The sequence below is a fragment of the Colwellia sp. BRX8-9 genome, assembly GCF_014077245.1.
Lineage (GTDB): Bacteria > Pseudomonadota > Gammaproteobacteria > Enterobacterales > Alteromonadaceae > Colwellia_A.
Genome location: NZ_JACGVN010000023.1, coordinates 1 through 57,671, shown reverse-complemented (window position 1 = coordinate 57,671; position 57,671 = coordinate 1). Strand labels below are relative to the sequence as shown.

Annotated in this window: 45 protein-coding genes and 2 pseudogenes (1 of these 47 running past the window's edge); 32 read left to right on the top strand and 15 right to left on the bottom strand. The window is 37.1% G+C overall.

Annotation, left to right across the window (positions count from 1 at the left end):
• Positions 1-1,165: the 3' portion of a xanthine dehydrogenase family protein molybdopterin-binding subunit gene (locus H4J70_RS16720; protein ID WP_182242410.1), read on the top strand. 1,037 nt of this gene lie to the left of the window's left edge; only the last 1,165 of its 2,202 coding nucleotides appear in the window; its start codon lies beyond the left edge, outside the window; its stop codon occupies positions 1,163-1,165.
• A gap of 145 nt (positions 1,166-1,310) precedes the next feature.
• Here the strand turns inward: H4J70_RS16720 and H4J70_RS16715 are convergent, their stop codons facing one another.
• The 4 genes from H4J70_RS16715 to H4J70_RS16700 all read right to left on the bottom strand — a co-directional run bounded on the left by H4J70_RS16715 (position 1,311) and on the right by H4J70_RS16700 (position 5,976).
• Positions 1,311-2,309, bottom strand: coding sequence for a cytochrome d ubiquinol oxidase subunit II (locus tag H4J70_RS16715; protein ID WP_182242409.1), 999 nt, complete (start codon positions 2,307-2,309; stop codon positions 1,311-1,313).
• Positions 2,310-2,312: 3 nt separating this feature from the next.
• On the bottom strand, positions 2,313-3,680 hold the full coding sequence (locus H4J70_RS16710) for a cytochrome ubiquinol oxidase subunit I (RefSeq protein WP_182216216.1): 1,368 nt from the start codon (positions 3,678-3,680) through the stop codon (positions 2,313-2,315).
• Positions 3,681-3,792: 112 nt separating this feature from the next.
• Positions 3,793-4,338 (bottom strand): GbsR/MarR family transcriptional regulator, encoded by a 546-nt coding sequence (locus H4J70_RS16705; protein WP_182175603.1) that lies wholly within the window; start codon positions 4,336-4,338, stop codon positions 3,793-3,795.
• Positions 4,339-4,608: 270 nt separating this feature from the next.
• Positions 4,609-5,976 (bottom strand): M17 family metallopeptidase, encoded by a 1,368-nt coding sequence (locus H4J70_RS16700; RefSeq protein WP_182216218.1) that lies wholly within the window; start codon positions 5,974-5,976, stop codon positions 4,609-4,611.
• A gap of 149 nt (positions 5,977-6,125) precedes the next feature.
• On the opposite strand from H4J70_RS16700, the pseudogene H4J70_RS16695 reads away from it, so the two are divergent.
• The 5 genes and pseudogenes from H4J70_RS16695 to H4J70_RS16675 all read left to right on the top strand — a co-directional run.
• A pseudogene (locus H4J70_RS16695) lies at positions 6,126-6,404 on the top strand (alpha/beta hydrolase family protein); the annotation flags it as partial.
• Between the two features lie 401 nt (positions 6,405-6,805).
• Positions 6,806-7,837 carry a hypothetical protein gene (locus H4J70_RS16690; RefSeq protein ID WP_182216220.1) on the top strand — a complete coding sequence of 344 codons (1,032 nt, stop codon included), beginning with the start codon at positions 6,806-6,808 and terminating at the stop codon, positions 7,835-7,837.
• The gene (locus tag H4J70_RS16685) at positions 7,834-8,829 is read left to right on the top strand and encodes a hypothetical protein (RefSeq protein ID WP_182251508.1); all 996 of its coding nucleotides are present in this window, start codon (positions 7,834-7,836) and stop codon (positions 8,827-8,829) included. The genes H4J70_RS16690 and H4J70_RS16685 overlap by 4 nt, the downstream gene beginning before the upstream one ends.
• A gap of 417 nt (positions 8,830-9,246) precedes the next feature.
• Positions 9,247-10,572: an NAD(P)/FAD-dependent oxidoreductase gene (locus H4J70_RS16680; protein ID WP_182251507.1), complete on the top strand. Its 1,326-nt coding sequence runs from the start codon at positions 9,247-9,249 to the stop codon at positions 10,570-10,572.
• Positions 10,573-10,721: 149 nt separating this feature from the next.
• Positions 10,722-12,368, top strand: a complete 1,647-nt coding sequence (locus H4J70_RS16675) for an FMN-binding glutamate synthase family protein (protein WP_182251506.1) — start codon at positions 10,722-10,724, stop codon at positions 12,366-12,368.
• Positions 12,369-12,714: 346 nt separating this feature from the next.
• Here the strand turns inward: H4J70_RS16675 and H4J70_RS16670 are convergent, their stop codons facing one another.
• On the bottom strand, positions 12,715-13,800 hold the full coding sequence (locus tag H4J70_RS16670) for an L-dopachrome tautomerase-related protein (RefSeq protein ID WP_182251505.1): 1,086 nt from the start codon (positions 13,798-13,800) through the stop codon (positions 12,715-12,717).
• Between the two features lie 76 nt (positions 13,801-13,876).
• The gene (locus H4J70_RS16665; RefSeq protein WP_182251504.1) at positions 13,877-14,902 is read right to left on the bottom strand and encodes a zinc-binding alcohol dehydrogenase family protein; all 1,026 of its coding nucleotides are present in this window, start codon (positions 14,900-14,902) and stop codon (positions 13,877-13,879) included.
• 138 nt (positions 14,903-15,040) lie between these two features.
• Between H4J70_RS16665 and H4J70_RS16660 the strand changes: the two genes are divergently transcribed.
• The 10 genes from H4J70_RS16660 (at position 15,041) to puuE (ending at position 24,523) form a co-directional block, all read left to right on the top strand.
• Positions 15,041-15,976: a LysR family transcriptional regulator gene (locus H4J70_RS16660; RefSeq protein WP_182216230.1), complete on the top strand. Its 936-nt coding sequence runs from the start codon at positions 15,041-15,043 to the stop codon at positions 15,974-15,976.
• Between the two features lie 322 nt (positions 15,977-16,298).
• Entirely contained in the window at positions 16,299-16,829 is a 531-nt protein-coding gene (locus H4J70_RS16655) for a hypothetical protein (RefSeq protein WP_182251503.1), read from the top strand.
• A 297-nt stretch (positions 16,830-17,126) separates the two neighbouring features.
• Positions 17,127-17,501, top strand: a complete 375-nt coding sequence (locus tag H4J70_RS16650; RefSeq protein ID WP_182251502.1) for a hypothetical protein — start codon at positions 17,127-17,129, stop codon at positions 17,499-17,501.
• Positions 17,502-17,595: 94 nt separating this feature from the next.
• Positions 17,596-19,584 (top strand): TonB-dependent siderophore receptor, encoded by a 1,989-nt coding sequence (locus H4J70_RS16645; RefSeq protein WP_182251501.1) that lies wholly within the window; start codon positions 17,596-17,598, stop codon positions 19,582-19,584.
• Positions 19,585-20,117: 533 nt separating this feature from the next.
• A complete protein-coding gene (locus H4J70_RS16640) occupies positions 20,118-20,819 on the top strand; it encodes a GntR family transcriptional regulator (protein WP_182242397.1) in 702 nt (233 codons plus the stop codon).
• A gap of 30 nt (positions 20,820-20,849) precedes the next feature.
• Complete coding sequence (locus tag H4J70_RS16635; protein WP_182216237.1) at positions 20,850-21,512, top strand: TetR/AcrR family transcriptional regulator; 663 nt, start codon at positions 20,850-20,852, stop codon at positions 21,510-21,512.
• A gap of 303 nt (positions 21,513-21,815) precedes the next feature.
• Positions 21,816-23,018 (top strand): urate hydroxylase PuuD, encoded by a 1,203-nt coding sequence (locus H4J70_RS16630; RefSeq protein ID WP_259368073.1) that lies wholly within the window; start codon positions 21,816-21,818, stop codon positions 23,016-23,018.
• 73 nt (positions 23,019-23,091) lie between these two features.
• The gene (locus tag H4J70_RS16625) at positions 23,092-23,376 is read left to right on the top strand and encodes a hypothetical protein (RefSeq protein ID WP_182251499.1); all 285 of its coding nucleotides are present in this window, start codon (positions 23,092-23,094) and stop codon (positions 23,374-23,376) included.
• A 24-nt stretch (positions 23,377-23,400) separates the two neighbouring features.
• Positions 23,401-23,574, top strand: coding sequence for an ureidoglycolate lyase (locus H4J70_RS16620; protein ID WP_182251498.1), 174 nt, complete (start codon positions 23,401-23,403; stop codon positions 23,572-23,574).
• Positions 23,575-23,602: 28 nt separating this feature from the next.
• Positions 23,603-24,523: an allantoinase PuuE gene (gene puuE / locus H4J70_RS16615; protein WP_404842411.1), complete on the top strand. Its 921-nt coding sequence runs from the start codon at positions 23,603-23,605 to the stop codon at positions 24,521-24,523.
• 371 nt (positions 24,524-24,894) lie between these two features.
• On the opposite strand, the gene H4J70_RS20785 is transcribed toward puuE, so the two are convergent.
• The gene (locus H4J70_RS20785; protein WP_259366819.1) at positions 24,895-25,017 is read right to left on the bottom strand and encodes a hypothetical protein; all 123 of its coding nucleotides are present in this window, start codon (positions 25,015-25,017) and stop codon (positions 24,895-24,897) included.
• Positions 25,018-25,418: 401 nt separating this feature from the next.
• Between H4J70_RS20785 and H4J70_RS16610 the strand changes: the two genes are divergently transcribed.
• The 7 genes from H4J70_RS16610 to H4J70_RS16580 all read left to right on the top strand — a co-directional run bounded on the left by H4J70_RS16610 (position 25,419) and on the right by H4J70_RS16580 (position 34,737).
• Positions 25,419-27,617 (top strand): malate synthase G, encoded by a 2,199-nt coding sequence (locus tag H4J70_RS16610; protein WP_182216245.1) that lies wholly within the window; start codon positions 25,419-25,421, stop codon positions 27,615-27,617.
• Positions 27,577-28,443, top strand: coding sequence for a bifunctional allantoicase/(S)-ureidoglycine aminohydrolase (locus H4J70_RS16605; RefSeq protein ID WP_259364865.1), 867 nt, complete (start codon positions 27,577-27,579; stop codon positions 28,441-28,443). Before H4J70_RS16610 ends, H4J70_RS16605 begins: the two co-directional genes overlap by 41 nt.
• 230 nt (positions 28,444-28,673) lie before the next feature.
• Entirely contained in the window at positions 28,674-28,967 is a 294-nt protein-coding gene (locus H4J70_RS16600) for a hypothetical protein (RefSeq protein ID WP_182216248.1), read from the top strand.
• Positions 28,968-29,291: 324 nt separating this feature from the next.
• Positions 29,292-29,648: a response regulator gene (locus H4J70_RS16595; protein WP_182216250.1), complete on the top strand. Its 357-nt coding sequence runs from the start codon at positions 29,292-29,294 to the stop codon at positions 29,646-29,648.
• Positions 29,649-29,656: 8 nt separating this feature from the next.
• Positions 29,657-30,280, top strand: a complete 624-nt coding sequence (locus H4J70_RS16590) for a chemotaxis protein CheX (protein ID WP_182216252.1) — start codon at positions 29,657-29,659, stop codon at positions 30,278-30,280.
• Between the two features lie 7 nt (positions 30,281-30,287).
• Positions 30,288-32,333: a response regulator gene (locus H4J70_RS16585; protein WP_182251497.1), complete on the top strand. Its 2,046-nt coding sequence runs from the start codon at positions 30,288-30,290 to the stop codon at positions 32,331-32,333.
• A 574-nt stretch (positions 32,334-32,907) separates the two neighbouring features.
• Positions 32,908-34,737: a monovalent cation:proton antiporter-2 (CPA2) family protein gene (locus tag H4J70_RS16580; RefSeq protein WP_182251496.1), complete on the top strand. Its 1,830-nt coding sequence runs from the start codon at positions 32,908-32,910 to the stop codon at positions 34,735-34,737.
• Between the two features lie 103 nt (positions 34,738-34,840).
• On the opposite strand, the gene H4J70_RS16575 is transcribed toward H4J70_RS16580, so the two are convergent.
• The 5 genes from H4J70_RS16575 to H4J70_RS16555 all read right to left on the bottom strand — a co-directional run bounded on the left by H4J70_RS16575 (position 34,841) and on the right by H4J70_RS16555 (position 40,913).
• Positions 34,841-35,395 (bottom strand): carboxymuconolactone decarboxylase family protein, encoded by a 555-nt coding sequence (locus tag H4J70_RS16575; RefSeq protein WP_182244877.1) that lies wholly within the window; start codon positions 35,393-35,395, stop codon positions 34,841-34,843.
• 392 nt (positions 35,396-35,787) lie between these two features.
• Positions 35,788-36,390, bottom strand: coding sequence for a TetR/AcrR family transcriptional regulator (locus tag H4J70_RS16570; protein WP_182222598.1), 603 nt, complete (start codon positions 36,388-36,390; stop codon positions 35,788-35,790).
• A gap of 182 nt (positions 36,391-36,572) precedes the next feature.
• The gene (locus tag H4J70_RS16565; protein WP_182222599.1) at positions 36,573-37,808 is read right to left on the bottom strand and encodes a M56 family metallopeptidase; all 1,236 of its coding nucleotides are present in this window, start codon (positions 37,806-37,808) and stop codon (positions 36,573-36,575) included.
• Positions 37,801-38,175, bottom strand: a complete 375-nt coding sequence (locus H4J70_RS16560) for a BlaI/MecI/CopY family transcriptional regulator (protein ID WP_182175629.1) — start codon at positions 38,173-38,175, stop codon at positions 37,801-37,803. The genes H4J70_RS16565 and H4J70_RS16560 overlap by 8 nt, the downstream gene beginning before the upstream one ends.
• Before the next feature lie 668 nt (positions 38,176-38,843).
• A complete protein-coding gene (locus H4J70_RS16555; protein ID WP_220465330.1) occupies positions 38,844-40,913 on the bottom strand; it encodes an MFS transporter in 2,070 nt (689 codons plus the stop codon).
• 487 nt (positions 40,914-41,400) lie between these two features.
• On the opposite strand from H4J70_RS16555, the gene ribA reads away from it, so the two are divergent.
• Together ribA and H4J70_RS16545 are read left to right on the top strand one after the other, a co-directional pair.
• Entirely contained in the window at positions 41,401-41,997 is a 597-nt protein-coding gene (gene ribA, locus H4J70_RS16550; protein WP_182216265.1) for a GTP cyclohydrolase II RibA, read from the top strand.
• 375 nt (positions 41,998-42,372) lie between these two features.
• On the top strand, positions 42,373-42,750 hold the full coding sequence (locus tag H4J70_RS16545; RefSeq protein WP_070373769.1) for an RNA-binding S4 domain-containing protein: 378 nt from the start codon (positions 42,373-42,375) through the stop codon (positions 42,748-42,750).
• Between the two features lie 448 nt (positions 42,751-43,198).
• Here the strand turns inward: H4J70_RS16545 and H4J70_RS16540 are convergent, their stop codons facing one another.
• Both H4J70_RS16540 and gtfA read right to left on the bottom strand, forming a co-directional pair.
• Positions 43,199-44,230 (bottom strand): LacI family DNA-binding transcriptional regulator, encoded by a 1,032-nt coding sequence (locus tag H4J70_RS16540; protein WP_070373768.1) that lies wholly within the window; start codon positions 44,228-44,230, stop codon positions 43,199-43,201.
• 96 nt (positions 44,231-44,326) lie between these two features.
• Positions 44,327-45,802: a sucrose phosphorylase gene (gene gtfA / locus H4J70_RS16535; RefSeq protein ID WP_182222601.1), complete on the bottom strand. Its 1,476-nt coding sequence runs from the start codon at positions 45,800-45,802 to the stop codon at positions 44,327-44,329.
• Positions 45,803-45,982: 180 nt separating this feature from the next.
• On the opposite strand from gtfA, the gene H4J70_RS16530 reads away from it, so the two are divergent.
• The 7 genes from H4J70_RS16530 to H4J70_RS16500 all read left to right on the top strand — a co-directional run bounded on the left by H4J70_RS16530 (position 45,983) and on the right by H4J70_RS16500 (position 57,168).
• Complete coding sequence (locus H4J70_RS16530) at positions 45,983-47,212, top strand: sugar MFS transporter (protein ID WP_182222602.1); 1,230 nt, start codon at positions 45,983-45,985, stop codon at positions 47,210-47,212.
• 167 nt (positions 47,213-47,379) lie between these two features.
• Positions 47,380-49,803: a TonB-dependent receptor domain-containing protein gene (locus H4J70_RS16525; RefSeq protein ID WP_182222603.1), complete on the top strand. Its 2,424-nt coding sequence runs from the start codon at positions 47,380-47,382 to the stop codon at positions 49,801-49,803.
• 67 nt (positions 49,804-49,870) lie between these two features.
• Positions 49,871-50,827: a carbohydrate kinase gene (locus tag H4J70_RS16520; RefSeq protein ID WP_182222604.1), complete on the top strand. Its 957-nt coding sequence runs from the start codon at positions 49,871-49,873 to the stop codon at positions 50,825-50,827.
• Positions 50,828-50,869: 42 nt separating this feature from the next.
• Positions 50,870-52,522 (top strand): glucose-6-phosphate isomerase, encoded by a 1,653-nt coding sequence (gene pgi / locus H4J70_RS16515; RefSeq protein WP_182251495.1) that lies wholly within the window; start codon positions 50,870-50,872, stop codon positions 52,520-52,522.
• Positions 52,523-53,828: 1,306 nt separating this feature from the next.
• On the top strand, positions 53,829-55,109 hold the full coding sequence (locus tag H4J70_RS16510) for a GGDEF domain-containing protein (protein WP_182222607.1): 1,281 nt from the start codon (positions 53,829-53,831) through the stop codon (positions 55,107-55,109).
• Entirely contained in the window at positions 55,069-55,905 is an 837-nt protein-coding gene (locus H4J70_RS16505; protein ID WP_182222608.1) for an ABC transporter substrate-binding protein, read from the top strand. The genes H4J70_RS16510 and H4J70_RS16505 overlap by 41 nt, the downstream gene beginning before the upstream one ends.
• 792 nt (positions 55,906-56,697) lie before the next feature.
• Entirely contained in the window at positions 56,698-57,168 is a 471-nt protein-coding gene (locus H4J70_RS16500; protein WP_182251494.1) for a type II secretion system protein, read from the top strand.
• Between the two features lie 245 nt (positions 57,169-57,413).
• Here the strand turns inward: H4J70_RS16500 and H4J70_RS16495 are convergent.
• A pseudogene (locus tag H4J70_RS16495) lies at positions 57,414-57,671 on the bottom strand (transposase); the annotation flags it as partial.

Below are 57,671 nucleotides of genomic sequence, written 5' to 3'. Positions count from 1 at the left end.
TATTGGCGATGTAGCGTCTGTGTTAGGCGGTAGCGGTGAAACAGTTGAAGCTGAATTTTGGGTGCCTTATTTAGCACATGCTACTATGGAACCGATGAATGCGAGCGCTTGGCTAGAAGGCGATAAGCTTCATGTTGCTGCGGGTGTGCAAAATCCACTTTACGCTCGTGTTCATGCGGCAAAAGTCGCTAATATGGACGTAGAAGATGTTGTTTTTCATGCTCATTCAATGGGAGGAGGCTTTGGTCGTCGTGTCGGTTTTAGCATGAGTGAAGACAATCCAATAATGTGGATTGATGAAGTCGTCACTTTAGTAAAAAAATACAAGTTTCCTATCAAACTCACTTGGTCACGTGAGGCAGACACGAGACAAGATGTTTATCGACCGGCAGTTCTGGCAAAATTTTCAGCACAGCTTGACGAAAACGCTAAACCACGTTACTGGCTATCGGCAAGCTATGGCAGCGAAGGTGGTGCGCCAGCCTCTATGCCACCTTATAATGTTGATAATATTAAGGTGCAGTTTGCTAATCATCCTTCTCCTGTGCCTATTGGTTTTTGGCGTAGTGTCGAAAATAGCCAACATGCATTTTTCAACGAGAGTTTCATTGATATATTGGCTGAAAAAGCACAGGTTGACCCCATTAAATATCGATTAGCATTGCTCGATAATAACGACGGTCATGCAAAATGTTTAAAGGAAGTGGCGCAGCTGTGTAATTGGCAATACGGTGTTAGCTCTGACGGTAAAGCGATGGGCGTTGCGGTACAAAAAAGTTTTGGCACTATGGTTGCTACCGTTGCTGAAGTTTCACTGCAAAATAACCAAGCGCGTGTTCATCGTGTTTGGATAGTGACTGACAGTGGCGTGGTGGTCAACCCAGACTCAGCAATCGCTCAAGTTGAAGGTGGCGTGCTCTTTGGACTAACGGCGGCACTTTATGGGCGTTGTGATATTGAAAGTGGTGGTGTTAAACAAAGCAATTTTCATGATTACCCTATTATTAAAATGGCTGAAGCGCCGATTGTTCAGGTGAAATTGCTTGAAAGTACTAATGAACCCGGTGGTTTTGGTGAGGTTGGCGTACCGACTATTGCCCCAGCAGTTGCAAATGCATTGTCGGTCTTAGGTAAAAGACCAATGCGTTTACCGATTAATGCTTAATATGATAGCCAAAGTATAATGACATGAATTAAAAACCAGCCTTGTGGCTGGTTTTTAATTAAGAACGACGCTTAGCAAAAATACTTAACAGAAGAACATTAATAATAAGTGTCTGTGCTTAGTTTATTTAAGGATAAACTCACGCTTAATAATATCTGAGCTCTTGCACCTTGCCCCAAAATACCCGATAAGAAAAGGCGGTATAACTAAATATAACCGGTACCACAATGAAGGTTCCCCATAAGAGAAAACTCAAAGATTCAGGTGCTGCGGCTGTTTCCCAAATAGTCAGCTTGTTAGGCACTATGTACGGAAAAAAACTAAAGGCTAAACCAAAAAAACATAGAGTGAAGATAATCACTGCCGCGACAAAAGGTCGCCAACAGCCTTTGTCATTTATTTTAGGTAGTTGCTTTAGTTGTATTAAGCTAAAAATAAATAACGCAAAGCAAATAGCGGGTAACGTTAATATCAATAAAGTGTTTGGCCAAGCAAACCATTTTTCATAGACACCTGGGTTAATTAATGGATTAACAAAGGAGACAGCTATAATACCAAGGAAACAAATTAGTCCTGATTTTTTTGCCCAAGCTACCGCTTGTATTTGTAGTTCACCTTCAGTTTTCATAATTAACCAACAAGCACCTATATAGCTATAAGCGGCCGCAACACCAAAGGCACTCAGTAAACTAAAACAATAAGCGGCTACAGTGCTTTCAAAGCCCATAACATACATACCTAACATGTAACCTTGGCTTAAAGCAGCGAGTAACGAGCCTATTTTAAAGACTTTATTCCACGTAGGCTTATGACCAAAGGCCGCCTTAGCACGAAAATCAAAAGCTACACCACGAAGCACTAAACTAATTAATAATACCGCGGTGGGTAAATAGAGCTCTTTAAATATATAACTGTGCGCCGCAGGAAAGGCTATCAACAATAAACCAATCGCTAAGACTAGCCAAGTTTCGTTAGCGTCCCAAAAAGGGCCTATTGAAGCTATCATCGTATCTGCATTATCTGTTTGATCGAGCGGTAGCATAATGCCAACACCTAAATCATAGCCATCTAAAATGGCATAAAGTAAGATTGAAAGACCCATTAATGAGACAAAAATTAGCGCTAAGGTATTTTCTTCAAACATAACTTATCCCTCGATTGATTTACTAGGTGTGTGAATAACAGGTTTTACTTGTTCATCGATACTGAATTCTTCAAGTTCAATCGCTCGTCCTGCCATCGTAAATAGGGTGTGTAGGTAGGCCACCATAATGACAACATATAAAGTCAAATAAAGTGTAAGTGTAATTCCTACATTTGCTGGTGCTATATCTGTCGCTGCATCTTTTACCGTTAAAATCCCTGTCACTAGCCAAGGTTGTCGGCCAATCTCAGTGACATACCAGCCCGCTAATGTGGCGACCCAACCCGAGAAGCTCATCGCAACCAGTACTTTTAATAGCCAAGGGGGCAATTGTTTTTTACGCCACAATTGAAAACGACTAAACCAAGCGACAATAAACATGAAGAGACCTAAAGCCACCATGATTCTAAAAGCAAAGAACACCGGCGCAACAGGGGGATGGTTACCTTCAAATTCGTTTAGCCCCTTTATTTCGCCATCAAAATCGTGTGTCAAAATAAAGCTGGCCATTTTAGGAACGGCTATTTCAAAATGATTGGTTTTTTGCTCTTCATCAGGAAGTGCAAATAACAACAGCGGTGCTCCTTTTTCGGTATGCCAAATACCTTCCATGGCAGCAATTTTTTGTGGTTGATGTTCTAAGGTATTTAACCCATGCATATCACCTAACAATATCTGTACTGGTGCCAGCACCGCAGCGACTGTTAACGCTATTTTTAGCGTTAATTGTGGCGCTTTTTTGTTATCACCCTTGAGTAGGCGATAGGCACTTATACCCGCAACTAAAAATGCTGCCGTTAAACCAGAGGCAACCAGCATATGAGACAATTTGTAAGGGAATGATGGGTTGAAAATAATAGCAAACCAGTCAACGGGGAATGCGACACCATCGCGCATCTCATGACCTTGAGGCGTTTGCATCCAAGAGTTAAGTGCTAGGATCCAAAATGACGATAAACTGGTACCAAAAGCGACAATTAACGTTGATAATGTATGTACTCGAGCCGAAACTCGATTCATACCAAATAACATAATGCCTAAAAAACCAGCCTCTAGAAAGAAAGCAGTGAGTACTTCATAACCCAATAATGGTCCCGCTATATTACCGACTGTTTCCATAAATTTTGGCCAGTTAGTGCCAAATTGAAACGACATAGTAATACCGGTAACCACACCTATTGCGAAGGTAAGGGCAAAAATTTTGACCCAAAAACGGTAGGCCCGCATCCAGATAGGATCATTGGTTTGGTCAAAGCGTAATTTGAAATAAAACAAAAACCAGCTCAGTGCGATGGTTATTGTTGGAAACAGGATATGAAAGCTAATATTAGCGGCAAACTGGATGCGTGAAAGCATTAAGGTTTCTAACATGATTTACTCCATAAACCCTAGAAAACACGAGTATCATCAACGGGTTTAACGTTTAAAGTGACAATTTTTTATAACATTAATGTGCTAGCTTTAAAAAAGTCAAAGTGACAATTTAGTTTTTATTTAAAAGTTTATCTTTTATATCAATAACTTTACTGACACCGGCACCAAGTTTCATTAATGTATTAAGTTTTTCTGGGCTCATGCTTTGTAGTTCTGCCGCCCAATGGGTAATCGTTTCAAGTAGGTCATGCATCTCATGCATTTTTTGCTGTGCATATTGTTCTTGAGGGTTAGCGGGTTCATCTAAAAGATTATCGCGTAATAGTGACAGGGTAGGGTCAACCTCACGTTTGCGACGTTCTTCAAAGACACGTATTGCCATTTCCCAAATAGACCCAGCCGGTGAGTAATATTCTTTGCGATCTTTGGGTTTATGTTGTACTTGAACTAAGCGCCAAGACTGTAATTCTTTAATACCCATACTGACATTACCGCGAGAAATGTTGAGGGCTTCTGATATTTGTAGCGCAGTGAGTGAATCATTGTGAATAATTAATAAACCATACATTTGACCTACGGTGCGGTTAAAGCCCCAGCGACTGCCCATTTCACCACAGTGCATAACGAACGATTCGATTTTAGCTGTCATAATCATAATTAAGTCTTCTGAACTTTCAGTAATTTCTGAAAGTTTAAACCTTTGTTGATTTAGATCAAGTGTTATTTTGAATATTATGGCTTTTTTTTGATTATTGAGTGAGGTACTCAGCTCGTGATAAAGCAAGGTGTTGTTAAGTGAGGTACCGACAGAAAAATGGGGAAAGTATCAATAAAAACTAGCTTTGGTAGCGACAGACATTTATGAATAAATGCGGCGCAAAAGCACCGCAGTTATTAACTTTTATGGCGATGTGGTTTTAATTGCTTATTTATACTTAGCTTGTAAGTAATCAAATACGGCGCGAATACCAAAAGCTTCACCGCCAAGGGGGCGCCCTGGTAAAGCTCTGATATTAAATGCCATCACGTCAAAGTGAACCCAATCAGTCTCTTTTTTAACAAACTCTTGTAGATATAATGCCGCGGTAATTGCACCACCAAAGGGTATTGCGGCGCAATTGGTCATATCAGCAATAGAGCTTTTCAGTAAATCACCGTATGGGCTATAAAGGGGCATACGCCAGACCGGATCGCTAATTTTGCTGCCCGCTTGGGTAATACCTGCAGCAACTTCATCGCTTGTTGAGAAAAATCCTGGTAATTCTGTGCCTAAAGCAACACGCATTGCGCCAGTTAGGGTTGCAAAATCAATAATTAAATCAGGCTGTTCGGTGTCAGCTTCTGTTAGAGCATCACACAATACTAAGCGACCTTCTGCATCAGTGTTGTGAATTTCAACGGTAATACCTGCGCGTGTAGTAATAACATCACCAGGTCTTATGGCATTGCTCGACACGGCATTTTCTACCGCAGGAATGAGTACTCGTAGATTAATTGGTAGGTTATGCGACATAATTAGTTGAGCTAATCCGAGGACATGTGCAGATCCGCCCATATCTTTTTTCATATTACGCATACCAGCAGCGGGTTTTAAGTCGAGACCTCCACTGTCAAAGCAAACGCCTTTACCCACTAACGTTACTTTTGGGTGATGGCTATTACCCCAAGTTAAGTCAATTAAACGAGGTGCATGCGCACTCGCGCGACCAACGGCATGTATGGTTGGGTAATTTTGTTCGACCAGCTCATCACCAATAATTTGCTGAACTTGGCCGTGATACCTATTAGCCAAGTTTTGCGCACAGTCACCAAGATCTATTGGCATCATATCAGCTGCTGGCGTATTGACTAAGTCACGTACTAAAGTCGTTGCCTCGGCATATTTAATGGCACTGTCGACTATGGTCTGATTATTAACGGCTAAGCAGGGAAGCGGGTCATTATTTTTGTTTTTTGTTACATAACGATCGAATTTATAGGCGCCCATTAGCCATGAAAAACAGATGGCTTGTTGCTGTTCATCTTTCGCATGTAACAAATACTGACCAGGAGGAAGTTGCTTAATTAATTCGCCACAGGCAAAGAAGTGATTGGCATCTTCAACAACAAATACTGCTAGCGACAACTCCCCTTGAGTATTAGGTAATAACGCTAAACCTTCAGCTTTATAATTAGTATTGGCTAACCATGCTTGGTTTTGCTGAGTTTGCTCGCTTAACCAGTCGTTATAGTTATTTTTGTTGATGATAAAAAGTGATGTACCTTTATCGTCGGCACGTAGTAACTGATTCATGAATTTCCTTAGGACGAATTGATTGGTTTTTATGTCTTGCTAGATTGTAACCTAAGCAAGATTAAGTTGAAGTGCTATCGGATGTTTCTGGCCTAATTATAAAGTAATTATTGCGAGCATAGATGTTTGTAAGTGAAATACCCACCGAACCCTTCTGCTTTCAAGGAGAAGAGCGTAGTTTTTGGGAAGGTCAACCAGCCTATGCATCGATGCCACCGTTCTTTCATGCAGAAAAAATTAATGAGCCAATGTTGATGCTCCACGGTAAAGAAGATCCAAATTCAGGTACTTTTCCAATGCAATCAGAACGAATGTTTGCTGCGCTAAAAGGACTTGGCGGTAATGCTCGCTTGGTGATGCTACCACATGAGCAACACGGTTATCGAGCCAGAGAGTCGTTGCTCCATATGCTGTGGGAACAATATTAATGGTTAGATATACATGTGAAAAACCCCACTAATAGCGCTACCCCTGAATAAAATTTATCAGGCGCTTTACCTATCAAATAATCGTTTAAGTAAAAGCCATGTCAACTGCTTATCAGTGAGCATGGCGAATTACTCACCGCAAAATAATGATATTTTAAATTTCAGCAAATCAATAATAAGTTAGCGAATAAGGTTATGTTCATTATGAAAATCTATATAACATAAACTAATGGCGCTCTATTGTTGTTTAATTTATAGGCTGCACCTATAGTTGGTTATTGAACTTAAATGGATTCAATTTGACTTAGCTAGGATAGCGCCTTTCCTTTTTTACTCGGCTGAATCTTCACGTTCGTAAAGTCTATTTAATTTAACATTGACGTCGATATTTGGAGAAAAAAATGAGCGATAAACCCGTCTTGATTTTAATGCATGGCATTGGAATGCACACCTCTGACTCTTTTAAAGAAGACGTTGTTGAGTCAATTAACAATGCATTGGAAAGGTATCCAAGTTATAAAAAACTAAAAATTGAAAATGAATTGATCATTCATAGTATTAGTTATGACCATCTATTTGAGAAGATCCGTAAGGAAATTTCAAGCAGCAGTAAAACAGTTGAACACTTCATTAAAACTCAGCTGGCGGGTGTTGATACGCCTGACTTAATGAATAAATTGATAGGTATTGATGCCAATCTGGGGAGTGATACCTTTGAAAATACTCATGCCTTAGATGTTATCCTATATTTGTCTATATTTGGTGAAAGCGTTAGGGGCTTTGTTATCAAAGAGTTAGTGAGTATATTTGGCCAACACAGTGCAGGTACGACTTATCATTTTTTAACGCATTCTCTTGGCACGTCAGTAATGCATGACTCATTAAATAAACTCTTTCCTGATGAAAAACCGCTCGGTCAACCGCAAATATCTACCTATTGGAGTTTCGCTAATGTTAGCGATTTAGTCACGTGGGCTTCTGGTTTAACTTCACCTTATCAATCTATTGTTAAACCTGGTGTTGGCGGAATAATGAATGAATTTTATAATATCTATCATGAGTGCGACCCTATTGCTTTTGATTTATTTAGACGCTTCGATCCTAAAAATAATGGTAGTTGGATAAGTGAATCAGCGTTTGATAATGCATATCGAAAAATTGTTACTAAAGAATTTAGTCGCAAGAATACCCATTCAATTAAAGGGTACATTGAAGATCCAAAAGTATCTTATCCTTTACTTTATACATTTTTAGATGACTTCGACCCCAGCTCTACTGAGCAAACACAAGCTAATAAGGCATTTAAACATTATCAAGGAGAGCTAAATAAAATTAAAAATTATCAACAAACAGGCGGCTTTACTGCTGACATTAAGGGATTAGTGGCAGCTATCACCGGTTTTATTAGATATTTCAAGGAGGATAAACAATGAAATATTTATTGGCGGCTATTTTACTTGCCTTGATATCTTTATCTTCTTTTTCTGAAGAGCTTATTTGTCAAAAACACGACGCTACAAAAGGGAAGGTTTTTATTAATATGTATGAGGGTGTTGATGATATTTCTCTGAAAATATGTAATAAACTTCTTGATGGCTCAGAAGTCGATCAAGCGATGAATGCTTGGTTTATTAATTGGAAGGAAAAACTTTCCTTGCATGTTAAACCGCTAGAAAAAATGGGTGTCGACAGCGATTTTATCATCAACAATGCTTATCAATCGTTAACCACATTGTCGTACCCTAAAAATATTAATGCCTCAAAAAGCACTAAGACAGGAAAATATCATCTAAAGTATAACAATGAAGAAATTGCAGTTTTAGATAATGCTGACTGTAAGGGGTATGGCCCAAAAAACTGTAAGATCCTCTTTGATAATTTGCATAAGGCAATTGTTGCTCCTTTTGAATCTTCTTATAAATATGCCAATTCAAAAGCAGGTATGAATATAGCTTTAAAGAACACTGCATGGTCAAATTATTTTGAAAATTCGCGTTCACAAACGTTTATAGATTTAGCCATTAATACTTGGTATTACCAAGATAAATTAAAAGAAAACCGTTTAGTTCCACCCCCCAATAAACAGTACTTTGCCTTACATCCTTCTATTATTATGCATTACAGTGTCGATGCTGAACATGGCGAACAGATGAAAGAAGCACTTGCTATAGAATGGGCGGGGATTAATTACTGGCAGTTAAAGATACCTTTGGGACTTTCAGTCGTCTCTACCTATGCAGATAGAGTTTCAGTTAAGTCGGTATCTCACGGGGTTATGTTTCACATAAACAATACTTATTCTTTTGGTTTAACGACTAACAGCGAGCAGCAGCATGGTGTTTTTGTTACTTTAGATTTACTGAAATTATTCGAAGATAAAAAGTCTAACTATAAAAACTATCTTAACAACATAAAAGATCTGTAAATTTTAGCCTAGATATTAACGACTTCTATTGGTAATGAAGTCGTTAGTAATATTTAGGATTAACTTATTATTAATAAGGCTGGAGATCAGATAATTTAGCAAAGTAAGTATAACACCCAGGCCGAAAACCCAACTAGATCTACTACTCAAGGCTGAAAGAGAGTCTGCATATTTAAAATGTTCTAATTTAAAATAGACTCGTGTCGCAGCCATAAGAAAGAACACAACACCAAGAAATGGACCTAAACGTTTAAACCAGGAAGACACGCTTTATCCTTAGTGCATTCATAAAGATAGCATGATAGTTTATTACATATTCGCTAACTTAAGCATAGATTAAGGTAGGGAATATCTAATACAAATAACGCTAGCTTTTAATGGTGTTGGCTCATTATAGTTTAAGGATCAGCGAATAAAATGTTAATCAGGCCTTGGTGGCGAAAACCGACCATTTCTTCAGACCCCATTGTTATAATCGGTGGTGGTGCAGGAGGTTTAGAGCTTGCCACTAAACTCGGCAAGTATTTTCGAAAAACCAAACAAAAAGTTATTTTAATCGACCAAAATAGAAAACATGTTTGGAAACCACTTTTACATGAAGTCGCTTCAGGCTCACTTGACGCAGATATAGATTGTGTTGATTATTTATCCCATGGTGCGCGTAATGGTTTTTTGTTTCAGCTAGGTGTAGTTGATGGACTCAACCGAGAATCGAAGCATGTACTTTTAAAACAATTAAATGATCAAGACGGTGCTTTAATATTTCCTGCTCGCCAGGTTAAATACTCATTATTGGTATTTGCGTTAGGGTCTGTAACGAATGACTTTAATACGTTGGGAGCAAAGGAGTACTGTACATTTCTTGATACTTGTGAAAATGCAGAGCGATTCCATACTGAGTTACTTAATGCTTTTTTACGACTTAAAGGGGACGATACGCGCAGCAGTCTCAATATTGCCATTATTGGTGGTGGTGCTACAGGCGTAGAGCTTGCTGCAGAAATAGTAAAAACCTCTGAATTACTGAAAAATTATGGATATGACCATTTATCAAAAAAGAGTCTAGATATTCACATTGTAGAAGCAGGGCCTCGGATCCTTGCTGCACTTCCTGAACGTATAGCGCAAAGTGCACAACAAGAACTAGAGGCGCTTGGTATCACCGTAAATACTAACACCGCGGTTACTGAAGTTACGCCCAACAGTGTAATAACAAAAGATGGCCGTGAAATCGCTAGCAGCATTACTGTTTGGGCGGCGGGCATAAAGGGACCTGATTTTATGCAAGCTATTGGCGGTTTGGAAAGCGCAAAGAACAATCAATTACTGGTTAATCCATTCCTGCAAACACCCTTAGACAACGATATATTTGCCCTTGGCGACTGCGCCTCATGCACGACATTAAAAGGGATAAAAGTTCCCCCTAGGGCGCAAGCAGCACATCAAATGGCATCGACTGTCTTTACCAATATTATTGCTAAATTAGCATTGAAACCCTTGGTTGCCTATGAATATATCGATTATGGTTCCTTGGTGTCATTGTCATCTTACACGGCAGTAGGCAGCCTAATGGGAAACATTAATCAACGCAGTATGTTCATCGAGGGTAAGTTGGCAAGACTGGTTTATATTGGGTTATACCGCATGCACCAAGTGACACTTTTTGGTGTGCTTAAAACCTTACTCATTGTCCTTGTTGGTAGGGTTAATAGAGCGTTAAGGCCTAACCTGAAATTACATTAACTGGTGGGTGGTGAAGATGATTGATAAAGATTTTCAGTCTCTATAGGCTTTACAACTATTTATTACCGCCATGCATCAAAAAATAATATTATCCCATTGATCAATGGGGTTAAATAAGCAGATTAGAAATATAGTAGGATATTTAAAAAATGACTTCAGCGCAAAAATTTTACTGGAAAGTTTTAACCCTAGGTAACATCAGTAGCTTTATCTTACTTTATACTATTGCTGGTTGGTTCCCTGGTTTTTTGGTGTTTTTTACCCTGACCTATTCAATAGTAGGTGCATATGATCTTACCCTAAGTAAACATACCTTAAATAGACTGTATCCGGTTCTTGCTTACTTTCGTTACTTCTTTGAGTCAATACGAACAGAAGTTCAACAGTATTTTATTGCCAATAACACCGAAGAAATGCCTTTTAATCGCGAACAAAGAGATCTGGTTTATCGACGTGCAAAGTCGGTAACAGACACCATTCCCTTTGGTACTCAACGAGATTTAATGCAAACTAACTATCAAAGTATATGGCACTCGCTAGCACCAAAAACAATAAAGGATGAATCTAAGCACGTTTCAGTTGGCGGGCGACAATGTTCAAAACCCTATAAAGCGTCAAGATTAAATATATCAGCAATGAGTTATGGCTCTTTAAGTGCAGAAGCTATTGAAGCGATGAATCTAGGCGCAGGTGCAGGTGGCTTTTATCATAATACTGGCGAAGGTGGTGTTAGCCCTTATCATTTAAAACATGGTGGAGACTTGGTTTGGCAAATAGGTACAGGGCTTTTTGGCTGTCGAAATGAAGATGGCCGTTTCAATCCTGTGATGTTTGCTAAAACGGCTCAATTAGCACAAGTAAAAATGATTGAAATAAAGTTGTCGCAGGGCGCTAAGCCTGGTCATGGTGGCGTACTTCCTAAAGCTAAGATAACAGATGAAATCGCGCAGATCAGAGGTGTTAGTAAAGAAGAAGATTGTGTTTCTCCGGCGATTAACCCTGAATGCAATAGCCCATTTGAATTACTGTCATTTGTTAGCCAACTTAGAGAGTTAAGTGGTGGCAAGCCCATCGGTATCAAACTTTGTGTTGGTAACCCCGCTGAATTTTTATGTCTTGGCAAAGCCATGTTGGAAAGTAACATATACCTTGATTTTATTACGGTTGATGGCGCAGAAGGGGGCACAGGCGCTGCCCCCGTGGAATTTAGTAACAGACTTGGTATGACCTGCTTGGAAGGAACCTATTTTGTTCATCAGGCACTTGTTGGATTAGGACTACGTAAACAGATACGGGTGATTTCAGCCGGTAAAACAGCTTCGGGTTTTGACATGCTTAACAAGGTTGCCTTTGGTGCTGATATTGTCAACGCGGCCCGAACATTTATGATGTCATTGGGCTGTATTCAATCTAGACAATGTGACACCAATATGTGCCCAACGGGGGTCGCCACACAAGATAAAAATCGCTCTAAAGCCATCGATATAGAAGTAAAAGGCAAACGTGTAACCTCATTTCATCATCACACCCTAAATAGCTTCTTTGAATTATTGGGAAGCATGGGACTAGATGATGTCTCGCAGTTAACTTACAACATGATAAAACGTAGAACACCAAACGGCATGTTAGAATCTAATACCCACACAGTACCTGAACTGACTGAGAGTCAGTTAACGCAAGAAAATATTACTGGGATGTGGTTAACATGGTGGAATCAAGCCTCTAGCGATACTTTTTATGTTAATGATATTGCGCCTTTGGTACCACCTGAATTAGCCGTTAAGCAAATTTCTTAATGATTACTTGAGCGTTGCGCAATACTATTTTATTGTTATCGCTGAGGTTGAGAACCGTTTAATTATCAATGAATATTGACCATTAAAGCTCTAATATCGTGGTTCATATTATGAGCCGCGATATTAGGATAGAACGTCTGCTTCATTAATAAAATAGACGGTCGTATTGATAATTACCTTAATATTTTTAATGGTTAAAAGTGACCAAAAGACTTTTAGTATTGATAAGTCAAAAGTAGCGGGGCACTAACGACCTACTTTACCTGTAACAAGTGGCTTAAAAGAAAGCACACTATATTGCCCTTGGATGTCATCTTTACCATTGATAAGTCAAAAGTAGGGGGCACTAACGACCTACTTTACCTTTAACAAGTGGCTTAAAAGAAAGCACGCTATATTGCCCTTGGCTGTCATCTTTACCATTGTTGAGTATTGGCGAACGGTGAAGTTTATTAACGGTAACGTAAATTTTATCATCGTCTCCGTAACTAAAACCATCAGGCCACACAAGACGTTCATCTTTAAATAACACTTGGTAATCGCCACTAGGTTTAACCACGCCAATAGCGCCGTTAGTAATATCGGTGACATATATATTGCCGCCACCATCGACAATAATACCATCAGAAATAGGCTTAGTACCGTAGTGCTGTACTTTTTCCTCTAGCTCTTTACTTGACAGACTTTCATTTATAATTGCGCTTGTGGCAACACGATATACCGATGTGCCCGACATAGAGCCAAAGTATAACCATTCTTCATTGGGCTCAAGAGTGATTGGGTTTACACCCAAACGCGCAGCTTGCCCGCCAATTTTCATTGTGCGACCGTCAATAACTATGTCGATGTTTTCAGCACGAGTATAATGGCTGTCTTGCAGTATTCTTCGTGCGGCACCTGTTTTAAGGTTAACAGCAATAATTGCGGCTTGACTACCTTGTGCCGTGTCAGCAATATAGATATAGCCATTTTTGTTATCAACGGCTAAGTCGTTTAGAAACGACGTATCTGTAATCGTTGGCTTTGCTAAATAAATAATTTTATCAAGCTGCTCACTTTTAGTATCCCAACCCACTAATCGCCCCGCATGATCAGGACCCGACGTATCTAGCATCCATAACACACCCTCGGCTGATACATTAATACCCAGAACACCGTAAAAACCTTTACCATTATTGTAAGCATATGCCCATTCTTCATTAGGATAAGGTTTTGTGGTGCCGTCTGGCATAAGCTCCATGATCTTTTGCTTTTGTCCATAAAATCCATGTATCGACAAAAACTTTCTTCCCGATGGCGTAATAGCAATGTTACCCGGTGGATGTTGTGCATCGAATGTAGCGACTGTGTGAAGCTCGCTGTTATTGGCTAATGTCGTCGCTGTAGTGAGTAATGCTATGCTATAAGCTATTACTGAAAGTAATTTTTTCATTTTTATACCTATTATTAAGTTATTAATAATTATACTTAATCGTCTTAAAGAGTCTCTTACATTTCTAGGACTGCTTTTAAAAACCTTCTAAAACAATTTTTCCAATCGATTGTCCTGATTCAAGTATTTTATGGGCCGCTCTTAAGTTTTTAGCGTTAATGGTTCCTAAGTTTTTACCGACCGTAGTTTGGATATATCCTTGGTCAATCAAGTCTGCAATTTTGTTAAGTAAGCGATGTTGCTCATTGATATCTGTTGTTTTGAACATTGAACGTGTAAACATAAACTCCCAGTGCAGGGATAAACTTTTAAATTTAAGTTTACTGATATCAAGCGACTTAGGATCGTCAATTAAAGCTATCTTTCCCATTGGAGCTAACAGTTCAACAAAGCTATCTAAATAGGAGTCAGTATGCGTTAAACTAGCAACGTGTGTTACTTGCCCTATAGCTAATTGTTCAATTTGTGATACTAGTGATTTGGAGTGATCGATAACATAATCTGCCCCCAGTTTTTTTACCCATTTTGCAGAACTATCTCGTGACGCCGTAGCAATGACAGTTGCGCCTGTTAGTGCACTTGCTAACTGAACTAAAATCGAACCGACACCTCCCGCCGCGCCAACAATTAAAATTATATCGTTTGATTTTTTCTTTATCTCAGGATGTTGTTGTTTGATTAATAAGCGTTCAAACAATAATTCCCAAGCAGTAATCGCGGTTAATGGTAATGCAGCGGCTTCGCCATCTGATAAACTTTTTGGCTTATGACCGACGATGCGCTCATCAACTAATTGATATTCGGCGTTACTTCCTTGGCGATTTAAATCTCCGGCATAAAAGACTTTATCCCCAGGTTTAAAGTGCCTCACTGACTCACCTATGGCCACGACTTCACCAACAGCGTCCCAACCAAGCACTTTGTATTCATCGTTATCTGCTGCAACATTTTGACGGATTTTGTAATCTACAGGGTTAACAGCGATAGACATAACCTGTACTAATAAGTCATGTCCTGAAGCTGTAGGTTGCGATAGCTCGATGTCTATTAATGATTTAGGATTACTGATCGGTAATGATTGTATGTAGCCAACTGCTTTCATGGTTTTTCTCCAAAGCTTTAAAATTGTTAATTACGGGGAGTTAACGTTAATTGTTATGGTGATTATAATGATATGACTTGATCGCTCAAATAGAAACAGCATAATGATAGAATCTTTATCAAATTATTTTTGACAATCATGCTATTAGAAGATCTTAATGTAATCTTAAAAGTTGCCGAATTTCGCAGTATTACTGCAGCGGCAGAGAGTTTAGACATGCATACAGCAACAGCTAGTGCAGCAATAAAAAGGGTTGAACGTGCGCTTGGCGTTGATCTGTTTATACGAACGACTCGAAGCTTAAGGCTCTCTGTTGCAGGAGAAAGGTATATTCCAAATTGTCAGCAAGCATTGCAAATGCTTGACGTAGCTAAGCAAAATGTTAAAGATGATTTAGACATTATTGATGGTGAATTAAGAATTTCTATCCCCTCAGATTTAGGTCGGAATTTAGTATTACCTTGGCTTGATGAATTTATGGAAGAGCACACAGGGATCAGTGTTAAATTACATGTCAGTGATAGTAATATTGATTTCTATAGGGATCCCGTTGATATTGCCTTGCGCTATGGTTCACCAAATGATGCCAACCTTTACGGTTTTAAAATCTGTAATGTACCACGAGTTATTTGTGCAACACCTCAGTACCTAGAAGCGCATGGTATACCCAAGCATCCTAATGATTTGACCACACATAACGGTCTTCTATATAAGTTACATGACATTGTTCATGATGTATGGGAATTCTCTTATAAAAGTGAGTTTATTAAAGTCAAAATGAAAAGTAATCGCGTTTCAAACGATGCTGACCTAGTCAGGCGTTGGTGTGTAAGTGGTAAGGGAATAGCTGTAAAATCTAGTTTAGATATGTCATATGACTTGCTGAGTAACCAACTTGTGACACTATTAACTGGCTTTGTCCCTAAGCCAACAGAATTATGGATTATTTGCCCAAGTAGACAGACCATTACTCCGGCAGTTCGCCTGCTTAGAGAACACTTAAAAATAAAGTGTAACTATGTTCTTACTCAACTTATAAACAAAGGTATTTTAGCTCAAGCGGATGTCTACTAATTGAGCATTCTATTTGATTTAAATGAGCGATTTTATTGATTTGAAGTTTGATGGTAATCCTCAATGCTTTAGAGACTAGTGACGTCAATGTAGTATTCTTGTGTATAAATAGGTGAAATACCAACGGCAGTAATAAGCTTGTTGGAGAGATTTTCAGCTAAAAATAATTTCTTATGATTTGCAATAACGTCATCCGTCACTCAATTATATTAACATGACTTTAGTGCCTGTTATTGACGTAATGAACTGAAAAGCTTAATGTCTTCTTTGACTACTGAGCTGTCAAGTATGGAATACATTTAACGTAATAAAAAGGACATCGATGAAACATCTTTTATTAACTATATTAACCACTACTTTAATCGTGCTTAGCGCTTGTGGCGGCGGTGCTGATAAAAAAACACCAGAGATTAATATATTGCCACCGGTTGAGGAAGGCTTCACCTTACAAAATATTCGCTTTGATTCAAGAGATTATTATGAAGGAGAGCAGGTTACTGTTACAGAAGGTACTCGCTTTGAAGTTCAGTGGGTATCACCGACTTCTGCAGCCTACAGAATAGATTTATACTTATCGATTAATGGCGACGTATATTCTGACGATAATAAAATAGCCGGGCTTAAATGTGGTAGCGCTTCTTTCTCACTCTGCCCAAACGCAACAGGTGAAGTTCAATGTGTAATTGATGACAACAGCTTATCTTGCTCTTTTGGAAACAAATCTGTAGGAAGCGAGTCTTTTCAAGATAATGACCTATCAAGCTTAAGGTTTATTATAAGAGGTTGCGATGCCCTCAGTAACTGTGATGTAAAAACGTTTGATTTGTCAGTACAAAATAATACGGGTAATTAAAATCAACGTTTATTAAAACCGCTCTTAAAGGTAGACATCAACAGGCAGAAAATAGATGTTTCACCTAACCCAAGCCCACCAATAACTGCCAGCAAGGCTACCATAGATGTCGTTCATCATAAAAAGGCTAATGCTACTTTTGTCTGCTTATCTGACAAAATAGGCATTATAATTAATAATCGCTTAAACAGTTTATAGTACCGACTTAATAGATAACTCGCACGAAGTTGCCTATGATTGTTCACATATCATGAATAAACTCTTATAATACTCTGCGTATGGTTTTTAAGGTTTTTTATGTTTAAAGCAGTGTTAAGAATGTTTATTATAGCAATGATGCTTGTTGCCTTCGTTGGGCAAGCAATTAGCTTTAATACTGCTATGTCTTGTGAAAATTCAGAAAAATCTCTTTCTTTTGACACCAGCGAACAAGTAAAACATTACGGTTTAAGTACAGTTAGTAAAGCTACCCCAGAAGACTGCTGTGGTATCGAATGTTGCGATGTTAATTGTACTTGTATTGTTAATGCATGTTCATCAACGGTATATTTTAATACTGTCGTTCACTCAGCTAAAATAACTATCTTAGCTGAAGCTTTTTATATGCAACAATTTGAGCAGCTTAAATCTATTTCTCCCTTGCTCTATCGGCCTCCTATTTTTACCTCATAAAAACTTAGAATAACAAAGATTGTACAACTCATCACTTTTCAAGTTAATTAGCGCCCTTGTGCTGAATTATTATCAAGTAATACCTGAGGTAAAAATGTTTAAAATATCATTAAAAACGGCAGTAGCCATGCTGTTAATCCCTGCGTTTTCTTACGCGAATGAAAATAACAATGAAGATGAACACGACAAAGATCACCATGAACATAACGATAACAAAATTGAAAAAATTCAAGTAAGCGCTTCTCGTTTAAGTCGTATCGTTACTGAATCGGCAACACGAACCGAAATTATTAATGGAGAAGAAATACAAGAAAAAGCGCTAATGCGTCCAGGGAACATCTCTATGTTAGTGGCTGAAACGGGGGGCGTTAGAGTGCAAACCACCTCGCCTGCGTTAGGAAGTTCCAACATTCGACTGCAAGGAATGTATGGTCGTTACACACAGCTCTTAAGTGACGGTTTACCCTTATACGGTGGTCAAACCGCTTCAATTGGCCTGTTGCAAATTCCACCTACAGACCTTGCAAATGTTGAAATAATTAAAGGGTCTGCTTCTTCTCTTTATGGTGGCTCAGCACTTGGAGGAGTGATTAATCTAATTTCACGCACACCTTCAGATGTTTATGAGGGCGAAGTGTTACTTAATGCTACGTCTAAAAATGGTCAAGATATCACTTCATACTTTGCCGCTCCTTTAACTAGCGCTTTAAGTGCATCGATTACTGCTGGAGTTCATCATCAAGAAGAGCAAGACCTAGATAACGATGGCTGGATTGATTTGGCTGGCTACGAAAGGCACAGTGTCCGACCTCGTTTCTATTGGCAGCAAGATAATGGTGCAAACCTTTACGTTACCTTGGGTGCAATGAAAGAACAAAGAGATGGTGGTACTTTAGGTGACGCTACTTTACCTGATGGTAATAGTTTTCCTCAAACACAGGGTACGCTTAGAACCGATGTTGGCTTCATATATGACCGCCCATTGGGGCAGGTGATGACTATTAATGTCCGTGGCTCGGCAATGAAACAAGACCACGAGCATGAATTTGGTCCTGTTCAAGAGGATGACAGCCATACAAGCAGCCTGATTGAGTCGAGTTTGTCAGGGTATTCTGATAAAGCGGCATGGCTAGTTGGCTTAGCACTACAGTCTGAAAAGTTCGAATCTGATACCTTTTCTGAATTTAATTATTCCTATCAAGTGCCGGGACTATTTTCGCAACTAGATTATGAAGTCAGTGATGATATTTCTATGTCGCTTAGTGCACGTGCTGATTGGCATAATGAATACGGAACACAAGTAAGCCCGCGAATTTCATTATTATACAACCAAGAAAGCTGGTCGGTTAGAGGGGCATATGGGCAAGGTTTTTTCGCACCAAGTCCTTTTATTGAAGATATTGATGAAGCCGGTTTATCTCGACTTGCGCCGCTAGAGAGTCTTGATGAGGAGCGAGCATCTACCGCATCTATAGATTTTAGCTATGTGCTGGGCAGTGCAGAAACTAGCCTAACATTATTTGCGTCAGATATTGATAACGTTACTGAGTTAGCTGTGATTAATAGTGATGATGCTTCAAGAAAGCAAGTTCTTATCGTCAATGCTGCTGGCGAAAGTAACATTAACGGTGCTGAATTATTACTACGCTATCGCTGGCAAGATATTAAATTTACCGGTAGCTATCTATACATAGACGCCACTAAAGAAAGAGATCCGCAATTTGGCCGAGTACCCTTAGCGTTGACCCCTAAACATTCGGCTGGTCTTGTTGTAATGTGGGAAGAACATGGTAGTCATATGGTAGGATTTGAAGCTTACTATACGGGTACACAACAACTTGAAAACAACCCATATCGAGAGCGGAGCAGCCCTTATTGGCACTTAGGGCTGCTGGGTCAAGTTACCATCGGACAAGTAAGCTTTTTCGTTAATGCTGAAAACTTGTTAAATGTGCGACAAACAAAGGATGACTCTTTAGTATTACCGGAACAAGCACCTAGCGGTCGATGGACAACCAACATTTGGTCAAGAAACGATGGTTTTACCGTTAATGCTGGTTTACGTTTTAAATTTGGCGGTTAAAACCATACTATATTAGTATAACGATTTGTTGGATTGACCATATTGTATTAAGTGTTTTTAGAGGGGATACTGGCAGTTTTAGCTGTCCCCTGATTCGAAGAACGGGTGCTTTGGTTATCTTAAATGAGCTATTAGGGGCTTCTAATGGCTAGCGTTTAGTTCTCATCGTCACCCTAAACCCTAAATAGGGATTAGGGTGCTAAGTTTATCAGTCTCACTCAGCCACAGCTGAGATAAAGAATGTAAAACCTCAAGTCTATAATGTAACATTAGTTAGCGTTAACAGGTTACTCGATTACCCATCAAAAAATGCTCATAATGAAGATTAACTATTTAGGGATCTTTAGTTTAAATTTTGATTGTTTAACATGAGACTGTCTCTTTGATATTCAGCGCCAGTTAGGCACTATTTATTTAAATAAGCGATAAGGTTATTGATTGTAATGAAGTTCAATGACTAGTTAACATAAAACTCTATATACTATAATCTAAGAGGATTAGTACCAAGTGGTCAATTTGTATTTAGGATTGTGATGAAAGTTAAGTTGAAGTCTGACGAAAAAATTAAAAAAATTAGCGATAAAGAAATATACCAAGAAATTTTTGATGCAATATTATCGTTTCGTTTACGCCCTGGTACTCGGCTGACTGAAGAAAATTTATCAAAAATATTCAATGTGGGTCGTACAACGATTCGTAGTGCTTTACTGCGACTTTCTCAAGACCATATTATTGAAATTCAACCGAACAAAGGGGCATTTATCGCAAGTCCGACCGTTAAACAAGGTAAAGATATTCTTGAAGCTCGAAAATTAATTGAAGTAGAGATTGTTAAAGATGTCATTAAGCATGCAACGCATAGTGACTTCGACTTATTGAAAAAAATAGTTAAATCAGAAGAAAATAATATCAAACGTGAACATATGGTTGAAGGTATTCAACTCGGTGGCGACTTTCATTTGATGCTGGCGAAGATATCAAAAAACACCACGCTTGAGCGCATTCTAACAACCTTAATACCGCAAACCTCTTTAGTGATTGTACTGTATGAAAACCCTGATGCGCCTAAATGCTCGCATTTTGAACACTTCGAGCTTATCGACGTAATGGAAAAAGGTCAGGTTGAAAAAGCTACAGCACTTATGTATCAACATATTCATAGTATTGAGACGCGTTTAAATTTAGATGAAAAAGAATTTACTAGCGATTTAGTTGATATATTTAAAAAACGTTAATGCGTTAACGGTTAGGTCTTTGGTTAAAATATGGCAATAATAAAAATTTCTGATGATGATTTAGTCAATACACAACAAAAAGCTAGGCTATTAAACAAAAATAAAATAATAAAAGCTGCTGAACAAGAGTTTAAGAAATATGGCTTTAATGGTGCGTCCATTGCGCGTATTGCTGAAACGGCAATGTTACCCAGAAGTAACATTCATTATTATTTCACGAATAAACTCGCGCTTTATGGTGCGGTGTTAACTAATATTATCAATTTATGGAATCAAGCTTTTGCTGATATAAAGCCCAATGATGACCCAGCAAAAGCAATTGCAAGCTACATAGATGCGAAAATAGAGTATTCAAGAACTAATCCTACTCCTTCAATTATTTTTGCTAGTGAGTTACTGCATGGCGCGCCTTATTTAAGTCAATATTTGAAAACAGATTTTAAACAGTGGATCACTGACAAAGCTAACATCATTCAATCATGGCAAGCGCAAGGTAAGTTAGATGAGCAAATATCAGCTTACCATTTGTTGTTTACTATTTGGGGGGCAACTCAACATTATGCTAATTTTTCAGTTGAGATTGAAGCTGCTTTAGATAGGCCGCTGACCAATAGCGACTTTGATGATGCTAAAAGAACGATAAAACATATCATTTTAAAAGGTTGTGGTATGCAGCTTGTTGAGAAGCGCTAACAATAGATATAACTCTTATAATTTCAATCCCTTCCTGTAGAAAAATCACCTATATTTTTAAAAACATAAAGTCATTGGAATTTTTTGGCTTTAGTTTATGGGCAAAAATACTTGTTTGTACTGATGGTTAATTGTAAACAAGATTGTTGACAATGTTGTTTTTGTTTCATATGCTAAGTTGATGTTTAGTAATGAATGTAAATTACACAACACAAGCCTTAAGCTATAGTTAAGTTGGCAAATTAAGCCGCGCTATAAATGCAATATAAATTCTTTAGAAGGGTCAGAAATTTGGAAGCGTATTTGTTCGATGTATTAAATTTTTTAGTGCGAAGTTTTCATATCATTACCGGCATAGCTTGGATCGGCGCATCATTTTATTTTGTTATGCTAGATAATTCATTACATACACCTAAAAATCCTGCAGACACCCAAAATGGTGTTTTTGGTGAGTTATGGGCGGTACACGGTGGTGGTTTTTATCATTCGCAAAAATACATGTTGGGTCCCAAAAACCAACCTTTAGACGATAATCTTCATTGGTCTAAATGGGAAGCATATACAACGTGGATCAGCGGTTTCTTTTTGATGGCTATTGTCTACTGGTATGGCGCTGATATTTACCTTATTGATACAAGTGTTGCTGATATATCGCAAAGCACAGCCATTGCAATTAGCTTAGGCTTTATGTTTGGTGGCTACTTTATTTACGATTTCTTATGTAAATCTGCTTTAGCTAAAAACGATTTAGTTTTAGGTGTTGTGATTTTTGCACTTGTCTCTGCCGCCGCTTATGCATTAACACACATATTTAGTGGTCGTGGCGCTTTTATGACCTTTGGTGCCATGTTAGGTACTATTATGGCAGCTAGCGTATTCTTTGTTATTATTCCTGGCCAAAAGAAAATGGTCGAAAGGCTCATCGCAGGCGAGAAAGTTGACGCCGCCCCGGGAATAGCAGGCAAACAGCGTTCTGTTCATAACACTTACTTTACCTTACCTGTTGTCTTTGTGATGATAAGTAACCACTATGCCATGACCTATAACCATGAGTATAACTGGTTAATATTAATGGGTATTTCTATGGCAGGTGCCTTAATACGGGTGTTCTTTGTTTCGCGTCACACGCCAGGAAAACCACTAACAGGAGCGTTAGTTACTGCTGTAGTTATTATGGCCGTCGTTATCTGGGCTATGGCGCCTAAGTCAATCGTGACGAATACTGATTCAACAGTCTCACCTGTAGAATTCTCTCAAGTTCAAGCCATTATTCAACAGCGTTGTTCATCTTGTCATGCAGACAAACCTACTCAAGCTGGTTTTGCCGCTGCGCCTAAAGGCTTTATTTATGACACACCTGAACAAATTAAAGCGCAAGCCACTCAAATTTATCAGCAAGCCGTAGTCCTTAAAGCTATGCCTATAGGTAACTTAACCAAAATTACTGACTCAGAGCGGAAGTTAATTGCTCTGTGGTATCAACAACGTCAAACAACAAAAGAGTAATGTAACCTTTACTTTATACAACTAAATAATTACAGAATAAAAAGTTACAACAAAATAAAAACCGAGAAGAGAAATGAACATGATAACCACAGTTATTAGTGCTGCTTCGTTTCTATTTCTTGGTTTGAGTTCGGCTACAATACAAGCTGCTACTTTTAGTACATTTAAAGTAGCAGGCTTATATGGCACAGGACATAATAAACGAAGCATTGATGGCAATGAAGCAACGTTCACTATTGCAAATGCAACAGGCTTTGCGTGGGATGATAGCTATTTTTTTGCCGATGTAGCCCATGTCAGTGATGCAAATTCAACAGGTGATACACATCTCGAGTTTGCTCCTAGCTATCGCCTCTAACAAGTTATCTCCAAGATAATAAAAATGGCAGGTGACTCTGTTTCTAGTGCAAATTTACAAGTTTTTGTAACCCATGAACAACAAAACTTTAATTTTCATGCAGGAATTTGGCACATGGCCTTAATTTCAGAAAAAGACCGACTTTTTTCGTCTTTGATAAGGCCGGTGCTGGCAAACATTGTAATGAACTTACTTTAGAAAACGAAACTATTGAGTTGACATTAGCATGAGTAAAATAGATATGAATAACTACCCTCGAGACATGAAAGGATACGGAGAGCATGCACCTAAGGTTACTTGGCCAAATAAGGCAAAAGTGGCGGTGCAATTTGTGATCAACTATGAAGAAGGAGCCGAGAATTGCATTCTACATGGTGATAATGCCTCGGAAACTTTTCTATCAGAAATCATTGGCGCACAACCGTTTGTTAACGAACGACATATGAACATGGAGTCTTTTTATGAATATGGCAGCCGTGCAGGTTTTTGGCGATTACATCGTTTATTTTCTCAGCGAGGCTTACCTGTAACTGTTTTTGGTGTCGCGATGGCGATGCAACGTAACCCTGAAGCAGTTGAAGCGATGTTAAAAGCAGATTGGGAAATTGCGAGTCATGGATACAGGTGGATAGACTATCAAAATGTACCGATTGAAACCGAGCGTGAACATTTAAAAAAAGCGATAGCTATTCACAAAGAAATGACAGGGCAAAAACCTAAAGGTTGGTATCTTGGCCGCATGAGCGAAAATACTCGACAGTTGGTCATGGAAGAAGGCTCTTTTTTATATGATGCTGATAGTTATGCTGATGATTTACCTTATTATGTAAAAGGTAAAGAAAAGCCACATTTAATTGTCCCATATAGTTTAGATGCCAATGATATGCGTTTTGCTAGTCCGCAAGGTTTTAATTCAGGTGAACAGTTTTATTGTTACTTAAAAGATACTTTTGATACCTTGTATGCTGAAGGGGCTGATGCACCAAAAATGATGTCTATTGGTTTGCATTGCCGCATTATTGGCCGACCAGGTCGTTTTGCAAGTCTGGTTAAGTTCCTAGATTATATTGGGAAATATAATGATGTCTGGGTGTGTAGAAGGCAAGATATTGCAGAGCACTGGTTAGCAAACCATAAAGCAGAATAAGTAGTAAGTAGCTAAAATTATTGCAATAACAAACAATTAGCAAACCATAAAGCAGAATAAGTAGTAAGCAGCTAAAATTATTGCAATGACAAACGATTAGCAAACCATAAAGCAGAATAAGTATTAGCAAGTACCTAGTGATACTGCAACAACACCAAGAGCCTTAATTTAAGAGGTTTGACTGGTGTTGTTGTTAACAGATTGAGCATAGGGTAAAAATATTACAATGCCCCCCTCAAAAGAAGTAAGTTGAAACAAAGATTACACTAGCAATAAAACCACGATATTCTGTTCTTCTAACCGCTAAAAAAGGCATGGTTAACGCACCCAAAATACCTGCTCCCATAAAATAACTTACCAACATACTCGCGCTAACGGTACATAATAATTTGCGCTAGCGTCAAAATGCCAAGATGAGTTGGAATACGATTTAAAAATGGTGGTTTATCTTGTTGCTCACCTTTATTTGAAAAGTAGTCTGCTACATGGATCATGATAACGTATTCTCCAATTTCAATCTTGATGTCGTCAAGTAATCACTCGTTTTTTCATCCGTCAGTATTGATTATCACTGTTAGTAAATGGACGATTATTCTAGATTTTTTATACACATTACTCGCTTTATAGGTCAACTTTTCGGTAAATTTCAGGTGATCTTGAGATGATTGTTAAGGTGTTTTATTAAGCATAAATATTGTTTGATGTTAATAGAGTTGACTCAAAGGTAAGTTGTCAACAATTGTGTATACAATCCCTTGTCTTTATTGACAGGTGTTGTGAATTTGTATACATTCATCAGCATTGCAGCTTTAGATAAAGACGCTTATCAGCGCAGACCTCAACAGATAATTAACATAACAATCAAAGTATAATTAAGGAATAAGTGGTTAAGGAAATGACAATATATCAACAGAAAAACTTGCTAAAAGTAGATATTGATTTAGTAAAATTCATAGAAGAAGAGGTTTTACTCGGCTTAAACATCTCTGCTGATAATTTTTGGAAATCCTTATCAACAATCACTCATCAATTAGGGCCTGAGAATAGAGCCTTATTAGTAAAACGCACTCAATTTCAGGAACAACTTGATGATTGGAATCTCGCGCATCAAGATAATTTTGATATTGAGGAATATAAACAATTTCTTTTTGATATAGGCTATTTAAGCCCTGAAGGTGATGACTTTCTTATCACCACAAACAACGTAGATAGTGAAGTAAGCTCACAAGCAGGACCACAACTTGTTGTTCCCGCCGCCAACGCTAGATTTGCATTAAATGCCGCTAATGCTCGCTGGGGAAGTTTATACGATGCCCTTTATGGAACTGATGTCATTAGTGGTGAAGATGGCGCTGAGAAAAAAGCAACGCATAATCCTATTAGAGCAGCAAAAGTAGTCGCTTACGGTCGTGAATTTTTAGATGATCACTTTCCACTCGTCAACGGCTCACATCATCAGTCATGTGCTTATACTATTGACAATAAAAAGCTTTTAGTCACTTTAGTTGATGGTCGTACTTCACTATTAAAAAATACTGAACAATTTATTGGCTTTCAGGGGGATAAGAATAAGCTCAGCTCAGTTTTACTTAACCATCATGATTTACGTGTGGCGATAGAAATAGATGCAAGCTCAGCTATTGGTAAAACAGACGCTGCAGATATAAAAGATATTACTTTAGAATCAGCATTAACCACAATACAAGACTTTGAAGATTCGGTAGTTGCAGTAGACGCCAAAGAAAAAATTCATGTTTATCGTAATTGGTTAGGGCTAATGAAAGGTGACTTAAGTGAAACTATTGATAAAGCCGGTAAAATAACTCAGCGAGTATTAAAAGCTGATAAAATTTATCAGGACCTTAACGGTGGCAACTTGAATTTGCCAGGACGCAGTTTATTATTCTGTCGAAATGTTGGCCACTTAATGACTAACGCTGCAATACTCGATCAAGAGGGCTTCGAAATTCAAGAGGGCATCATGGACGCCATGATAAGCACCTTAATAGCCTTACACGATTTACAAAAAAATAGTATTCACCGTAACTCAAGAAAGGGTAGTGTCTATATTGTAAAGCCTAAAATGCATGGCCCTGATGAAGTGGCTTTTGCTAATAAACTCTTTAATGCTGTTGAAGATGGTTTAAGTCTTGATAGATATACCATTAAAATTGGGGTAATGGACGAAGAACGTCGCACAACAGTCAACCTGAAAGAGTGTATTAGAGCCGTAAAAAATCGCGTTGTATTTATTAATACTGGTTTTTTAGATAGAACGGGCGATGAAATACATACCAGTATGTTACTAGGTCCCATGGTGTTAAAAGGTGATATGAAAGCACAACCCTGGATTAAAGCCTACGAAGATAGGAATGTAGATATAGGTTTAGCCTGCGGTTTTTCCGGTAAAGCACAAATTGGTAAAGGGATGTGGGCTATTCCTGATGAAATGGCTGATATGATGAAAATGAAAATTGCTCATCCTTTATCAGGTGCTAATACGGCATGGGTTCCATCACCAACCGGGGCTACCTTACATGCTATACATTACCATCAAGTGAATGTATTTGAGGTACAGAGTAGGATTGCGCAAAGATCTCGTACTCGTCTAAATGATATATTAACAGTACCCTTATTAAAAAAATCTGAGCAATTGGGTAAAGAGGCGATTGAAAAAGAGCTTAATAACAATGCCCAAGGTCTATTGGGTTACGTAGTTCGTTGGGTTGATTTAGGCATGGGCGCTTCAAAAGTCCCCGACATTAACAATGTTGGCTTAATGGAAGATAGAGCTACATTAAGAATTTCTAGTCAGCACATTTGTAACTGGCTAGCACACGGTATCTTATCTGAGTCTGAAGTGAGGTCTTCCTTAGAAAAAATGGCGGTTATTGTTGATCAACAAAATGCCCATGACCCTTTATATCAGCCAATGTCTGCTAACTTTGCAAGTAGTTTAGCTTTTCAAGCAGCATTAGATCTTGTCTTTAAAGGGAAAACACAGCCCAATGGTTATACCGAGCCTTTACTTCACGCTTACAGGAAAGAATTTAATGAAACCCAAACAACAAGGAAAAACGAAGATGTCAAATAAAAGTACATATTATGCGCCTACAGGTGGATTACCACCACAAACACAATTGATCTCTGATCGCGCTATTTTTACCGAAGCTTACGCAATTATTCCTAAAGGTGTGTTAACCGATATTGTTATCAGTTATTTACCCTTTTGGAATAATATGAGGATGTGGGTGCTGGCTCGTCCATTGAGTGGCTTTTCAGAAACTTTTTCTCAATACATAGTAGAAGTAACACCAAACGGCGGCTCTGAAAAACCAGAACTTGATGAAAATGCTGAAGGTGTACTCTTTATTGTTGAAGGTGAAATGGATGTTACTATCGAAGGGACAAATCACCATATGACATCAGGCGGGTATGCTTATTTGCCTGCAGGTGCTCAATGGACACTTAAAAATAATAGTTTAGAAAATGTAAAGTTCCATTGGATCCGCAAAGCTTATCAAGTCGTTGAAGGCATCGATGCACCAGAAGCTTTTGTAACCAGTGACCATGAAGTTGAAGCTATTGAAATGCCTAATACCGGTGGTGTATGGAAAACCACAAGATTTACTGAGCAATCAGATATGCGCCATGATATGCATGTAAACATTGTAACTTTTGAGCCAGGCGGCGTGATCCCTTTTGACGAAACACATGTGATGGAACATGGATTATATGTTTTAGAAGGTAAAGCTGTTTATCATTTAAACGGTGAATGGGTTGAAGTAGAGGCGGGTGACTTTATGTGGTTACGTGCTTTTTGTCCACAATCTTGCTATGCCGGTGGCCCAGGTCCATTTAGATATTTATTATATAAAGATGTAAATAGACATATGCCATTTATACGTCCGAGAAGTTAATCTCTTCTGTGCTTATAGTTACTCTATACGTACTTTTTAGTAAAATATCGAATGTGATAATAATGTTGGATATTTTACTTTAGCCTCTGGCTAACAAGAGGTTTACCTATTTCTGTTAAAGGTATCCTTGTAGGCGGAATAGGGCTCTTAGCTGCTAACATTTAAAAAAAACTATAAAGCCAGCAAAACATGATGCTAGCTACCAAGAAATGCTTGAGGTATGTCAATTAGTGAAGCTAACTTCATTTATTGATAGCTTATCGTTTGGTATTAATACTTGGCTAGGCTCTAAAAGTGTAGGATTATTAGTTGGCCAAGCACAACGATTACAGATTGCACCGTTGTTGTTACGTCCAGAAAAGGTGCTGATTTTAAACAAGCCAACCAAAGGACTAGATCGAGGCAAAGAAGAAGCGGTAATGATCAATATTCTCGCCCATGTAAGAAAACATAAACAGACGTTACTAGTTGCTACTCGTTGTTACTCATTTTTGCGACGGATTTATATTTTTACATCAGGTTAATTTTATTGAAAGTTATAGGCCAAGTATAAAATTTGATAACACGAATATTTATCATCTAGCCAAAACTTATGTTACCGGCATTACAGAAGTGTATTTAATCGCTCCCCACCTTTTTAACGTCGCCTTACATGCTTTTAACGTTCCCCTTAGGCTCATTGGCTCTAACCAAAACACCCACCGCTAAGGGATATGTTTTGAAAATTACAGCATCTTTTTATACCTTGCTCAAATTACTAATTATATTTCAATATATTAGCTTGCAAATAAACCCATTCGTTTATATGCTTTTATGAGGCAGGTTATTAAAAATAATTGGGTATTTAAATGAGTAAAGTTGTATTAATTGTCGACGATAGTATTGTTTCTCGAATGATGCTTAAAGAAATTGTTAAATCTTATATACCTGGAGTCGACATCATTGAAGCTGGAGGTGGAGAGCAGTGCTTGAGCCAATTAACGGCGGAAAGTAAAATTGATATTGCGATTTTTGACTATAATATGCCTGGTATGACAGGTATTGAATTAATCTTTGCATTAGATAAGCTAATTTCAATTCCTAAGCGCGCTTTGTTAACCGCAAATATCCAAGATGACATAAAACAACAGGCTGAGCAAGCAGGTGTTGTTTTTTTAATTAAACCGATTACCGAAGAACTCATTAGCCATTTTTTAAATAGTTAGGGAAGCATATGAAGGATAATTTATCTCCACTTGAAATTGATGCCCTCACCGAAATATTTAACATCGGTATTGGTAGAGCGGCCAACTCCCTGAATAAAATGGTATCTCAACCGGTTGATTTAACTATCCCAAAAGTCGAAATCGTCTCTAACAAAATAGCCAAATCTAAATTGAATTTTGCTAGTGATACAGAAATCAGTGCTGTAATTCAACGATTTGAAGGTGACTTTAAAGGCCAAGCATTACTTATGTTTAGCAAAGAAAGTGGTTTGCAATTAGTTAGTACTTTACTTGGTAATAAGTTTCCACCCGAGGCTTTGTCTGATCTTGAGCAAGATTCTTTAGTAGAAATAGGCAATGTTATTTTAAATGCTTGTTTTGGAACGGTTATTAACTTTCTTAAATCCTCAATAAAAATTGAAATGCCAGAGTTTATACAAGGGGATATTAATAAAGTTTATGTGTATAGCAGCGAAAATGATTGGTCATTATATATAAAAGTTAAGTTCTCTTTACCCGATGATAATATTGAAGGTTTTATCTCTTTTATTATGGATATTACCTCATTAGAGATTTTTCAAGAATCTGTGAGAAAATTTGTTTTTGGCATTACTAACAAAATTGAAGCTTAGCTCTGCTATGAATAATTTAACAAAAGATATTTTATTTAGTTCTGTGAATGATCTTTCTCTTGGTATTATCATTATTGATGAAAACCATCAGGTAGTTTTTTATAATCAGTGGATAAAAGATCACTCTGTTATAGTCGATGATAAAGGTGTTGGTTGTAAACTTGGTGATATTCTAGAGGGGTTTAACTATTCCCGCTTAAGTGATGCATGCAATGAAGCATTAACGTTAGGATTGCCCACTAAACTCTCTAATACTTTTAATCCTAAACCTTTAGCGTTATTCCATAAAAGCCATGTTGGTGATAACGATTACCGTATACAGCAGCAAATATCGATTAAAAGCATCAATACTTCCCCGAATGAACGCTTATGTGAAATTCTGATCCAAGATGTGTCTAGTTCAGTTAAAAAAGAATTGATGCTGAAAAGTTTAGCCGATGAAAATAAGAAACAACAATTAAAAGCTGAATTAGCCAATCGGACTAAGTCACAGTTTTTGGCTAATATGAGTCATGAAATTAGAACGCCAATGAACGGTGTTTTAGGCATGCTAAATTTATTATCAACGACCAAGCAAAGTCAAGAACAAGCTCATTTTACTCGACTAGCACATTCAAGTGCCGATACCTTGCTTCATATCCTAAACGACATTCTAGATTTTTCAAAAATAGAAGCAGGTAAACTTGAAGTTGAATTGATTACTTTTGACCTTTTAAGAAATTTAGGCGATTTGGTTCAGTCTTTATCGATGAATAGCAAAGATAAAAAATTAGAAATTATTCTTGATGTCACCGATGTTGGTCATCAAATGGTCATCGGTGATCCTGGTAGATTAAGACAAATCATTACTAACTTAGTTGGCAATGCAATAAAGTTTACCCCCACGGGTGAAATTGTTATTAAAGCAAAGACAGTTTTAAATGACAATGGAGATATAAAACTACATATCAGTGTCATAGATACAGGAATAGGTATACCAGCGGATAAATGTTCAATACTTTTTGATGTGTTCACCCAAGTCGATGTATCGACAACACGAGAGTATGGTGGCACAGGTTTAGGCTTGTCTATTGTAAAGCAATTATGTGAATTAATGGGGGGAGGCATTACTGTTAGTAGTGTCTTGGGTCAAGGCAGCGAATTTAGTTTTAATATCCAATTAAAACCTAGCACAGAAGAAGTGCAAACTCAGTTAGGTACTCATTTAAATGGAATTAACATTTTAGTTACTGATGATAATCTTACTCATCTTGCCGTGCTTAGCAAACAACTCGGTCTTTTGGGGGCTGAAGTTATTCAAGCTGACAGTGGTAGTAAGGCATTGGCTATATTGAAGCAATACGATAGCCATTATTTTGCTATGGCTATTATTGATATGCAAATGCCGAGCATGTCAGGTAGTGAGTTAAGCGCTGAGATTAGAAAAATTAAGTCACTTGATAAGCTTAAAATAGTGATGTTAACTTCAATGGATCAGATTGTTAAAGGTCCTTTGTCATCAACGTCAGGATTTTCAGATTATTTATTAAAACCTGTGGTCATTGATGAGTTACTTAATATCTTAGATGATACGCTTAACAAGAGACAGATATTAAAAAATACGGCTGGCGTTTCAGCTAGCCTTGGAAGTAATATGTTAGAGAATAAAAGTCAGACCACTAAAGCAAAAATATTGTTAGTTGAAGACAACCGAATTAACCAACAAGTCGCTTTAGGTATATTAAGAAAGTTTGATTATTCTATTGATATTGCAGTCAATGGTGTAAATGCAATTGATATCTTAGAGAAGAAAGATCCAGAACATCCTTATGATCTTATTTTAATGGATTGCCAAATGCCAGAAATGGATGGCTATCAAGCCACTGAACATATAAGAAATAATATGGATAGTGTCTTGTTCTCGACTATCCCTATTATTGCAATGACGGCAAATACTATGAAGGGTGATAAAGAAAAATGCTTAGCATCGGGTATGAATGATTATATTTCTAAACCGATAAACCCTAAACTGTTGGAAGAGAAAATTAGTTACTGGTTGAACAAACTTAATTAATTTTAGTAACCAAGTAGTGATTTTCTTGCTAATAAAACAGAAAAATAAAAGCATGGCCACTTTTTCAATACATTAACTTTTTAAAGTATCGCTAAAATTAATTATCATCGCTCATTACTTATTTTATCTGAGCACTATCAAAAACAACATTAGCAGTAAAACTAAATGTTACTGTTAGTGCGATACAAGAGCTTCACCATGAAGTAAACCAATATATGCCGAGCAACATTGTCTAATAACGTTGCTAACGGTATATATATGATCATATTTGCATTATTGACGCTTGAATTCCTTCACATAATGCAGTGTTTTTTTTGATAAGCGGGCAACTTTAGTCTCTCTAGTCGAAACTGAAGGATAAGTTACTATGGTGATGTCATACAATCATTATTTACACTATTAGTGCTGTTATCGTCATCATTAAACTTCAGGTGACAATTTTACTTCTCGCCTATAACTCTGCACTAGACTATCGCATCAGCTTTAAAATATTGATAAAATACGTATAACTTAGGCGACTAATCCTCAACTTTAACTATTCAATAACGCCCTAGTGAAAGGAGTACATGTAAAGATGTTAGAAATAGCGGTTATATACTTAGTTGCAGCACTTGTTGCAGTGCCAGTGGCAAAGAGACTCGGCTTAGGTTCTGTTTTAGGTTATCTGTTAGCGGGAATTTTAATTAGCCCTAGCTTACTCGGCTTGGTTGGCGATCAAACCAGTGTTATGCATTTTGCAGAGTTTGGTGTTGTGATGATGCTATTTTTAGTTGGCCTAGAATTACAACCGGCCAGACTATGGAAATTGCGTCACTCTATTCTAGGCCTAGGCGGCTTACAAGTTATAGCAACAACCACGCTTATTTTTGCACTTTGTTTTTATCTATTCAGTTTGCCTTGGCAAACATCGTTAGCAATAGGGTTGATGTTGGCATTGTCTTCAACGGCGATTGTTTTGCAGACATTGACAGAGAAGGGTTGGATCAAGCAAGACGCGGGGCAAAATGCTTTTTCGGTACTCCTGTTCCAAGATATTGCGGTAATCCCTATTCTTGCGATATTACCACTCCTTGCCTTTCAAGACTTAAGTGCAGCAAAGTCTTCTGGCCATAGTTTGATTGCTCACTTACCCGTTTACGGTCAAGTGGGGATTTCTCTTGCAGTTATTGCAGCCATTATTTTAGCGGGCAAATACATCTCATCGCCATTATTTCGTTACATTGCTGAAACAAGGTTACGTGAAATTTTTACCATTGCGGCATTACTATTAGTTATTGCCATTGCACTGATTATGGAAAAAATAGGTTTGTCTCCTGCGTTAGGTACATTCTTAGCGGGTGTTGTACTAGCTGAAAGCGAGTTTAGGCATGAATTAGAGGCTGATATTGAACCCTTTAAAGGATTATTGCTTGGTTTATTCTTTATAACCGTAGGTGCTTCGATAGACTTTCCTCTTCTTTTTGATAAAATTACCTTTGTTACGCTAACGGTATTAGCCCTTATAACGATTAAAGCACTGGTTCTTTTTGTGTTGGCACATTTTTTTAAGATGAAAGGCAGTCAAAAGATACTGTTCACTTTAGCTTTAGCACAAGGAGGTGAATTTGCGTTTGTTTTACTTTCATTAACAACTAATCTACTTATTACCACACCAGAACAGACTAAGTTAATTACACTTATCGTTGCTATATCAATGCTTTGTGCACCATTATTATTGATTCTATATGAGAAGGCATTGGCGAGAAAAACTTCTGCCACACCTGAATTTGATGCGATAAAAGACCTCGAACCCACAAAAAATGTCATTATTGCTGGTTATGGACGTTTTGGCCAAATTATAGGACGTTTATTAACGGCTCAAGGCTATCATTTGTCGATTCTTGATCACAGTGCCAGCCAAATAGACTTACTCAGACGTTTTGGTAATAAAGTTTTTTATGGTGATGCCGCTCGACAAGATTTATTAGCAGCGGCAGGGGCCCAAGATGCAAAAATGCTGGTTATTGCTGTAGACGAGCCCGATAAAACATTAGATATTATTAAACTGGCTCATAAGCACTATCCACATTTAAAAATTCTGGCACGCGCTGTTGACCGACGACACGCTTATCAAATTATGCAGCTTGGGGTAACAAGTCTTAAACGAGAAACTTTTGACTCTGCCGTTAATTTTGGTATTGAAGCATTGGTGTTACTTGGCAACGATCCGGTTGAATCGGCTAGAGCAGGAGAACTTTTTGCTGAGCATGATACTGAGTCAATGACAATTTTGGCTGATAAATGGGGTGATGATAAAAGTTATGGGGTAGCGGTTAAACAACGTAGTGAAGATTTACAACAAGTATTACAAAACGATAAAATTGAGCAAAATAAACTAAAAACTCGTCAAAAAAACAACCAATAAAAGGGCTAATAACTCGATGTTATTAGCACGTTATTAACGTATTTAGCATTTATTTGGGGAATGGTCAGTAGAATAATTAACTTAGCTATTCCCCCAGCGCTACTTATGCATTTTTCTGCCATGCAAATGCTTTGAATGGGGCGTCTGTTGGCGTACTCGCAATGTGATTGGTATAGTTACTGATGACTTTTTGAGACAGGCCTAATATTATTTCTAATATTTGCTGTTCGCCATACCCAGCTTCTTTGAAACTTGCTAATTCTGTATCGCTAACGTGTCCGCGATTACGAACAATAATCAAGGTCATATCTTGAAGTGCTTGTAACTTAGCGTTTGGCATTGGTGATTGATTCCGCAAAGCCTCAGTTATTGCAGCATCAACTTTCATTGAATGAGCAATAGCCGTGTGTGCTGGTACACAGTAATTACAGCCGTGCTCAACATTTATTGTTTGCCAAACAACAGTTAATTCTTCTGCATCAAATGAGGTATTTGTAAATAGCTCATGAAGTTTTTGATATGCTTCAAGAAGTTGTGGTGAGCTAGCGAGTACACCATGTAAATTTGGTAACATGCCAAAAGCTTTAACCGAGCCTTCTAAAAGTGTCTTACTTGCTTGTGGAGCAGATTCAATCGTATGTATTGTTAAAGTTGTCATTTTACTTTCCTTATCATTAATTTAATTTTATTGATCAGATTAAAAATTCACGGTGAATAAGTACTTCACGTCTATGGTACTTATTTAAGAAAACGTACCGATCGGTATGTCTCGATTTACGTATTGTACCGATCGGTACATTAAAGTCAATCGTAATTAATGAAATAAATTTTATCTATTTAAAGGTCTAGAGGTTTAGGCCATGTTAAAGAGTAAACAACGTGTTTATGTATGCTGATTAACGAAAGGGTAATTAAAAGTGAACTGAAAGTCTTGTCGTGCCTTATTGGGGGAAGGTAAAACTTTAAATGCCCAGAAAAATAATGGTAAATAACGCATTATCGTTGGTTGTGTTTAGCCTTGATATTTCGTTTTTAAAAAGAGTGAACTCTTTAGTTAACGCCGATACCTTTAAGCATACTATCTACAGTATATTCTAGTTGTGATTTAGCTACGCCAGAACGAGCCATAGAGGCAGTGCCTTTTAAAAGCGTATATACGCTTAAACTGTTTGCGTCGGCATTTTTATTTAGCCCTAAAGCGATAGCCTCTAAGTCTTGATTAAAAAAATCGACATATAATTGTTTAGGAATCACTTCAGCATCTTTGAGTATCAATTTTGCTTGCTCAGGAATATCACCACTGACCAGTTCTGATTGACATAAAACTAAGTAGCATCCTTTTGCTTGCTCATCGCTGCATTGCATAGTTACAATTGACATCATATGATTTTTCAAACGATTTTTTAGGGAAATATCAGGTGCAAATAGTAACGCCATATGAGGTTTCATTTTAGTATCAATATAGCACTGTGTGGCTTTAACAAATAAGGCTTCTTTGTTACCAAAAGCACTGTACATACTTGGCTTGTTAATCCCCATCTCTTTTGTTAAATCGGTGAGTGATGCGCCAACATAACCTTTTTGCCAAAAAACATTCATCGCAGCATTTAATGCGGTAGTCTCATCGAAGGATCTTCTTTTACCTTTTATCACAATATTAACCTGTAAATTTAACTCAACTCATTGTACCTAACGGTACAGGCGCATTCAAGTAGCAAAAAATGGATAAGGTTATGGAAAGATTTACAGCAAAAGTGATTAATTCTACGATCGGGTATACTAATTTAAATGTAAAAAGGCTACCTAGGTAACCTTTTTAAAATATTACGCTAACTTTACTTAGTTATCTGAATACGCTCAATTAAGCTTTCATGTTTTGTATCTTTATTCATTGAAAAATCTAATTGAACTAACGCATTTTTTAACGTGTGGTCACTGACAGAGTATTTCCATTGCTTTAATGCCGTTAAGGCTGCTTGGTCAAATACACCGGCAGGCTTTGAATTTACGACCGCTACATTTTCAACCGCACCATTTGTCATTATATCAAACGTTAGTACTACTGAACCTTCTATATTGTCTTTTGCTGCTTGTTCAGGATAGCTAGGATTAACACGCTGAATAGGCTTAAGCTCAACTGACTTTGAGACTTTATCTCCAAGACTTTCCTGTTGGTTTCCTGCGTAACTTAATCCTGAGAGCAGAGTAACGGTGGTAAATATTACGGTAGCCAGTATTAATTTAGAGCTTTTTGGACGAGTTTTTAAATTGTTAATTCGTTCTAACATCATTTTTTTATCTCCATATTTCTTAAATGATAGTTGAGCAAATGCTAATGAAGGTGTCGACTGAGCCGCCACTAACAGCGCTTTACTATAGTTAATCCTGCTCTCTTTTGGTTTGCGCGCCAGAACGAGTTGATCACAGGAGAGTTCTTGATCTTGACGAAACCTAAAATAGCCGAGCCAAGCAAGAGGGTGAAACCAAAACAACGTTAAGCAAGTCAGCGCAATTAGGTTCCAATAAATGTCATTTCGATCAAAATGACAAATTTCATGTTCAAGAATTAGTTTTTGTTGCTCGGTACTGTAAAGCTCAAAAAAATCTTCTGGAATAATAAGTTTTTGCTGTACCAAACCCACCAACATCGGGCTATAAGTACCTGTACTTTGGTAGAGCAATATATTTGCGGGTAACACTAATGGCACCATAGACTTATTAATAGCGGTGAGCTGAAGGTGCTTGTTAAATATATGATAAGTTAACAAGCCATAAGTTATCATGGCAGCCACAATAATTAGCCAAATATAGAGAGCCCAAGACATAGAGAGGCTTTGTTTAAGTTCATCAGTTGGAGTTATCAAGTAACGTTTTATTTCAATTATTTTTGATAGGCTACTCTGCTGCCAAGGGAGTGGTAAACAATATATCACCAGCCCTAAGGGGACTATTAACCATAGTAAATAGGTATTACTAGCGCCTAAATAATGTATTAGCCATTTATGTCCAACTAACAATATAGTTAGCAACAATGTTAAGGGCAGTAATAAAGTAAAGAGGTTATCAATCATTGTCTTGCTCCCATTTTGTAATGAGAAGCTTTAATTCATCAATATCTTCTTTCTTCAAATTGTTTTTTTTAGCAAAACCAGCAACTAATGGTGATACTCTTCCTCTGAATAACCGTTCGATAAAACTTTGGCTTTGAACTTCCGTATAAGCATCTCGCTCAAGTAACGGAAAATAAAGATAATGGCGTTCTTGCTTTTCAAAACCTATCGCTTCTTTTTTTACCAGACGATTTATCAGGGTTTTTACTGTTTTATCGTGCCAGGGCTTATGTTTATTAAGTTGTTCAATAATGCTATTTGCTGTAGCAGGGTGTTGAGCCCACAAAGCTTCTAAAACTTCAAATTCTGTATTAGTAATTTCAGACATATTTAAATATTACAGTTGTAATCGATGCGTTGATATTACACTTGTAATCACAGCTGTCAAGTATCGAGATGTTAAAGGTATTTATATATTTCACTAGTAACCTGGTCTACATGTTTTAGTAGAGAGTAAAATCCCCTAGATATTTGCTGTATTTTACAGTCACTTTTTCTCGAATGAGATAGATAAATACCTAGAAGTTAAGCAAAGTTGGACGATATCAGCCATGGTAAGTCAATTTATAACACAGAATGAAAATAACTAAAGTGTTGTTTTTTTAGGCGCTTATTTAACTTAAGATACTGATTAGTATAGGTTTGTATAAATACAATATTGAGGCTTATTCTTTGTAGCTAGGGTTGGTTTAAAAAAAGGGTCATGCTAGGTCGTTATATTTATCTGTATAATTTGATAATACTAATGATTTTTCAGTTGTAACTAGTTATCTAGTAAAAATATTATTACATAATAAAGCTTAGTGAATTTCCTAATGCCAACAATGTCAGAGTTGTTGACGTTAAAATAATAACGTCTAGTTTTCGCTTAGTAGACAAAATTATCATTAATTCTTATATTGCTAACGTCAACAATTTTCATTCTAGGCCAATTACTTTTACTGATATTGGAGGTTTTAAGTTATAGCGTAATTGTTACTGCCGATTTATAAAACCTTACGAGGGTTTTTTATCAATAGAAGTGGTTAACTCGCTGTCTTCAATATCATCTGATTCTTGCAATATTTCAAGCATATCCGATGCAACCTCGGGGAAAGAATCGACAAAGGTACCGGCAATTTCTACTGCATGTTCAGGAATACTTTCAACCATATGGTTCACATAGTTATTGGCAGCATTTTCAATGTTTTCTGAGGTCTGTGCTGAGCCAGCTTGTTCACTGTCGATTAGATTTTGGACATAGGCTTCAGCAACATCACTTGATGATTCAGGTAGTGAATCTGATACCGTAAAGGCAAGCTCTGCTGATTGATCAGGAGCAACATCTGTTAATCGATTATAAAGCTCAGTTGCTGTATTTTCTGAGACCGCGGCGATTCTATCTATCGGTCGCATTGCATCTAAAGAATCTGATAAATTTGTCATGTATTCTTTGGTCATTTCTAGAAGTTCGCTTGGGTAGTCTTCGGCCATGTTTTCAGCGGCGAGTTCCATGACATTAATACCGTCGTCAGGCATTGTATTCGCAATAGCAACAATGATATTAGTGAATTGGTCAGGATACTCAGAGGTTATCCAATCAACTAATTGATTGGCTTTCTCAGGGCAAGCATTTGTTAAAGCTTGAGCAATATGAATACTCATTTGTGGTGCTGCCGAGGTTATTGCCGCATAAAGTTTACTAATGTCTATCGCGTCTATGGTACTTAATGCCGCGGCTAAATTTGAAGCGTTTTTGGGATCTCGAAGCACTAGCGCTTTTACCATGTTAACAGCCGCTGATGGGTTTTTACTTGCGAGGCTAATGGCAACTTCTACTTCTGGCGTTGTTTCAAATTGTGCCTCTGCATATTGTGTACGAGGATCGAGTTCCGATACTACACCACTGGGTGTTTGCATAACAAAACTTTCTTGTTCATCAAGTGGTAACGCTTTTCTTAGTTTCATTCGAATACTGATAAACAGTAACAGTGTTATCGCAACGATATTCATAAAACTAAATAAGGCACTGCTACCGAAAGTATCCATTACCATAGAAGCTAGGTAGGGGCCTAAAATGCTGCCCAATGCATAGATTAATAATAATGAACTCATTGCAGATAAAATTTGTTCTTTTAATACTTTATCAAAAGTCTCTGACATACTCATTGGATAAAGGCAGGCAACTAATCCCGTAATCAGCGCTACGGCTAACAAGGTGAGTTTGAACATATCTGAGGAAATAAGAAAAGGCACTAATAAACATAATACAATGAGTGTTGCGACCATACAGAGCATAACTTTTCGACGGTCAAAGTGATCTGATAAGTAGGCGATAGGGAACTGTAAAATGATCGCCCCAGAAATGGCTGTGCCCATAAAGATGGATAAATCTAAGCCGGCAATACCGTTGTTACTGGCAAAAATAGGCAGCATATTAATCAAAGCCGCATAGAGGACTCCACAGTAAAAACAACTAACCACACCTAAAGGAGATAACTTAAAAACAGTCATTAAAGACATTGATTGACTGTCTTCAATTTGTGGACCTTGTTGCTTACTAATAACGATAGGTGTGATAGACAAGCTAAATAAAATGCCGCAGATAACAAATAAAGTAATGTCATCAATAGGAGCGACATTTAATAAAAACTGACCAGAAAATAGTGCCGTCATTATCATCATCTGATTAATTGATAGTATGCGTCCTCTATTTTTTTCTGTGGCGCTGTGGCTTAACCAACTATCAAGTGTGGCATTGGTACAAACAATACAAAAGCCAGTGACAATTCTCATACACGCAAGCATTAATGGTTCTGGATACAGGCCTGAAAGTAAAATAGCGACGGAAGTTAAGCTACCACACATCGCGAATATTCTTATGTGCCCAACACGTTGTAATAACATACGGCTATAATATGCACCCAACAAAAACCCCACAGACAACATCGATAACACTAAACCAATATTGTTCATGCTCATTCCATCGCTCTGCATGCGCACAGGCAATAAAATATTACTGAGTCCATAGCCTAACATTAACAAGAAGCCACTTATTAATACTAAAATAAAGGGTCTGAGGGTCATTATCACAAGGAATACTCTTATCTATTAGCGGAACGCTTTAACGGTTTGAATGAACGTCATATTATTTAAAATTAAATAATATGACGTTCAACTATAAATTATTGATGTTACTTCAAAGCAACTCACAGACACTTAGTATACCAAGCGCATATTAGGGTTTACAGTGGAATAAGAAAAACAGATGACTAAAGTTAGTCTGTTCGTTCAAAATTCAATCGTTACCTTTTAAATCCCACGGTTATCTCAATATTTAACAGCACTAATGACTTATACACTTCGTTGTAGTAAATATATTTCAAGCTTAACTTATTAGCCGTATTAATCGATTATTGTTAATATACGCAGTGAATTTCTAACAGAGTGGACTATTTAAGCCAAAAAGTTGATTAACACTTGAAAGCTAGATAAATATCTCAATATGAATGTAACGAGTGGTAATATTTAAGGGGCTAATAACAGCGCCTTTGCTAATTTAATAAAGAAACCCATGAATAAAATACGTGCAAGAATTAATCTAAAAGTTGGATTACACAGTGATATCGACGCAGAAATCGCGACCTTTACAATGTTTGATGAAAACCATGAGCACATAGCGTTAATTTTTCAACAGGCCGATAAAAATCAGCAAGCACCACTAGTTCGTATGCATTCGGAATGTTTAACGGGCGATGTATTCCACTCTTCACGTTGTGATTGCGGTGAGCAGTTAGATGAAACTATCAACTTGATGAAAGAGCAGGGCGGAATTATTCTTTATCTTCGCCAAGAAGGTCGTGGCATTGGTTTATACAATAAATTAGATGCCTACGTATTACAAAGCCAAGGCATGGATACCTATCAAGCTAATAAGCACTTAGGTTTTGCAGAAGATGCCCGTAGTTTTGAAGATGCAGTGACTATGCTGCAAGCCTTAGCCGTTACAGATTTACGTTTGATCACTAATAATCCTAAAAAGATAAATGCCTTAAAAGATTATTTTAATATTGTCGAACAAGTGAATACGAGTTTGCATTTAAAAGATGATAATAACAATTATTTACGCACCAAAAAAAATCACGGTAAGCATGATTTAAAAATTGATTAAATAGTTAATCTTTAATTCCAAACCTATAAAAGTCCAACGGTACTTATGTACCAGTTGGATTTTTCTCTAAAGCATTGTATTAAATGCTTAAGCAGTCGATGGACTAAATCACTTTTAAGTAGTGCATTTAGCTAAATTCGTTATTCACTAACTAACTCAGTAGTATTAATTATTAATAAGGGAAAGTTTTTTAGATGTATAACCCGATAGTGAATTAAAAAGAAATAGTTAAATTTTAACGTATTGCTACATTAAGTATTTACTGGTTATGCTAGCTTAACAATGCCCAGTGTCCTTAATATAATTCTTATTCACTAGCGGTTATATATGTTAGAATTCGACGATATTATTATTTAAAATTATTAGGCGTATTTCATGTCTGAACACACTATTATCGACATTTGTGTTGAACCTATAGAACTATGTAAATTACTCAAAATTGCCAATATGGTTGGTGGCGGCGGCGAAGCTAAAACCATGATCAGTGAAGGTAATGTTTTAGTAAATAATGAAGTTTCAGTTCAAAAGCGTAAAAAAATTCGCCGCGGCGATATTATCGAATATAACGGTAAAATTATTGAGGTCGCTTATAACCCGACTAAGAAATCAGCAGAGTTTATCAATTCTGTCGTTTCAGTAAGTCAGAATTCAAAAAAGAAAAAAAGAGCAAGAAGTAAAGCACCGGTTATTGCATCTGAATCTGTTACAAAACCATCGAGCGAGCGCCCAAAAAGAAAGTCTACAGCACTTTAATTTTTTTAAATTTCCTCCAAATTGAAAATAAATCGCAAATTTTTCATTGGGGGAAATCCATTTACAGTTACTTCAAGAAATGCCATTAATATTTTAGGGGATAAAACCTGGTAAAGCTACGGTTCATGTGTCCCAAACGTTAGCCCAGCTTACAATGAGCAATTAAAAAATCAGTTTTAATGACTTCTTGGTAAGTAAACCGGAAGTAAACTTGCTAATGTTCTTAAGGTCGGGTTCAAGCTGATTACTGCAATTTAACTTAAAAACTCACATCAATTTACAACTGAAATTTTGCCTAACATTTTTGCATGGCGTTAGGTCTACGGCGCTTTCGACCTATGCGAGATAGAGCTAAGAATGACTTCACCATAAAAATGCGATATAGCTAAAAATAATTGATTAGTTATCTGATTATAGTCATTAACGGTTATAAAAGGTGCCCTTGAGTTTAACAACTCCCTCCATGCTCTATATGAAAAGGAATTAATACAGAATCAGTCGCTCTATTGATAAAAAGTTCTGCAGCTTTGACACCCTTTTTTTCACTATTTTGATGCACTGTTGTTAAGGGCGGAGTAGAACGAAGAGCTTCATCGATACCGTCAAAACCAACCACTCTTATATCTTCAGGAATATTAAGTCCCATAGCGTTAATTTCTTTTATGGCAGCTAAAGCAATAAGATCACTCATACAAAGTAAAACATTTGGGCGAGGCGTTGATGTTAACGCTTCTCTAGCAGCAATTAAGGCAGAATGATGCTTACTTTCAGGTATGTTCCACACTCTATCAGCTCTGAGGTTAACATCTAACTCCTTGATTGCTCTTTGATAACCACTTAAGCGTTGATGAGCAATTGAACATTTAAAGTCTGAACTTGGTAAATCGTAAACACGACAAGTTACATTAGAATCGAGTAATCTCAAGCCAAGAATAGCGATGGCATCATCTGTTGACTTTATTGCAAGTTTCGCTATTTCATAAGCGGCTTGTTCATTGTCAATACCTACAGATGCTTTACGATCTATATCAAAATCTGCGGTAACAACTTTTTTTGTTGTCGTTCTTAATTGGTCAATTAACTTTGTATTACGTGGACTACCGTAACAAATAAAGCCATCAACAAAATCAGATACCGCGTTGATATTCTCAGAAGTGCCAGAAAACAATAACAAATTGACTTTACTTTTTTCTAAAACCGATGAAACACCTTTTACAAAATTACTCGCCACCGGATCTGTTATCATGTATTCAACACTGTCAGGTAGCACTAAAGCAACGATATTAAAGCGACCATTTCTTAACGATTGAGCCGCTTTGTTAGGTCCTGAATAACCCATTTTTTCACATGACTCGAGAATATCATCTCTACGCTTTTTAGATAGTTGATCGGGTCTGTTAAATGCATTAGAGACTGTTGCATTTGAAACACCGAGTTCTTTAGCAACACTTTTAAGCGTCCAAACTTTTTTATCTGTCATGATGACCTTTTTGATTACCTTAAAATTTCAGCAATTTACAATGTTCGCCATAGTATACTTAGTTCTATTATAAACTGAATATTAATTCATGAGCTTTCAGCTTAAATTAAGCAACATATTTAAACTAATAATGCGTGTGCTATTGTTTTCTATGATCTCAATTTGTGCGTGTCTGTCAGCTAAATCGACGATTAGCGTTGTACTGTCATCATCTTTTTGCCACTTCATTTCTAATGTTGAAACATTACTATTAACGGTAAATTCACCATTAAAAGCTTCAGTGTTATTACGTAATTTAATGAGACTAATTATTGCTTTGGTATAAGGCTTATTTAATGCTTGTTCAATGCGCTCATTATTTAGATAAGGGCGATTTATGTCTCGGCCAACATTTGTTTTAGATAATAATGTAATATCATTACCTTCAGCCAGTAAACCAGCGTAATACACCTGTGGTATGCCTGGTGAGAAGAATTGAATCGCTCTGGCAACTAAATAATCAAAGTCATTTTGCCCAAGTGCATCATAGTATGTACAATTTACTTGATATATATCTACATTACTTGCTGCAGCTCCTGTTGCCTTTTTACTTTCGCCAGCACTATTAAAATGAATTGTTTCAACCAGGTTATCGATTTCAACATCATCCAATAAACCAGCCTTACCATTCATTGGGCCAACATCAATAATACCAATGCCATCATGAGTATCCAACACAGTAATACAATTTCTTGGTGATATGTCTAGCCACTTAGCTAATGCGGTGAAGTTCTGACTAAAAAGACTGTGTAAAACCAGAGGAGGTAATGCAAAATCATAAACTCGGTCAACGCGTTTAGCTATTTCTATTTGAGTTTGATAATAGGAATGGATCTCTACAAGGGTTTCAATCCCCAGTTTATTAGCGATACTACTTAGCTCATCAATAAATTCAAAAGTTTCGTCAAGCATGAAACAACTTGTTCCCGCTTTTTTCAGTGCGTAACCTGCGGCATCTAAACGGATCATTTTAATATTATTTTCAGAAAATGTTGTTAAAATGCGTTTTAAATAGGCTTTCCCTATCTCAGATGTCACATCTATATCTATTTGATTGTCTGTAAAGGTAGTCCAAAAATCTGCGCTTTCATTATTAGGTAATGAAAAATGAGTAAAACAACTACCAGGCCTAGGACGATATATTTTGTCTTGTTGTGTAGTATTTAAACCGTTCGGGAAAACTTTATCTTTGGTTAAAAATAGTTCCCAAAAAGGCGATTTTTGACCGTTTTTTAATACATCTTTAAATTCTTCAGATTGGGCTGACATATGATTTACGATAAGATCAGCCATCAACTCATGATTTTTACCCAGCTCTTTTATATCATCCCAATTGCCAAGTCTGCTATCGACTTGGGTATGATCTATAGGGTCGAAACCAGCATCACTACCGTCTATTGGATAATAAAAGGGTAACAAATGAACACCGGAAAACAAATCTGAAAGTTGCTCATTTAACAAGTTGGTTAATGACTGGGTATCTGCTCCAGTGAGTCTATCAATGTAGGTGATTAGCTGAACATTATTTTTCATAAGTTTACCATTTAATTTTAAGTTGCATCTTAATCGATTAAGATCTATCTTTATATACAATATAGTATTAATCAAGAATAATTTAATTTTTCTTTAAGATGCTAAGACAAAATAACTAAATAGCGATAATTTTTTTTAGCTATCATTAACATAAAAAGTTTTATTAACTGGGGAAGAATAATGAACCAAACGAATAACTTAACACTAAGCCCACAACTATCTGAAGATGCGTCGGTAAATAGAATTAAACTTCTGACATATATGATGTTTTTTGTTTTTGCTATGACCTCGGATGCAGTAGGGGTTATCATTCCACAATTAATAGAAACCTATCAATTAAATCTAACACAAGCGAGTGCATTTCATTATGTGCCCATGATTTTCATTGCATTGAGTGGTTTGTTCTTAGGATACTTGGCCGATAAATGGGGGCGAAAAGCAACGATTGTTATTGGGTTGGCAATTTTCTCTATCGCATGCTTTTTATTTTCCTTAGGTAGTTCTTTCCTGTATTTTTTATCACTACTCGCTTTAATTGGCATCGCTATTGGTTTATTTAAAACAGGTGCGTTAGCGCTTATTGGTGACATCTCTTCGTCAAATAAAGATCATACGTCGACGATGAACAAGGTAGAAGGATTTTTTGGTATAGGTGCTATGGTGGGTCCCGCGATTGTAAGTTACTTACTTGTTGCTGGTATATCTTGGAAGTACTTATACATAAGTGCTGGTGTGTTATGCGCACTACTATGCTTGTCCGCAATGAAAACTAAATACCCGGTCAGCAAACCAAGTACGGAAGGGAAAATAAATTTAAAAAGCTCACTTAAAGTAATGAAAGACCCTTATGCGATGGGATTTTCATTGGCAATAGCGTTATATGTTGCCACAGAAGTTGCCATCTACGTTTGGATGCCAACACTCTTGGCTGATTATACAGGCTCTCTGGTTTGGCTGGCTACATACTCACTCACTATTTTCTTTGCTTTAAGAGCGGGAGGTCGATTTTTAGGAGTATGGATGCTAAAACATTTTAACTGGCAAACAGTGATGTGTTGGTTCTCGTTAGCCGTATTTTTGTGTTATTTAGGCACAGCAATAATGGGTGTTGAAGCAGCAGTTGTACTATTGCCACTTTCAGGTTTATTTATGTCGATGATATATCCGACCCTTAATTCTAAAGGGATCAGTTGTTTCCACCCATCAAAACATGGTGCTGTTGCTGGAGTTATTCTGTTTTTTACCGCTGTTTCTGCAGCAGTATCTCCACTTCTTATGGGCATTATCAGTGATCTGTTTGGTCATGTATCTTATGGTTTTTACTTAGCAACATTCTTTTCAGCTATTCTAGCGTTAGCTGCTATTTATAACCTGATAGCTGATCCCACTCAGCATAATCCTCAAAACTAAATCTTATTATTTATCAGTAGATTAATAAAAAAACAAAATTGAATATAAAAAATAACTTGCAAAATGACTGCTTCTTACACAATAATCATCTTAATCGATTAAGTTGGTCGTTTTAGCAGAAAGATTTTAAAATATAAAACATACTATAAAAAAACTTGGGGAAGTAAATGAAACATACAACATATAAAAAATTAATATTAAGTACATTGGCCATGGCTATATGCTCGAGCTTAAGTGCAGCGGAAACAACCAAAACGAAAGTAGAAAATAAAAAAGGCATCGATTTTGAGCGAATCGTAGTAACAGGTGCCACGGGTAAAGGCACAACAGTGATGGCATCAAGCGTTTCAGTAAGTACTATCTCTGGTGATCAAATAGAAGTAGCAGCACCAAGAAGTAGTGCAGAGGCATTTAGAAATATCCCCGGGGTTCGTGCTGAAGCATCAGGTGGCGACGGTAACGCTAACCTTGCGGTTCGTGGTCTTCCTGTAGCAGCAGGTGGCGCTAAATTCATGCAAATTCAAGAAGATGGTTTACCTATTCTACAATTTGGCGATATCGCTTTTGGTAACACAGATATTTTCTTACGCATAGATTCTACAATGGCTTCTATTGATGCTATTCGTGGTGGCTCTGCATCTACACTTGCTACAAATGCTCCTGGCGGCATAATTAATATCGTTAGCAAAAATGGTAAAACTGAAGGAGGTAGCGTAGCTACAACAATCGGTTTAGATTACGACTCTACTCGCACAGACTTTGAATTTGGTGGCGACATTAACGACTCTACCTATTTCCATCTTGGGGGGTTCTACCGTCAAGGTGAAGGTGTACGTGATACTGGTTATACGGGTAATAAAGGCGGCCAAATTAAAGCTAATATAACTAAAGAGTTCGATGCTGGTTACGTTAGACTTTATTTCAAACACTTAGATGATACAACAACCGCTTATTTACCTATGCCTGTTTATGCTGATGGTTCTTCAGTTGAAGGGTTTGATGCTTCAACTGGAACTCCGCACACTCCATATCACACCTCTATGATAACAACGGATGGTGCTGGAAATGGACGTCTTGCTGATATGCGTAATGGCATGAGTCCGAAAGTTGATGCGCTTGGTTTTGAAGCTGTATTTGATTTAGGCAATGACTGGTCTGTTGAAAACAGAATGAGAATTTCTCGCACTAAAGGTAGCTTTACTGGTCCATTCCCTGAAAGTATTCAAGGAAGTCAAGGCTTAGCTGACAGTATAGCAGGTGATGGCGCAACATTAACTTACGCAAATGGTCCACAAGCAGGTAATGCTTATACTGCTGATAACCTTATGCGTATTCACTCGTTTGATGTCGAAATGACTAACCTTGATTTTATGGTTAACGATTTTAAATTAACAAAAACGATGAACGACACGAGTTTTACATTTGGTTTATATAACTCATCTCAAACCATTCAACAATCGTGGTTATGGAATTCTTACTTATATGAAGTTAAAGGCCAAGATGCTGCGCTTGTTGATGTAAATGCCGCTGACGGTACTGAATTTTCTGACAATGGTGTTATTGGATACGGTGTTCCAGCTTGGGGTAACTGTTGTACGCGTAATTACGATCTACAATATGAAGTTTCTGCTCCATACGCAGCGTTTAGCACAAGTTTTGATAACATCAATATAGACGGTAGTGTTCGCTTTGACAGTGGAACAGCAACGGGGACTTTCGCAGGCGCTGCTCAATCGACCGTTGACATGAACGGTGACGGCAGTATTCATCAAATCGAAACGAGTGTTTCAAATGTAAACAACGCCGATGCTAACAATGTAAATTATGATTGGAGCTACGTGTCTTACTCTTTAGGCGCTAATATTCAAATTAATGACGACTTAGCTGCATTTGGTCGTATCAGCAAGGGGGCTACCGCTAACGCAGACCGCTTGGCTTTTGGTAAAATAGATGCTGCTGGTGTTGCAAAAGATGAAGATATTTATGATGAAGTAGATCAATTGGAATTGGGTGTTAAATTCCGTCAAGATAACTTGTCTGTCTTTGCAACAGCGTTCTTTGCACAAACGCAAGAGCAAAATTTTGAAGCAACTAGTCAACGATTTTTTGACCGTGAATATGAATCAAAAGGTATCGAAATTGAATCAACTTACTATGTTGGTAATTTTGATGTACGTGCTAACTTAACGTGGACTGATTCTGAAATAACTAAAGATTTTGTTAACCCAAGCGTTGTTGGTAATACGCCAAGAAGACAAGCCGATGTTGTTTACTCTATAACAGGTCGTTATAACTTCAATGAAGGTTCTGCGGGTGTTAACGTTATTGGCACTTCAGATTCATTTGCTCAAGATAACTTTGACCAAACTGATCCTAACGCACTTATTTTAGACGGTTATGTTCAAGTAAATGCCTTTGCTCAATACCGTCTTTCTGACGCATTTAGTGTTTCCTTAAATATTAACAATGTTTTTGAAACTGTGGGGATCACCGAAGCAGAAGATGCTACAGCTGCTTCTGCCAAAACTATTATCCGTGCAAGATCAATACAAGGTCGTTCAACGACTCTTACGTTTAAATACGAATTTTAATCCTAAATTATAATATTAGAAGTATTAACTAGCCCATTTAATATGGGCTTTTTTTCAAGGTGAATCTATGTTTTCTTTAATCAGTTATGGCGAAGTGTTGGTCGATTTTCTGCCAACGTCAGTCAATGACCCCAGTTACATTCCGTTAGCTGGAGGTGCGCCTGCCAATGTCGCAGTAGCTTATGCTAAGTTAGGTGGAGCAGGATACTTTGCTGGAGGTGTTAGTGAAGACAATTTTGGTAACATGCTCATGCAAGCATTAGAAAATGAAGGCGTTAATACCGATTTCGTTAAAAGAATAGCAGGCGCAAATACCGCTTTAGTATTAGTTAGCTTAGACTCTTGTGGTGAGAGAACATTTAATTTCTATCGTCATAATACTGCCGACATGCAATATGGCATCTCTCAAGTTGATAAAATTAACTGGCAAAACATGGGTTTTTTTCACTTTTGTTCAAACACCTTAACTAGCCAGCCAATGTATAGCGATACGCTTTATGCGATAAAAAATGCGAAAAGAAATAACGTATTAATTAGCTTTGATGTAAATTTACGCCAACAACTTTGGCAAGATTTATCCCTATTGATGTCACGCGTTGAAGCTTGTATCGAAGAAAGTGACATAGTCAAATTGAGTAAAGACGAAGCCGAATACTTAGCAAAAATAAAGCAGGTTGATGTCGATGTTTATGTACAATATTTACTATTACTTGGCGCTAAACTGATTGTCATCACCGATGGTGCAAACCCTGTTCAAGTAACTTGTGCTAGTTTTTCAATAATACTTAAAGTACCTAAAGTATCTCCCGTTGATACTACTGGAGCCGGAGATAGCTTTATTTCAGGTTTTCTATTTTCACTCGCTAAATCTGTGGAAGATGATGAAAGTATCGATACATTATATGAAATCATTGAGCTACGTGAACACGTTTCTGCTGCGGTGTTATTTGGCGCTAACTGTGGCGCTTTTACCTGTCAGAAAAAAGGGGCCTTCACGGCATTACCACACTTAACTGATATCTAATACTCGACATAACTTACTCATACTTACTTACCTAGGATCGACATGCAATCTAGAGAAAATCTCAATAGTTGGCAGCAATTAACCCAACATGCACAGCTAATGAAAAATCAACATATGAAGGACTTATTTGCAAAAGATAGTCAGCGATTTCGTAAGTTTTCAATAAAACTGCCTTCTATACTATTAGATTATTCTAAAAATGCGATCACAGAAGAAACTATTACGCTATTAACCAATCTAGCTAAAGAGTGTGAAGTTGAAAAATGGCGTGAAAAAATGTTTAGTGGTGAACGTATTAATAAAACTGAAGATCGTGCTGTTTTGCATACAGCATTAAGGGATCGTTCTAAAAAACCACTTTGGGTAGATGGTAAAAATATTTCAGAAGATATTGAAAAAACACTAAAACAAGTTAAAAAATTTAGTGATGATATTCGTCAAGGTTTATGGCGAGGATATTCGGGTGAGCGTATCACCGATATAGTAAATATTGGCGTTGGTGGTTCTAATTTGGGACCTCAAATGGTGACCGAGGCATTAAAAAGGTTTAGTGATAACTGCGTTAACGTCCATTATGTGTCGAATGTTGATGGCACCCAAATAGCCGAAGTCCTTCGACCATTAAACCCAGAAAAAGTGCTATTTATTGTATCCAGTAAAACATTTACCACGACAGAAACCATGTTAAACGCTAAAACAGCGATTAAATGGTTAACTGCGTCATCATTTGATCAATCAGCTATCGCAAAACACTTTATTGGCGTTACTGCTAATAAAGTAAATGCCATGAAGTATGGTATAGCAGAAGCAAACATCTTTGATATGTGGGATTGGGTTGGTGGACGATTTTCGTTATGGTCTGCTATCGGGCTTCCTATCGCTATTAATCTTGGTTTTGATTGTTTTAGGGAGTTACTTGATGGTGCTTATGAAATGGATTGCCACTTTTGTGATACACCGATAGAACATAATATTCCGGTGATATTAGCATTATTAAGTATATGGAATTGCACTTTTTTAGGTGCTCAATCTCAAGCCATTTTACCTTATGATCAATCCTTACATATGTTGTCGGCTTATCTGCAACAAGCAGAGATGGAAAGTAATGGTAAATCGGTGAACTGGGATGGTGAAACTATCAATTATCCAACCGTTCCATCAATTTGGGGGGAGTTGGGTATTAATGGTCAACATGCTTTTTATCAATATTTACATCAAAGTAATAACATTGTTCCCGCCGACTTTATTGGCTCGGTTGAAAGTGTTACTCCTATAGAAGGCCATCATGAAGCCCTCATGTCTAATTTTTTCGCGCAAACTCAAGCTTTAATGCAAGGTGTTAATGAACAACAAGTTAGGGACGATTTAACAGCAAAGGGACGAACACCTAGCTACATAGATAAAGTCGCTCCCCATAAAGTACATAAAGGTAACCGGCCAACCAATACTTTATTAATGAATAAGATTTCGCCATTTACGCTCGGTACTTTAATTGCAATTTACGAACATAAAATATTTGTTCAAGGCATTATTTTGCAAATATGCTCTTTTGACCAATGGGGAGTTGAACTGGGTAAAGGTTTAGCCAGTAGAATAGAAAGCGAGCTTCACAATAACTCGATCGATCTCGCTCACGATAGCTCTACCTGGAATCTTATGATGCATTATGAAGAGGTAAAAAATCGCACCAAATAGAAAAACATCTAGTATTACCAAAAACATATTTTACTTTAGATACAGAAGGTTATGAATAAATATCTTAACAACTCGATAAATATAGAAAGTAGTGCACAAATTATTTTAAACCGTGTCCAGGAACAATAAACGTTGAGTTAAGCGAATCGCTAAAAGACCTGAAACAAGCAGGTGCAACAGTATTATTGACACTGATGTTTGATGAAAAGATGACAGAAAATCACATAGAGTTAGTTCCACAATTGTGCAAAAAACAAGAAATTACTGGGTTACAGTTACCTATAGTCGATGATGATGTGCCAAATAAAGCATTTGAAAATAAATGGAAGTAATATCAAACACTCATATTAGCTACCATTATCAATGGAGGCTTTGTAACAATTCACTGCAAAGGTTGTAAAGGGAAAACGGATTAGTCGCGGCAATGATTTTAACTTGCTACGACTGGCCAATTTAAAAGGTTCGGCCTGAAACCTTAAAAGTCAAAGAACAATTAGCTTTCCAAAAAAAAGGGAGGTGGAGTTATTTCCAAAGGAGTATAATCAATAATCAATAGGTTAAACTACGCTCAAGTCGGCACACAGGACCTATCTCGGTTTGTGCCCTAAACCGCTTTAGAACGATTAAATTTTTAGTAGACAAAATCATGTAAATTGACTGTCTGCTTTCAGTAATTTTAATCAATATTAAATATTTGTTTTTCTAATTCACGTTGAGAAATCATAACAACTTTATTAACTTTGAAAGGGCTAATTTATCGGAAGAATTGTCGCTTTAATTTAAAGCATCAATCACTGCAAGTCGCATTACTAACAATAGTAATTCGTTAATCCTAGCGTCGGCCTCAAAATCATAGCTGCTAGTCAAGAATCATTCTGTAACGCTAATTTTTTCCACAAAATCAGACTTAAATTATCACTAAAATCAATTCGAATTTAGATTAACTTCAGATACTAAAATGGACATTCAAAATCTTTGATTTTAGAGTTTTCTTTGTGATTTTCGACAATAAAGTTTACACCAATAACAGAAGTTATTTAACAAAACGGACATTGTGATATTTTAAGCTGATTTACACTTTTGGTTACCCCAAGATATTGTTGAAAACCATTTAGAAACTTTAAAGTTTTGTTTGATTATATCTTCAAGATATTGTGATATTGAGTGCTATGAGCAGTTAAACAATACAATAGTTAGCTAAACAATAAAGGAGACAATTAACCGATTTAGATTACTATTCTTACATTGAGCGCATAAGTCATTTAATGTTAATCTAAGTTTCAAGCTTATCAATAAGTAGTGTTTAATGTTTGCACGTTTTATTCGCCCCAATAATCTATCAAAAAAAATGATGCGGGTTATCTTTACTATTTATTTGAGCGTAACTTGTCTTATCACAAGTATGCAGTTCTTGGCCGAATATTTGAAAACGAAGGATTCAATATTAACTGAATTGAAACAGTTGGAAGAAACAGTCCACAAACCTATCTCAACAAGTTTGTGGCAATACAATCATAATCAATTAGATGCTCTCATCGCAGGACTTGTCAAAATGCCAATTATCGAGGGTGTTGATATTCTTGATAAGAATGCCAAAAGTATTATCTCTAAAAGAGCTTACGCTTTGACATCGCCCCCCTTATCCATTTTTGATACCACATCAGACTTAAATTGGACGCTTAATGAACAAAATATAATGCTTGGAACGGTTATCCTTTATTCATCGTCAGAAGTTATTTTAGATCGTGTTTTGTTCGGCTTTTCCTTAATTGCAATTACGGAAATCATCAAGTTATCTATTTTGTTTTGGCTGTTTATCTGGGCGTTCGATCGCTACTTAGCAAGTCCCTTGAAACAATTAATGTCGCAAGTGAATGAGGTTCAATTGAGCCAAAACATAAATAAACGTATTAACCTGTCGAACATTGAAAATAACGAACTCAGTCAACTTCAAGAACATATAAACAATATGCTCTCTGCCATAGAGAAAGATCGAAAACTATTATTAGAAGACGAACAAGCCAAGCGAAATTGGTTAGAAAAAGCTGTTACAAAGCGAACAGAAGCCCTACAAATATTGAATGAAAAACTCAAAGTTCTAGCCACCAGGGATTCTTTGACTGACACATTAAATAGGGGGAGTTTCTTTGAAGCTGCGCAACATTTGCTCGATCTTTCACATCGCCAAAAGTCGCCTGCATCTTTTTTATTTATGGATTTAGATCACTTTAAAATAGTCAATGATACTTATGGGCATTACATTGGTGACAAAGTACTCATTCATTTCACTACTACACTTCAAAAGTTTTTAAGAAAGTCTGACCTTATTGGGAGAGTTGGCGGAGAAGAATTTGCCATATTTCTCTCTGATACCGGAATTGATGACGCCTTTCTCATTGCTGATAAAATAAGGAAGGAAATTGGCAGTTCTATTTTAGACATAGAGGGTAAAAAAATTACTTATACTGTGAGTCTTGGCATTGTGTCAACAGAGCCAAAAGACCATTTAATTCAAGATTTATTTAAACGCGCTGATTTAAAACTTTATGGCGCAAAAGATAAAGGCCGCGACCGTGTTGAAAAATGAAAAAATTCACAAGCTATTGTTACTTGTAACCTTATTCATAGGAAACAGTATAGTTAATATAAGTCATGCTACGACATTAAAAGTTTGCTATGACCAATGGCCTCCGATGACAATATTTCCATCAGAAGCATCTTCTGCGCGTGGCTTTGTTATAGATATATTGCACGAAATATACACATCAAAAGGTTATAAAATTGAATATTATGAAGTCCCTTTGGCAAGAGGGCTAGATATGGTAGCAAATGGTGATTGCGATATGTTACCAGAATACCTATTTTCAAAAAATTCAGAAAAAGATTTTGAATATGCTACTCAAGCAACTTTTTCATACACAGCAGCCTTTATCGTTAGGCACGACGATCCTTGGATCTATAATGGTGTAAAATCTATCAAAGGAAAACGTATCGCAACGGGGCCAGGCTGGGACTACAGTTCATTGAGTGTCGACTATCAAAATTACATCACTAATCTGAATAATGCGAGTTTTGTTGAAGTACTCTCTGGTAATGATGATGTAGTTGAACGAATTTTACACATGATCAAAGAAAGTAGAGTCGACTTATATGCTGATAATATACTTGTTCTTCAGTACGTTATGAATAGACTAAATTTGAATGATGAGCTTAAGATTGTTCAGCCCGGCTTAGAAAAAAAAATGGTTGAAATGCCTATTTTCTCAAAAAAAATTCCAACAACAAAAAGACAAGAACTTATAAAAATTTGGAATGAAGGGCGTTTATCAATAAAAGGTAAAAAAGAAGAAATGTTTATCAATAAATATAACGTAACATTTTAATAAATCGACAGTCCGTTGAACGCTTACCTTCCAAAGTTACTAAGACACCCATGATAACTTTTATTTTTGATTTTTTAGATGAGTTAGGCAGTATCATCCCATATATATCGAGAGCGATAGTAGGTAGTTATGTTTATTATTAGGTATGTACTGGTGATGCTGTATTGTATTTGCGTTTATAACTTTTCAAGAAGCAATAGAAGTTTTAATAATTGGTTATTTGATTATATTTCGCCTAGGCAACAAACCAGCATGCTTAAAAATTGTGGAATACAATGGTTGCTACTGGATTTTGAAGGTTCCAAAAATACAGAATCTTTAAAAACTTGTTTTGAAGAGTTTAGCGAAGAAATTTTTAATAGCCCTAGACTTTCAAAAATAACCCTACGCATACGCAATAGTATGAAAGAATGAAAAGGATTAGAACAGTTTAAATCATAACGGTGAACGACCCCTTGTGGCACCCCTAGAGTTGACCTAAAAGCTGGAAAAGATTAGGGTCTTCATAGAGAGAAAAGTTATCAAGACACCCATGATAATTCTTTATTACCTCATATCCACATTTATGATTCAATTGAATCAAACAGCTATAAAAGATAGGATAATAGAATTAACTTCAAGTAAATATAAGTTATTTTATTTAAAGTAAGTAGGCTGAAAATTATAAAGCCTCGTTACGATTAAAAACTTGTTAGGAACGGTCTTTTTTCGTGCCTCTACTGAAAGGTCTCTTATACACAACTTTCAGGCTGTCATTAATAGTATTTCTTTAATTTTTTGGAATTAATCCATATGAAAAATCAATCTGGTTTCACTCTGATTGAACTTGTAGTGGTTATTGTTATCTTAGGGATTTTGTCAGCGGTAGCTGTTCCTAAATTTATAAGCATACGAAGTGATGCTCAACAATCAGCAATGGATGAATTAAAGGGCGCCTTAGAGTCAGCTAGCACGCTAGTTAACGCTAAGGCCATAGTTGAAGGACTTGGTAATTTGCAAGATGCAGAACTATCATCAGGAATAAAGATTCATTGGGGATATCCTTCCAATACACAGATAAACATAAGATTAGTTCTAGATTTCACTGAAGGCGCTGATTGGGAGTTAACTGGTTCATCACCAGTTATTTTTACATTTTTGAGTGATACAGAAGGTATGCTGGCTGATGCTATAAAAGCAGATGATACACTTTGTAAGTTGACCTATAAGCAAGCTAATAAAGGTCAACGACCAGTAATTTCCATTTCAGGTTGCGCCGACTAATTCCCGAAAGCATGTGCAACAGTGAGAATTACTATGCCACCCATGATAATGCTGCACAATAATAATGCTCTGAAAAACAGCTATCCATTGGTCAGCAACAATGCATGTACTGCATCTTGTAAGCTTTTGCCTATCGATTTTTATAGAAGTTGATTAAATGAGTGAATTTCAGGCAAGCTTTACTTCTCCCCCAAGGTAGCCGTGTTTTCTTGTGGTCTTAGTGCTGTTTTTGCATGTAGCTATGTTTACGCGCTATTCAAACAAGCTTGGGCATTTGCTTTACCGTGTGCGCGCTTTAACCCTACGTGCTCAGTAAATTCACACAAATGCTCTGCGGTGCCGACTGCGCCCGTGAATATACCTTCAAAATTTGTGGTGAGTTTGAGCCAACTTTCATCGCTGATGTGAAGTCTTGACAGTATATTTGCGGTTTTGTTATCGATAGCGCCTCGTTTGTCTGCTCTTATTACGCGACCTGTTTCATCTACAAGGGTTAAATAGTC

Bases quoted from the DNA above. Each gene is read 5' to 3' on its own strand.
- H4J70_RS16510 (WP_182222607.1), top strand. From the start codon at position 53,829: ATGTTTGCACGTTTTATTCGCCCCAATAATCTATCAAAAAAAATGATG.
- H4J70_RS16520 (WP_182222604.1), top strand. From the start codon at position 49,871: ATGTTTTCTTTAATCAGTTATGGCGAAGTGTTGGTCGATTTTCTGCCA.
- H4J70_RS20785 (WP_259366819.1), bottom strand. From the start codon at position 25,017: ATGATCCATGTAGCAGACTACTTTTCAAATAAAGGTGAGCAACAAGAT.
- H4J70_RS16610 (WP_182216245.1), top strand. From the start codon at position 25,419: ATGACAATATATCAACAGAAAAACTTGCTAAAAGTAGATATTGATTTA.
- H4J70_RS16685 (WP_182251508.1), top strand. From the start codon at position 7,834: ATGAAATATTTATTGGCGGCTATTTTACTTGCCTTGATATCTTTATCT.
- H4J70_RS16540 (WP_070373768.1), bottom strand. From the start codon at position 44,230: ATGACAGATAAAAAAGTTTGGACGCTTAAAAGTGTTGCTAAAGAACTC.
- H4J70_RS16530 (WP_182222602.1), top strand. From the start codon at position 45,983: ATGAACCAAACGAATAACTTAACACTAAGCCCACAACTATCTGAAGAT.
- H4J70_RS16645 (WP_182251501.1), top strand. From the start codon at position 17,596: ATGTTTAAAATATCATTAAAAACGGCAGTAGCCATGCTGTTAATCCCT.
- H4J70_RS16660 (WP_182216230.1), top strand. From the start codon at position 15,041: ATGCTATTAGAAGATCTTAATGTAATCTTAAAAGTTGCCGAATTTCGC.
- puuE (WP_404842411.1), top strand. From the start codon at position 23,603: ATGAGTAAAATAGATATGAATAACTACCCTCGAGACATGAAAGGATAC.
- H4J70_RS16635 (WP_182216237.1), top strand. From the start codon at position 20,850: ATGGCAATAATAAAAATTTCTGATGATGATTTAGTCAATACACAACAA.
- H4J70_RS16705 (WP_182175603.1), bottom strand. From the start codon at position 4,338: ATGATTATGACAGCTAAAATCGAATCGTTCGTTATGCACTGTGGTGAA.
- H4J70_RS16560 (WP_182175629.1), bottom strand. From the start codon at position 38,175: ATGTCTGAAATTACTAATACAGAATTTGAAGTTTTAGAAGCTTTGTGG.
- H4J70_RS16605 (WP_259364865.1), top strand. From the start codon at position 27,577: ATGAAACCCAAACAACAAGGAAAAACGAAGATGTCAAATAAAAGTACA.
- gtfA (WP_182222601.1), bottom strand. From the start codon at position 45,802: ATGAAAAATAATGTTCAGCTAATCACCTACATTGATAGACTCACTGGA.
- H4J70_RS16580 (WP_182251496.1), top strand. From the start codon at position 32,908: ATGTTAGAAATAGCGGTTATATACTTAGTTGCAGCACTTGTTGCAGTG.
- H4J70_RS16525 (WP_182222603.1), top strand. From the start codon at position 47,380: ATGAAACATACAACATATAAAAAATTAATATTAAGTACATTGGCCATG.
- H4J70_RS16545 (WP_070373769.1), top strand. From the start codon at position 42,373: ATGTCTGAACACACTATTATCGACATTTGTGTTGAACCTATAGAACTA.
- H4J70_RS16665 (WP_182251504.1), bottom strand. From the start codon at position 14,902: ATGAAAGCAGTTGGCTACATACAATCATTACCGATCAGTAATCCTAAA.
- H4J70_RS16575 (WP_182244877.1), bottom strand. From the start codon at position 35,395: ATGACAACTTTAACAATACATACGATTGAATCTGCTCCACAAGCAAGT.
- H4J70_RS16505 (WP_182222608.1), top strand. From the start codon at position 55,069: ATGGCGCAAAAGATAAAGGCCGCGACCGTGTTGAAAAATGAAAAAATT.
- H4J70_RS16595 (WP_182216250.1), top strand. From the start codon at position 29,292: ATGAGTAAAGTTGTATTAATTGTCGACGATAGTATTGTTTCTCGAATG.
- H4J70_RS16680 (WP_182251507.1), top strand. From the start codon at position 9,247: ATGTTAATCAGGCCTTGGTGGCGAAAACCGACCATTTCTTCAGACCCC.
- H4J70_RS16565 (WP_182222599.1), bottom strand. From the start codon at position 37,808: ATGATTGATAACCTCTTTACTTTATTACTGCCCTTAACATTGTTGCTA.
- H4J70_RS16620 (WP_182251498.1), top strand. From the start codon at position 23,401: ATGGCAGGTGACTCTGTTTCTAGTGCAAATTTACAAGTTTTTGTAACC.
- H4J70_RS16710 (WP_182216216.1), bottom strand. From the start codon at position 3,680: ATGTTAGAAACCTTAATGCTTTCACGCATCCAGTTTGCCGCTAATATT.
- H4J70_RS16700 (WP_182216218.1), bottom strand. From the start codon at position 5,976: ATGAATCAGTTACTACGTGCCGACGATAAAGGTACATCACTTTTTATC.
- H4J70_RS16500 (WP_182251494.1), top strand. From the start codon at position 56,698: ATGAAAAATCAATCTGGTTTCACTCTGATTGAACTTGTAGTGGTTATT.
- H4J70_RS16625 (WP_182251499.1), top strand. From the start codon at position 23,092: ATGAACATGATAACCACAGTTATTAGTGCTGCTTCGTTTCTATTTCTT.
- H4J70_RS16640 (WP_182242397.1), top strand. From the start codon at position 20,118: ATGAAAGTTAAGTTGAAGTCTGACGAAAAAATTAAAAAAATTAGCGAT.
- H4J70_RS16555 (WP_220465330.1), bottom strand. From the start codon at position 40,913: ATGACCCTCAGACCCTTTATTTTAGTATTAATAAGTGGCTTCTTGTTA.
- pgi (WP_182251495.1), top strand. From the start codon at position 50,870: ATGCAATCTAGAGAAAATCTCAATAGTTGGCAGCAATTAACCCAACAT.
- ribA (WP_182216265.1), top strand. From the start codon at position 41,401: ATGAATAAAATACGTGCAAGAATTAATCTAAAAGTTGGATTACACAGT.
- H4J70_RS16675 (WP_182251506.1), top strand. From the start codon at position 10,722: ATGACTTCAGCGCAAAAATTTTACTGGAAAGTTTTAACCCTAGGTAAC.
- H4J70_RS16655 (WP_182251503.1), top strand. From the start codon at position 16,299: ATGAAACATCTTTTATTAACTATATTAACCACTACTTTAATCGTGCTT.
- H4J70_RS16590 (WP_182216252.1), top strand. From the start codon at position 29,657: ATGAAGGATAATTTATCTCCACTTGAAATTGATGCCCTCACCGAAATA.
- H4J70_RS16585 (WP_182251497.1), top strand. From the start codon at position 30,288: ATGAATAATTTAACAAAAGATATTTTATTTAGTTCTGTGAATGATCTT.
- H4J70_RS16715 (WP_182242409.1), bottom strand. From the start codon at position 2,309: ATGTTTGAAGAAAATACCTTAGCGCTAATTTTTGTCTCATTAATGGGT.
- H4J70_RS16690 (WP_182216220.1), top strand. From the start codon at position 6,806: ATGAGCGATAAACCCGTCTTGATTTTAATGCATGGCATTGGAATGCAC.
- H4J70_RS16650 (WP_182251502.1), top strand. From the start codon at position 17,127: ATGTTTAAAGCAGTGTTAAGAATGTTTATTATAGCAATGATGCTTGTT.
- H4J70_RS16670 (WP_182251505.1), bottom strand. From the start codon at position 13,800: ATGAAAAAATTACTTTCAGTAATAGCTTATAGCATAGCATTACTCACT.